Source organism: Kitasatospora sp. MAP5-34, assembly GCF_029894335.1.
GTDB lineage: Bacteria > Actinomycetota > Actinomycetes > Streptomycetales > Streptomycetaceae > Kitasatospora.
The window spans coordinates 57,161-113,001 of sequence record NZ_JARXZC010000016.1; the positions used below are offsets into that span (position 1 = coordinate 57,161).

52 protein-coding genes and 4 tRNA genes (2 of these 56 running past the window's edge) are annotated in these 55,841 nt (G+C 70.8%); 22 read left to right on the forward strand and 34 right to left on the reverse strand.

Annotated features, from left to right (window positions below; genetic code table 11):
- On the forward strand, positions 1-570 hold the 3' portion of the coding sequence (locus P3T29_RS15660) for a protein phosphatase 2C domain-containing protein (protein WP_280717061.1). The gene continues 252 nt to the left of window position 1, outside the view; only the last 570 of its 822 coding nucleotides appear in the window; its start codon lies off the left edge, out of view; its stop codon occupies positions 568-570.
- A gap of 96 nt (positions 571-666) precedes the next feature.
- On the opposite strand, the gene P3T29_RS15665 is transcribed toward P3T29_RS15660, so the two are convergent.
- Both P3T29_RS15665 and P3T29_RS15670 read right to left on the reverse strand, forming a co-directional pair.
- On the reverse strand, positions 667-1,617 hold the full coding sequence (locus P3T29_RS15665) for a pirin family protein (protein WP_280717062.1): 951 nt from the start codon (positions 1,615-1,617) through the stop codon (positions 667-669).
- A gap of 159 nt (positions 1,618-1,776) precedes the next feature.
- Entirely contained in the window at positions 1,777-2,211 is a 435-nt protein-coding gene (locus tag P3T29_RS15670; RefSeq protein ID WP_280717131.1) for an SseB family protein, read from the reverse strand.
- Between the two features lie 307 nt (positions 2,212-2,518).
- Here P3T29_RS15670 and P3T29_RS15675 point away from each other — a divergent pair, with 307 nt between their 5' ends.
- Positions 2,519-4,348 carry an acyl-CoA dehydrogenase gene (locus P3T29_RS15675; protein WP_280717063.1) on the forward strand — a complete coding sequence of 610 codons (1,830 nt, stop codon included), beginning with the start codon at positions 2,519-2,521 and terminating at the stop codon, positions 4,346-4,348.
- Between the two features lie 340 nt (positions 4,349-4,688).
- Positions 4,689-5,984, forward strand: a complete 1,296-nt coding sequence (locus P3T29_RS15680; protein ID WP_280717064.1) for a M18 family aminopeptidase — start codon at positions 4,689-4,691, stop codon at positions 5,982-5,984.
- A gap of 106 nt (positions 5,985-6,090) precedes the next feature.
- On the opposite strand, the gene P3T29_RS15685 is transcribed toward P3T29_RS15680, so the two are convergent.
- From P3T29_RS15685 to P3T29_RS15695, 3 genes are all read right to left on the reverse strand, one after another.
- Positions 6,091-7,911, reverse strand: coding sequence for an NHL domain-containing thioredoxin family protein (locus tag P3T29_RS15685; protein ID WP_280717065.1), 1,821 nt, complete (start codon positions 7,909-7,911; stop codon positions 6,091-6,093).
- A gap of 69 nt (positions 7,912-7,980) precedes the next feature.
- The gene (locus P3T29_RS15690) at positions 7,981-8,193 is read right to left on the reverse strand and encodes a hypothetical protein (protein ID WP_280717066.1); all 213 of its coding nucleotides are present in this window, start codon (positions 8,191-8,193) and stop codon (positions 7,981-7,983) included.
- Complete coding sequence (locus P3T29_RS15695; RefSeq protein ID WP_280717067.1) at positions 8,180-8,386, reverse strand: hypothetical protein; 207 nt, start codon at positions 8,384-8,386, stop codon at positions 8,180-8,182. Before P3T29_RS15695 ends, P3T29_RS15690 begins: the two co-directional genes overlap by 14 nt.
- A gap of 162 nt (positions 8,387-8,548) precedes the next feature.
- On the opposite strand from P3T29_RS15695, the gene P3T29_RS15700 reads away from it, so the two are divergent.
- Positions 8,549-9,304: an XRE family transcriptional regulator gene (locus P3T29_RS15700; protein ID WP_348532834.1), complete on the forward strand. Its 756-nt coding sequence runs from the start codon at positions 8,549-8,551 to the stop codon at positions 9,302-9,304.
- 332 nt (positions 9,305-9,636) lie between these two features.
- Here P3T29_RS15700 and P3T29_RS15705 read toward each other — a convergent pair whose 3' ends face one another.
- Complete coding sequence (locus P3T29_RS15705) at positions 9,637-9,984, reverse strand: hypothetical protein (RefSeq protein WP_280717134.1); 348 nt, start codon at positions 9,982-9,984, stop codon at positions 9,637-9,639.
- Between P3T29_RS15705 and P3T29_RS15710 the strand changes: the two genes are divergently transcribed.
- A complete protein-coding gene (locus P3T29_RS15710) occupies positions 9,893-10,312 on the forward strand; it encodes a DUF4232 domain-containing protein (protein ID WP_280717069.1) in 420 nt (139 codons plus the stop codon). The genes P3T29_RS15705 and P3T29_RS15710 overlap by 92 nt on opposite strands.
- Before the next feature lie 64 nt (positions 10,313-10,376).
- On the opposite strand, the gene P3T29_RS15715 is transcribed toward P3T29_RS15710, so the two are convergent.
- The 6 genes from P3T29_RS15715 to P3T29_RS15740 all read right to left on the reverse strand — a co-directional run bounded on the left by P3T29_RS15715 (position 10,377) and on the right by P3T29_RS15740 (position 13,947).
- Positions 10,377-10,739, reverse strand: a complete 363-nt coding sequence (locus tag P3T29_RS15715; RefSeq protein WP_280717070.1) for a type II toxin-antitoxin system PemK/MazF family toxin — start codon at positions 10,737-10,739, stop codon at positions 10,377-10,379.
- Positions 10,726-10,956, reverse strand: a complete 231-nt coding sequence (locus P3T29_RS15720) for a ribbon-helix-helix domain-containing protein (RefSeq protein ID WP_280717071.1) — start codon at positions 10,954-10,956, stop codon at positions 10,726-10,728. Before P3T29_RS15720 ends, P3T29_RS15715 begins: the two co-directional genes overlap by 14 nt.
- 159 nt (positions 10,957-11,115) lie before the next feature.
- Positions 11,116-11,469, reverse strand: a complete 354-nt coding sequence (locus P3T29_RS15725) for a hypothetical protein (protein ID WP_280717072.1) — start codon at positions 11,467-11,469, stop codon at positions 11,116-11,118.
- A 97-nt stretch (positions 11,470-11,566) separates the two neighbouring features.
- Positions 11,567-11,725, reverse strand: a complete 159-nt coding sequence (locus tag P3T29_RS15730; RefSeq protein WP_280717073.1) for a hypothetical protein — start codon at positions 11,723-11,725, stop codon at positions 11,567-11,569.
- Positions 11,726-11,970: 245 nt separating this feature from the next.
- Entirely contained in the window at positions 11,971-12,564 is a 594-nt protein-coding gene (locus P3T29_RS15735) for a GNAT family protein (protein ID WP_280717074.1), read from the reverse strand.
- 99 nt (positions 12,565-12,663) lie between these two features.
- The gene (locus P3T29_RS15740; protein ID WP_280717075.1) at positions 12,664-13,947 is read right to left on the reverse strand and encodes an adenylosuccinate synthase; all 1,284 of its coding nucleotides are present in this window, start codon (positions 13,945-13,947) and stop codon (positions 12,664-12,666) included.
- A 126-nt stretch (positions 13,948-14,073) separates the two neighbouring features.
- Between P3T29_RS15740 and P3T29_RS15745 the strand changes: the two genes are divergently transcribed.
- From P3T29_RS15745 to purM, 3 genes are all read left to right on the forward strand, one after another.
- The gene (locus P3T29_RS15745; protein ID WP_280717076.1) at positions 14,074-14,907 is read left to right on the forward strand and encodes a diacylglycerol kinase; all 834 of its coding nucleotides are present in this window, start codon (positions 14,074-14,076) and stop codon (positions 14,905-14,907) included.
- Between the two features lie 318 nt (positions 14,908-15,225).
- Positions 15,226-16,806: an amidophosphoribosyltransferase gene (purF, locus tag P3T29_RS15750; RefSeq protein ID WP_280717077.1), complete on the forward strand. Its 1,581-nt coding sequence runs from the start codon at positions 15,226-15,228 to the stop codon at positions 16,804-16,806.
- A 145-nt stretch (positions 16,807-16,951) separates the two neighbouring features.
- Complete coding sequence (purM, locus tag P3T29_RS15755; RefSeq protein WP_280717078.1) at positions 16,952-18,040, forward strand: phosphoribosylformylglycinamidine cyclo-ligase; 1,089 nt, start codon at positions 16,952-16,954, stop codon at positions 18,038-18,040.
- A 185-nt stretch (positions 18,041-18,225) separates the two neighbouring features.
- On the opposite strand, the gene P3T29_RS15760 is transcribed toward purM, so the two are convergent.
- Both P3T29_RS15760 and P3T29_RS15765 read right to left on the reverse strand, forming a co-directional pair.
- Positions 18,226-18,477 carry a DUF3073 family protein gene (locus tag P3T29_RS15760; RefSeq protein WP_280717079.1) on the reverse strand — a complete coding sequence of 84 codons (252 nt, stop codon included), beginning with the start codon at positions 18,475-18,477 and terminating at the stop codon, positions 18,226-18,228.
- Between the two features lie 390 nt (positions 18,478-18,867).
- A complete protein-coding gene (locus P3T29_RS15765; protein ID WP_280717080.1) occupies positions 18,868-20,028 on the reverse strand; it encodes a Glu/Leu/Phe/Val dehydrogenase dimerization domain-containing protein in 1,161 nt (386 codons plus the stop codon).
- A gap of 205 nt (positions 20,029-20,233) precedes the next feature.
- Here P3T29_RS15765 and P3T29_RS15770 point away from each other — a divergent pair, with 205 nt between their 5' ends.
- Together P3T29_RS15770 and bldC are read left to right on the forward strand one after the other, a co-directional pair.
- The gene (locus P3T29_RS15770; protein WP_280717081.1) at positions 20,234-21,118 is read left to right on the forward strand and encodes a hypothetical protein; all 885 of its coding nucleotides are present in this window, start codon (positions 20,234-20,236) and stop codon (positions 21,116-21,118) included.
- Positions 21,119-21,685: 567 nt separating this feature from the next.
- Entirely contained in the window at positions 21,686-21,892 is a 207-nt protein-coding gene (gene bldC / locus P3T29_RS15775; protein WP_104817559.1) for a developmental transcriptional regulator BldC, read from the forward strand.
- 343 nt (positions 21,893-22,235) lie between these two features.
- Here bldC and P3T29_RS15780 read toward each other — a convergent pair.
- A tRNA-Asp gene (locus tag P3T29_RS15780) sits at positions 22,236-22,309 on the reverse strand.
- A gap of 138 nt (positions 22,310-22,447) precedes the next feature.
- Positions 22,448-26,404 carry an ATP-dependent RNA helicase HrpA gene (hrpA, locus tag P3T29_RS15785; protein ID WP_280717082.1) on the reverse strand — a complete coding sequence of 1,319 codons (3,957 nt, stop codon included), beginning with the start codon at positions 26,402-26,404 and terminating at the stop codon, positions 22,448-22,450.
- 317 nt (positions 26,405-26,721) lie between these two features.
- Between hrpA and P3T29_RS15790 the strand changes: the two genes are divergently transcribed.
- Positions 26,722-27,051, forward strand: a complete 330-nt coding sequence (locus P3T29_RS15790; protein ID WP_280717083.1) for a hypothetical protein — start codon at positions 26,722-26,724, stop codon at positions 27,049-27,051.
- A 98-nt stretch (positions 27,052-27,149) separates the two neighbouring features.
- The gene (locus P3T29_RS15795; RefSeq protein ID WP_280717084.1) at positions 27,150-28,256 is read left to right on the forward strand and encodes a hypothetical protein; all 1,107 of its coding nucleotides are present in this window, start codon (positions 27,150-27,152) and stop codon (positions 28,254-28,256) included.
- A gap of 59 nt (positions 28,257-28,315) precedes the next feature.
- Here P3T29_RS15795 and P3T29_RS15800 read toward each other — a convergent pair whose 3' ends face one another.
- Positions 28,316-29,011 (reverse strand): NAD(P)H-binding protein, encoded by a 696-nt coding sequence (locus P3T29_RS15800; RefSeq protein ID WP_280717085.1) that lies wholly within the window; start codon positions 29,009-29,011, stop codon positions 28,316-28,318.
- An 84-nt stretch (positions 29,012-29,095) separates the two neighbouring features.
- Between P3T29_RS15800 and P3T29_RS15805 the strand changes: the two genes are divergently transcribed.
- Together P3T29_RS15805 and P3T29_RS15810 are read left to right on the forward strand one after the other, a co-directional pair.
- A complete protein-coding gene (locus tag P3T29_RS15805) occupies positions 29,096-29,686 on the forward strand; it encodes a TetR family transcriptional regulator (RefSeq protein ID WP_280717086.1) in 591 nt (196 codons plus the stop codon).
- A 70-nt stretch (positions 29,687-29,756) separates the two neighbouring features.
- A complete protein-coding gene (locus P3T29_RS15810; RefSeq protein WP_280717087.1) occupies positions 29,757-30,881 on the forward strand; it encodes a low temperature requirement protein A in 1,125 nt (374 codons plus the stop codon).
- 15 nt (positions 30,882-30,896) lie between these two features.
- Here P3T29_RS15810 and P3T29_RS15815 read toward each other — a convergent pair whose 3' ends face one another.
- Positions 30,897-31,397 carry a MarR family transcriptional regulator gene (locus tag P3T29_RS15815; RefSeq protein WP_280717088.1) on the reverse strand — a complete coding sequence of 167 codons (501 nt, stop codon included), beginning with the start codon at positions 31,395-31,397 and terminating at the stop codon, positions 30,897-30,899.
- A 174-nt stretch (positions 31,398-31,571) separates the two neighbouring features.
- Between P3T29_RS15815 and P3T29_RS15820 the strand changes: the two genes are divergently transcribed.
- Both P3T29_RS15820 and P3T29_RS15825 read left to right on the forward strand, forming a co-directional pair.
- Positions 31,572-32,549 carry a saccharopine dehydrogenase NADP-binding domain-containing protein gene (locus tag P3T29_RS15820; protein ID WP_280717089.1) on the forward strand — a complete coding sequence of 326 codons (978 nt, stop codon included), beginning with the start codon at positions 31,572-31,574 and terminating at the stop codon, positions 32,547-32,549.
- 5 nt (positions 32,550-32,554) lie between these two features.
- Positions 32,555-33,298: an MBL fold metallo-hydrolase gene (locus P3T29_RS15825; protein ID WP_280717090.1), complete on the forward strand. Its 744-nt coding sequence runs from the start codon at positions 32,555-32,557 to the stop codon at positions 33,296-33,298.
- A gap of 39 nt (positions 33,299-33,337) precedes the next feature.
- On the opposite strand, the gene P3T29_RS15830 is transcribed toward P3T29_RS15825, so the two are convergent.
- Genes P3T29_RS15830 through P3T29_RS15850 form a run of 5 tightly spaced genes read right to left on the reverse strand, consistent with a single transcriptional unit; the run spans position 33,338 to position 41,109 of the window.
- A complete protein-coding gene (locus tag P3T29_RS15830; RefSeq protein ID WP_280717091.1) occupies positions 33,338-34,723 on the reverse strand; it encodes a nitrate/nitrite transporter in 1,386 nt (461 codons plus the stop codon).
- A complete protein-coding gene (nirD, locus tag P3T29_RS15835) occupies positions 34,720-35,127 on the reverse strand; it encodes a nitrite reductase small subunit NirD (protein ID WP_280717092.1) in 408 nt (135 codons plus the stop codon). The genes P3T29_RS15830 and nirD overlap by 4 nt, the downstream gene beginning before the upstream one ends.
- A complete protein-coding gene (gene nirB / locus P3T29_RS15840; RefSeq protein ID WP_280717093.1) occupies positions 35,124-37,709 on the reverse strand; it encodes a nitrite reductase large subunit NirB in 2,586 nt (861 codons plus the stop codon). Before nirB ends, nirD begins: the two co-directional genes overlap by 4 nt.
- 11 nt (positions 37,710-37,720) lie before the next feature.
- Entirely contained in the window at positions 37,721-38,932 is a 1,212-nt protein-coding gene (locus P3T29_RS15845; RefSeq protein WP_280717094.1) for an FAD-dependent oxidoreductase, read from the reverse strand.
- Positions 38,929-41,109, reverse strand: a complete 2,181-nt coding sequence (locus P3T29_RS15850; RefSeq protein ID WP_280717095.1) for a molybdopterin oxidoreductase family protein — start codon at positions 41,107-41,109, stop codon at positions 38,929-38,931. Before P3T29_RS15850 ends, P3T29_RS15845 begins: the two co-directional genes overlap by 4 nt.
- A 191-nt stretch (positions 41,110-41,300) precedes the next feature.
- Between P3T29_RS15850 and P3T29_RS15855 the strand changes: the two genes are divergently transcribed.
- Together P3T29_RS15855 and P3T29_RS15860 are read left to right on the forward strand one after the other, a co-directional pair.
- Entirely contained in the window at positions 41,301-42,446 is a 1,146-nt protein-coding gene (locus tag P3T29_RS15855; RefSeq protein WP_280717096.1) for a uroporphyrinogen-III synthase, read from the forward strand.
- The gene (locus tag P3T29_RS15860; RefSeq protein ID WP_280717097.1) at positions 42,443-43,279 is read left to right on the forward strand and encodes a sirohydrochlorin chelatase; all 837 of its coding nucleotides are present in this window, start codon (positions 42,443-42,445) and stop codon (positions 43,277-43,279) included. The genes P3T29_RS15855 and P3T29_RS15860 overlap by 4 nt, the downstream gene beginning before the upstream one ends.
- Before the next feature lie 67 nt (positions 43,280-43,346).
- Here the strand turns inward: P3T29_RS15860 and P3T29_RS15865 are convergent, their stop codons facing one another.
- The 3 genes from P3T29_RS15865 to P3T29_RS15875 form a co-directional block, all read right to left on the reverse strand.
- The gene (locus P3T29_RS15865) at positions 43,347-44,363 is read right to left on the reverse strand and encodes a hypothetical protein (RefSeq protein ID WP_280717098.1); all 1,017 of its coding nucleotides are present in this window, start codon (positions 44,361-44,363) and stop codon (positions 43,347-43,349) included.
- A gap of 236 nt (positions 44,364-44,599) precedes the next feature.
- Entirely contained in the window at positions 44,600-46,168 is a 1,569-nt protein-coding gene (locus tag P3T29_RS15870) for a M1 family metallopeptidase (RefSeq protein ID WP_280717099.1), read from the reverse strand.
- 117 nt (positions 46,169-46,285) lie between these two features.
- Positions 46,286-46,981 (reverse strand): L,D-transpeptidase family protein, encoded by a 696-nt coding sequence (locus P3T29_RS15875; protein WP_280717100.1) that lies wholly within the window; start codon positions 46,979-46,981, stop codon positions 46,286-46,288.
- Positions 46,982-47,132: 151 nt separating this feature from the next.
- On the opposite strand from P3T29_RS15875, the gene P3T29_RS15880 reads away from it, so the two are divergent.
- Positions 47,133-47,333 carry a hypothetical protein gene (locus P3T29_RS15880; protein ID WP_280717101.1) on the forward strand — a complete coding sequence of 67 codons (201 nt, stop codon included), beginning with the start codon at positions 47,133-47,135 and terminating at the stop codon, positions 47,331-47,333.
- Between the two features lie 127 nt (positions 47,334-47,460).
- Here the strand turns inward: P3T29_RS15880 and P3T29_RS15885 are convergent, their stop codons facing one another.
- From P3T29_RS15885 to P3T29_RS15905, 5 genes are all read right to left on the reverse strand, one after another.
- Positions 47,461-48,006: a Uma2 family endonuclease gene (locus P3T29_RS15885; RefSeq protein WP_280717102.1), complete on the reverse strand. Its 546-nt coding sequence runs from the start codon at positions 48,004-48,006 to the stop codon at positions 47,461-47,463.
- A gap of 215 nt (positions 48,007-48,221) precedes the next feature.
- A tRNA-Phe gene (locus tag P3T29_RS15890) sits at positions 48,222-48,295 on the reverse strand.
- 27 nt (positions 48,296-48,322) lie between these two features.
- Positions 48,323-48,396 (reverse strand) — tRNA-Asp (locus P3T29_RS15895).
- 69 nt (positions 48,397-48,465) lie between these two features.
- Positions 48,466-48,538: transfer RNA gene (locus P3T29_RS15900), tRNA-Glu, on the reverse strand.
- A 131-nt stretch (positions 48,539-48,669) separates the two neighbouring features.
- Positions 48,670-49,011, reverse strand: coding sequence for a metallopeptidase family protein (locus P3T29_RS15905; protein WP_280717132.1), 342 nt, complete (start codon positions 49,009-49,011; stop codon positions 48,670-48,672).
- A gap of 246 nt (positions 49,012-49,257) precedes the next feature.
- Here P3T29_RS15905 and P3T29_RS15910 point away from each other — a divergent pair, with 246 nt between their 5' ends.
- Positions 49,258-49,635 carry a DUF190 domain-containing protein gene (locus P3T29_RS15910; RefSeq protein ID WP_280717103.1) on the forward strand — a complete coding sequence of 126 codons (378 nt, stop codon included), beginning with the start codon at positions 49,258-49,260 and terminating at the stop codon, positions 49,633-49,635.
- Between the two features lie 292 nt (positions 49,636-49,927).
- Here P3T29_RS15910 and P3T29_RS15915 read toward each other — a convergent pair whose 3' ends face one another.
- The gene (locus P3T29_RS15915; RefSeq protein WP_280717104.1) at positions 49,928-50,491 is read right to left on the reverse strand and encodes a hypothetical protein; all 564 of its coding nucleotides are present in this window, start codon (positions 50,489-50,491) and stop codon (positions 49,928-49,930) included.
- Between the two features lie 265 nt (positions 50,492-50,756).
- Here P3T29_RS15915 and P3T29_RS15920 point away from each other — a divergent pair, with 265 nt between their 5' ends.
- Together P3T29_RS15920 and P3T29_RS15925 are read left to right on the forward strand one after the other, a co-directional pair.
- Complete coding sequence (locus P3T29_RS15920) at positions 50,757-53,531, forward strand: DEAD/DEAH box helicase (protein WP_280717133.1); 2,775 nt, start codon at positions 50,757-50,759, stop codon at positions 53,529-53,531.
- 113 nt (positions 53,532-53,644) lie between these two features.
- On the forward strand, positions 53,645-54,454 hold the full coding sequence (locus tag P3T29_RS15925; protein WP_280717105.1) for a TIGR02452 family protein: 810 nt from the start codon (positions 53,645-53,647) through the stop codon (positions 54,452-54,454).
- A gap of 30 nt (positions 54,455-54,484) precedes the next feature.
- Here P3T29_RS15925 and P3T29_RS15930 read toward each other — a convergent pair whose 3' ends face one another.
- Both P3T29_RS15930 and P3T29_RS15935 read right to left on the reverse strand, forming a co-directional pair.
- Complete coding sequence (locus tag P3T29_RS15930; protein ID WP_280717106.1) at positions 54,485-54,781, reverse strand: hypothetical protein; 297 nt, start codon at positions 54,779-54,781, stop codon at positions 54,485-54,487.
- Between the two features lie 125 nt (positions 54,782-54,906).
- Positions 54,907-55,841 carry the final stretch of a DEAD/DEAH box helicase gene (locus tag P3T29_RS15935; protein WP_280717107.1) on the reverse strand. The gene runs 2,212 nt beyond the window's last position, so 935 of the gene's 3,147 nt are visible here — the last part of the coding sequence; the start codon falls outside the window, past its right edge; its stop codon occupies positions 54,907-54,909.

A 55,841-nucleotide genomic window follows, 5' to 3' on the forward strand; every position in this document is an offset into this window, starting at 1 on the left:
CACGGCGGGCGCTGCGACCTGGGCCACCCCAACACTCCGGCCGCGATGGTGGTGGCGGCCCGGCTGCACGGCAGCTCGCTGGAGTACCTGGTACTCGGGGACTCGATGCTCGTCCTGCAGTTCAAGGACGACTCCGTCCGCCCGATCGGTGACAACCAGCGCTTCCCCGGCGGTGAGGAGCTGCGCCGCCAGGTCTGGGCGACGGTGCCCGGCTCGGTGGAGCGCGCGGCGCTGCACATGAGGTACGCGCTGGCGGTGCGGGCGGTCCGCAACACCGGGCACGGCCCGTGGATCGCGGCGGCCGTGCCGAAGGCCGCCCCGCACGCGGAGACCGGCTTCGTCCGGCTCGACGACCTGCACGCGGTGGCCGCCCTGACCGACGGAGCCGCGCGCTGGACCGAGCGCTTCGGCCTCGGCAGCTGGTCGGACGCCCTGCGGCTGCTGGGCGAGTCCGGGCCCGCCGCCCTGATCGGCGAGGTCCGGACGGCGGAACGGACGGACCCGGGCTGCGAGCGCTGGCCACGCGGCAAGGCCCACGACGACGCGGCCGCGCTGTACGCGCGGATCTGACCCGGCTGCACCTGTGAGCGTCCGCCGGCAGCGGGCCGTCGTAGCAGCAGAGTTGAGCAGGCCCTGCCCGGAATCCCGGGCAGGGCCTGTGACTTGTCAGTCGACCGGGTGGCCGAAGGCGCCGGACTGGAAGTCCGTCATGGCCTGCTCCAGCTCGCGGTGACTGTTCATCACGAACGGCCCGTACCAGGCGACCGGTTCGCGGATCGGCTGACCGCCCAGGATGATCACGTCCAGGTTGGGGTGCCGGGAGTCCTGCTTGGCGTCGGCGGAGATGGTGAGGGTGTCGCCCTCGCCGAAGACCGCCGCCTGGCCGCTCCTGACGGGCCGCCGTTCGGCGCCGACCGTGCCGTCGCCGTTCAGGACGTACGCGAGGGCGTTGAAGTCCTTGCGCCACGGGATGGTCAGCTGGGCGCCCGGGGTGACGGTGGCGTGCAGCAGGGTGATCGGGGTGTGGGTGCTGCCCGGCCCCCGCTGTCCGTCCAGCTCGCCCGCGATCAGGCGGAGCACTGCGCCGCCGTCCGGGGTGGTGAGCAGCTTCACGTGGCCGCCGTGGATGTCCTGGTAGCGCGGGGCGGTCATCTTGTCGGCCGCCGGGAGGTTGACCCAGAGCTGGATGCCGTGGAACAGGCCGCCCGTCGCGACCAGGGACTCCGGCGGGGTCTCGATGTGCAGGATCCCGGAGCCGGCCGTCATCCACTGGGTGTCGCCGCCGCCCAGGTGCCCGCCGCCGCCGTGCGAGTCCTTGTGGATGAACTCGCCGTCGATCAGGTAGGTGACCGTCTCGAAGCCGCGGTGCGGGTGCCAAGGGGTGCCCTTGGGCTCGCCTGCGGCGTAGTCCACCTCGCCCATCTGGTCCATCATGATGAACGGGTCGAGGTACTTGGTGTTGATCTTGGCGAAGGCGCGGCGGACGGGGAAGCCCTCGCCCTCGAAGCCCTCGGGGGCGGTGACCACGGTGAGTACCGGCCGGGCCGTCGTCGCGACGGGGTCGGGGGTGGCGACGCGCGGGAGGGTCAGCGGGTTGTCGACGGTCACGGCGGGCATGTCGGCCTCCTTCGGGGGGTGTACTGGCCTACGCCTCAAATAGTAGTTCAATTCTCAACAAGCATCAAGTTGAAAGTTGGACTACTTCTCGGGAGGTGTGCCCCTGCTTCTCCAGACGCGTACCCCCGCCCTTGCCGTGCCCCTGAGGTGGCGGCAGCGTCAGCCGTACATCCGCCGCATCGTGAAGTCGACCATCTGCTCGACCGCCTTGGCGTCGAACACCATCCGGTGCTCGCCCTCCATGTCCAGCGCGAAGCCGTAGCCGGTCGGCAGCAGGTCGAGGATCTCGGCGCCCGAGACGCTGAAGTGCTTGGAGTCCTTGCCCGCGTACCGGCGCAGCTCCTTGAGCGAGCTGAACATCGGGATCACGGGGGTGGGGGTGTTGTGCAGCGCCAGGAAGCCCGGGCGGTCGCCGCGCGGGCAGTGCACCTTGGAGGTGATGAAGATGGCCTGGAAGTCCTCGACCGGCATCGAGCCCGTGGTGAAGGCCCGGACGGCGTCCGCGAGGGACGGGGGCGAGGGCTCGGGGTAGAGCGACTGCTGCGGTGCGCCCTGCGGGTCGCCGTACGGGCCGGGGCCGGGCATGCCGTTCATACCGGCCTGCTGCGCGGCGTGCTGCTGCGCTTGCTGCTGGTAGGGGTCACCCTGGTAACCGGTCTGCTCGTAGCCGTACACGTGCACAGATTAGCGGGCCCGGGCCCGCCGGAGGGCGGCCGATCCGGACAACAGTGGGCGGTGCGGGGTTGTGGGACGTGACCACGTTCACGCGATCCTCGCCGTGGCTTTAACGCGGAAGGGCTTGAACAAGTTACTTACGGGTAGCATCATGTTGTCTACTGGCGGGTAAGTGGGGCGCTCGGAAGCGGCGGACCCCGGAAGCGACGAACCGGAGAAAACGGCCATGGGTCACTACAAGTCCAACCTGCGGGACGTGGAGTTCAACCTCTTCGAGGTGCTCGGTCGCGACCAGGTGTACGGCACCGGTCCGTTCGCCGACATGGACGTCGACACCGCGAAGAACATCCTCAGCGAGATCTCGCGCCTCGCCGAGAACGACCTCGCCGCGTCGTTCGTCGACGCCGACCGCAACCCGCCGGTCTTCGACCCGGAGACCAACACCGCGCCGGTTCCGGCCTCGTTCAAGAAGAGCTACCAGGCCTACATGGACGCCGAGTGGTGGCGTCTGGGCATCCCGGAGGAGATCGGCGGCCAGGTCACCCCGGCCTCGCTGATCTGGGCGTACGCCGAGCAGATCCTCGGCTCGAACCCCGCGATCTGGATGTACTCCTCCGGCCCGGCCTTCGCCGGCGTCGTCCACGACGAGGGCACCGAGGCGCAGAAGCGCGTCGCCGAGCTCATGGTCGAGAAGCAGTGGGGCGCCACCATGGTGCTGACCGAGCCCGACGCGGGCTCCGACGTCGGCGCCGGCCGCACCAAGGCGATCAAGCAGGAGGACGGCTCCTGGCACATCGAGGGTGTGAAGCGCTTCATCACCTCGGGTGAGCACGACATGTCCGAGAACATCATCCACCTGGTGCTGGCCCGCCCCGAGGGCGGCAAGCTCGGCACCAAGGGCCTCGGTCTGTACATCGTCCCGAAGTTCGACTTCGACTGGGAGACCGGCGAGCTCGGCGAGCGCAACGGTGCCTACGCCACCAACGTCGAGCACAAGATGGGCCTCAAGGCGTCCAACACGTGTGAGATGACCTTCGGCGCCAAGCACCCGGCCAAGGGCTGGCTGGTCGGCGAGAGCGTCGACGGCATCCGTCAGATGTTCAAGATCATCGAGTTCGCCCGGATGATGGTCGGCACGAAGGCCATCGCCACCCTCTCCACCGGCTACCTGAACGCCCTCGAGTACGCCAAGGAGCGCGTGCAGGGTGCGGACATCTCCAACTTCATGGACAAGGCCGCCCCCCGCGTCACCATCACCAACCACCCGGACGTCCGCCGCTCGCTGATGACGCAGAAGGCGTACGCCGAGGGCATGCGCGCCCTGGTGCTCTACACCGCCTCCGTGCAGGACGACCTGGTCGCCGCCCGCCTGCGCGGCGAGGAGGACAAGGCCGCCGAGAGCCTGAACGACCTGCTGCTGCCGATCGTCAAGGGCTACGGCTCGGAGAAGTCCTACGAGCAGCTCGCCCAGTCCCTGCAGACCTTCGGTGGCTCCGGCTTCCTGCAGGAGTACCCGATCGAGCAGTACATCCGGGACGCCAAGATCGACACCCTCTACGAGGGCACCACCGCGATCCAGGGCCTGGACTTCTTCTTCCGCAAGATCGTCCGCGACGGTGGCCAGGCGCTCACCTCCGTGTCCGAGCAGATCCAGAAGTTCCTGGGTGCGGCCGAGGGTGGCGACGCGCTCGCCGCCGAGCGCGAGCTGCTCGCCAAGGCCGCCGGTGACCTGGAGGCGATCGTCGGCAAGCTGCTCGCCGACCTCTCCTCGGTCGAGCAGGACGTGAAGAACATGTACAAGGTGGGCCTCAACACCACCCGCCTGCTGATGGTCTCCGGCGACGTCGTGGTCGGCTGGCTGCTGCTCCGCCAGGCCGCCGTGGCGCTGGCCAAGCTGGAGGCCGGCGCCTCCGAGAAGGACATCCCGTTCTACCAGGGCAAGGTCGCCGCAGGCCGCTTCTTCGCCCGCAACATCCTCCCGACCGTCACCCCGCAGCGGCTGATCGCCGAGGGTGTCGACAACGAGATCATGGAGCTCGCGGAAGAGGCTTTCTAGCCGATCCGTCGCCCGTCGCCGCCCCTCTTGGGACGCGCTGCGCGCGACACCTCCGTCCGACCGCCTGACCCACCCTCAGCACGGAGGGGGGCCTACGCATCGCGTAGGCCCCCCTCCGTGCTTGGGCCGGTGCCAGGGCCTATCCGTCCGGCATTTCCAGTAGGCATTTACCGGTGGTCCTCCGCCCGCAGGCCGCCGACACTGCTCATCGTCACAGAGCCTTCACCGTTGTGTGACCGTTGTTGAAGTCGCCTCGTCATGTCCGTGTACGGGCATATGCTCGGGTGCGAAGACCGGGTTCCCCGTCCGGCTTTCAGCCCTCCCTCAACCCAGGAGCAGCATGTCGACCGCCGCCCGTCCGGCCTACTTCGACCGAACGCATACCGACGACCTGATCGCGTTCCTCAGCGCCTCGCCATCGCCGTTCCACGCCGTGGCCAGTGCAGCCGAGCGACTGGAGAAGGCGGGCTTCCGACGGGTGGCCGAAACCGAGGCCTGGGACGCCGCGGCCGGCGGCCGGTACGTCATCCGTGGCGGCGCGCTGATCGCCTGGTACGTGCCCGAGGGCGCGGGCCCCGAGACGCCGTTCCGGGTGGTCGGCACCCACACCGACTCGCCCAACCTCCGGGTCAAGCCGATCCCGGACACCGGCTCGGCCGGCTGGCGCCAGGTCGCCGTGGAGATCTACGGCGGAGTGCCGCTGAACACCTGGCTCGACCGCGACCTCGGCCTCTCCGGGCGCCTGGCGCTGCGTGACGGCACCGCCGTGCTGGTGCAGATCGACGAGCCGCTGCTGCGGGTGCCGCAGCTGGCCATCCACCTGGACCGGCAGGTCAACGACGGCCTCAAGCTCGACAAGCAGCGCCACCTGACGCCGATCTGGGGAATCGGCGACGTGACGGAGGGTTCGCTGATCGAGTACGTCGCCGAGAGGGCGGGCGTCGAGTCCTCGGACATCGTCGGCTGGGACTTGATGACCCACGACGTGCAGCCGCCCTGCTACCTGGGCAAGGACCGCGAGCTGCTGGCCGGCCCGCGCCTGGACAACCTGCTCTCGGTGCACGCGGCGGCCGCCGCACTCGCCGCAGCGGTCAGCGGGGACCTGCCGTACATCCCGGTGCTGGCGGCCTTCGACCACGAGGAGACGGGCAGCGAGTCCGACACCGGTGCGCAGGGTCCGCTGCTCGGCAACGTGCTGGACCGCAGCGTCTACGCGCGCGGCGGAACGCCGGAGGACCGGGCCCGGGCCCTGGCAGGGACGGTCTGCCTCTCCTCCGACATGGGCCACGCGGTGCACCCGAACTACAGCGAGCGCCACGAGCCGGGCCACCACCCGATGCCGAACGGCGGCCCGATCCTCAAGGTCAACGTCAACAACCGCTACGCGACGGACGGCCTCGGCCGGGCCGTCTTCTCCGCCGCCTGCGAGAAGGCCGGCGTGCCGTGGCAGGTCTTCGTCTCCAACAACGCGATGCCCTGCGGCACCACCATCGGCCCGATCACCGCGGCCCGCCTCGGCATCACCACCGTGGACTGCGGCATCGCCGCCCTCTCCATGCACTCCGCCCGCGAGCTGTGCGGCGCGGACGACCCGTACCTGCTGGCCAGCGCCATCAAGGCGTTCCTCGAGGGCTGACCGTACGCAACCGGGCAACCACCACAGGGGCGCGGGGAACTGCGCGATCAACCAGGCACCCACGTGTACCCCGATCGCACAGCTCCCCGCGCCTTGGTGGGTACGGCTACTCCATGCCGGCGAGCACCAGCGGCAGCCGTGACACCCCACCCGCCGTCAGCTTCACCGGGACGCCCCAGTCCTGCTGGTGCACATGGCAGGCCGGGTACTCGATCTCCGGATCGTCGTCGCAGGACGCCGCCATGGCCGACACGTGCAGCACACCCTCCGTCACCTCGTCCGAGAGCACCAGCTCGCGGGAGAGCGCGGAGTCCGCGCCCGCGCCGGAGACCAGCAGCTCCGGCGGGGTCGAGCTGACCAGCAGCCGGGTCGACGGTCCGTAGCGCTCGTCCAGCTTCTGCCCGGCGGGGGCCTGGAACACCACGTCCAGCTTGAGTGCGCCCGGCGTGACCTCGGTCGCGGCGCGCTGGGTCCGGTGCGCGACCGCCTCGACCCGGACGGCCTCCTCGGGGAGCCGCAGCCGGGTCAGCCGGTGCCGCGCGGACTCGACCACCACCAGGTCACCCTCGACCAGCACCGCCCCGGAGGGCTCCCGCAGGTCGGTGGCCAGCGTGCTGACCTCGCCGGTGGCGGGCTCGTAGCGGCGCAGCGCGTGGTTGTAGGTGTCGGCGATCGCCACCGAGCCGTCCGGCAGTACGGTCACGCCGAGCGGGTGCTGCAGCAGGGCCTGGTCGGCCGCGCCGTCCCGGTGCCCGAAGTCGAACAGTCCGGCGCCGACAGCGGTGTGCACCGTCTTCGTTTCACGTGAAACCCAGCGGACGGCGGAAGTCTCCGAGTCGGCGACCCAGAGCCGCTCGCCGTCCGCCGAGACCGCCAGCCCGGACGGCTGCGCGAACCAGGCCTCGTCCACCGGGCCGTCCACCAGGCCCTCGTTGGTCGTCCCGGCCGACACCCGGACAGTGCCCGCCACCGGGTCGTACGCCCACAGCTGGTGCACGCCCGCCATGGCGATCCAGACCTCGCCGTCGAAGAACGCGACGTCCCACGGCGAGGAGAGGTCGACCTCGCGGGCCGGGCCGCTGGTCGGTGAGCCCTGCCACCACTGCTTCCCGGTGCCGGCGAGCGTGCTGACCGAGCCGTCCGCCAACCGTACGCCGCGCAGGGCGTGGTTGACGGTGTCGGCCACCACCACGTCGTAGCCCAGCTCCAGCCCCGCCGGGACGAGCGCCAGGCCCTGCGGCTCACTGAACCGGGGCTCCGGACCGTCCACCAGACCGCGCTCACCGTCACCGATCCGGCGGACGACCGTCTCGCCGTCCTCCGCCAGCTCGACCAGCGAGTGGTGGCCGGAGTCCGCGACCAGGTAGTGCCCGTCAGCCAGCCGGACGACCTTCCCGGGGAACCGCAGATCCCCCGCCTCGGGCTCGGGCGCCACGTACGGGCCCTCACCGCGCCGCAGGGTGCCCTTGGCGGCGTGCTCCGCCTCCAGCTCCTCGACCAGCCTGGCGATCGCGTGCGCGTGCCCCTCGCCGGCGTGCTGCGCGACCACGTACCCCTCGGGGTCGATCACCACCAGCGTCGGCCAGGCCCGGACGGCGTACTGCTTCCACGTCACCAACGCCGGGTCGTCCAGCACCGGATGGTGCACCTCGTACCGGGCCACCGCGTCCACCACGGCCTGATGGTCGGCCTCGTGCGCGAACTTGGGCGAGTGCACCCCGACGATCACCACCGTGTCGCGGTGCTTCTCCTCGAGCTCCCGGAGCTCGTCCAGCACATGGAGACAGTTGATGCAGCAGAAGGTCCAGAAGTCTAGTACCAATGTGCGCCCTCTGAAGTCGGCAAGGGTCAGATCCTTGCCGCCGGTGTTGATCCAACCACCAGCCCCGACGAGTTCGGGGGCGCGTACGCGTGCACGAGAAGCCATAACCCCATCAAACCGCACAGCGAGTGTCCGCATTCCAGGCGTGCCCGTCGGGTAGCGCAACCCGCTCCCTCACCCCCTCGACACCTGCCAGTCATGGAGGCCGCCCGGAGCGTCGTCCGGGGGGATCAGGTCTCGGAGCTTCGTGATGCTTTCCCTGCCGCCCTTGACCGGCCGGACGAACACACCGAACGAGTGCACAGCCATGACCTTCACGGCCCTGCCGCTGCGCCTGTCATAGGCCATCTCGCCGACAGCCGGTTCCCACTGGTCAGCCATGGTCATCCGCCCATTCCAGCGCAGCACCGAACGTGAAGAACATCAACGGTCCCGCGCCATCCGGTCTGGCCACGTGCAGACTGCCACGCTTGCGGTCGGCCACGCCCCACACATCCATGAGCAGACCGGGCTGCGAGGGCAGCGGAACGACCCCGTAGCGGGCACAGGTGAGCGGTTCAGCTTGGGCCACTACTGACATGGGCTGCTCCCCGAGTAGGCGGTTCGTCGTGCCCCCTACAGTGGCCCGCCCTTTCGGACGAATCAGGCCAGCGGGGAGGACAGTTGGCCCGTTCCGGCGGTAGGTTCGCAGAACGCCCAAACGTCCCTGGGGGAAGCCTTGAACACTGCCCTACGATCGGCTATGTCCGCCGCTGGCCTCTCGCCACGCCAGTTAGCGGGCCGGGTGGGAGTGTCAGGCAAGACCGTTGAACGCTGGCTGTCCGATGATCACCTGATCCCCCACGCGCGGAACCGAGAGGACGCCGCCCAGGCGCTGGGAGTTGACGCAACTATGCTGTGGCCGAAGGCAGTTCGGGACGTATTCAAGACTGGCCCCGATCGAGAGATCGTCCGCAGCTACCCGTACCGGTCCGCCTGCCCCTCGACCGTGTGGGGTGACCTGATCAAGAGTGCGAAGACTGACCTGCTCTTCGCTGGCTACACCAACTACTTCCTGTGGTTGGAACAGCCGAACCTTGTCGAAACGCTGCGCCGGAAGGCCGAGACAGGCTGTCGCGTGCGGTTCCTCATGGGTGATCCCGATGGTGAGGTGACCCGCCAGCGGGAAGCCATCGAAGACGTGGCACTGTCGGTCTCTACGCGGGTCAGGATCACTCTTGAGCACCTGCGTCGCCTCGGGCCGATAGAAGGGCTTGAGGCTCGCTTCTCGGCCCCCGTGGACGCCATGAACCATGTCAGCCTGTCCGTGTTCCGCTTCGACCGTGACGCCCTAGTCACGCCACATCTGGCTCGGCTGGTAGGCCACGACTCCCCATTGATGCACCTGCGCGGGGACGGAGCGGGTGGCATGTGGTCCCGGTTCGCTGACCACGCCGAAGAACTGTGGGAGCGGGGCATGCCGGTGCCGCTGGGCCAGAAAGCCCCTGATCGCTCATAGCCAACTGGATCAGGACGACCTGGGGGATATCGGGGAACTCGTCGAGGCTTCCGGGCACCTGCGCATCAAGGTGGCGCGGCCGTAGCCGACCGTGTGTCGGTTCATTGCTCGGAGGGTCCATAAGTCGGCAATGACCAACTTGCCCCCGAGGCCCGCCTACTCTGCCGTCGGGTCGCTTGAGCTGGCATTTTGGGACAGGAACGAGACACCGTCACAGCTCTGTCCCCGCAGGCGTCACGGGCTGGACGATCATGATCGCTTGTGTGACGCTTCTGGTGGTCGCGGCGGGGAGTCGCGATCTACCACTCTTGGGGGGATCTTCAGATGCGTGTTCAGCGTGCCCTGGCGGCAAGTGCGATGCTGGTTGTGACGGGGCTTGCGCTGACCGCCTGCCAGGGCAGCGTCAGCGGGTCGGCCGGCCCGGGCGCCAGCCAGGCGGCGTCGGCGCCGAGCAGTGCCACGGCCCCGGGCAGCACCGGTGGCGGCTCGTCCTCCGGCACCACGGGCTCGTCTTCGGGCACCACGGGTTCGTCCTCGGGCAGCGCGGGCTCCAAGGCCCCTGCCGGTGGCGCTTCCGGGTCGGGCAAGGTGACGCCCGCGGCCTGCACCACGGCCAACCTGATCCCCGACGTCTCCGTAGGCGAGGCCACGCCGCCGGAGTCGGACATGGCGTCGGTCACTGTGACGTTCGGTAACAAGGGCGACACCTGCACCCTGAACGGCTTCGCCGGGGTTCACCTGGCCACCAGCGCGGGACCGACCGACGTGCCGCGCGACGGCCGCAAGAAGCCGAGCACCGTCACCCTCGCCAAGGCGCAGATCGCCACGTTCACCATCTGGTACCGCACCAACCCCAAGGGCCACCCCGGTGACAAGGTGACCACCATGACGATCACCCCGCCCGGTGAGACCCACTCGGTCAAGATGAACTGGCCGGGCGTCGAATTTGCCACGGGCGCGGACGCGGGCGGCACGGACACCCTGTACCTGGAGCCGGTCTCGATGTAACGGTTGATCCACCGGCAGTCGCTGATGAGGTGGAAGGCAGCCCCGCGACGGGGCAGTCGCCGCGCTACAGGGCGAGGTGCAGGCGAAGCGCGGTGTCCAGTCGCGTGAGCTGTTCTCCGGACACGGTTCCGATCCGGTGCAGCAGCCGCTCGACCGCCACCGCGCGGACCTGTTCGGCCTGGGCCTTGGAATCGCGGTCGAGACCGCAGGAGGCTGCGTCGAGCAGTACTTGGAAGGGGAACACCCGGTCCGTGTTCGAGGTGATCGGTACGACTGTCAGCACGCCGCGGCCGTGCCGGGTGGCCGACTGGTTGGCGGAGTTGTTCGAGACGATGACGGCGGGCCGGGCCTTGTTCGCTTCACTGTCGTTCGCTTCACTGCCGCGAACCGGGTCGAAGTCGATCAGATAGATGTCACCGCGTCGCATCGGAGAGACCGTCCCCTGTCGCACGATCCCAGATGGCCGCGTCCTCGTTCTGCTCCCAGTCCTGCCAGGCCTTCGCGTAGTCGTCCTCCAACTGCGAGGCGCGCAGAAGCTCGATGGCGGCATGTATCACGGCGGACCGTGAGTCGGTGGAAGTCTCGGCCGCGTACTGGTCGAGGAAGGCGACATCACCTTCAGGGAGGCTGACGCTGATCTTCATGCCAGAAAGCCTACTCGGGTGCTACCGATAGTGCTACCTGTGGTGGGAAGGGTAGTGGCATGCGCTTGTGGACGGGTTCAGCCGGACGCCCTCCGCCGGAGCCCAGGCCCGCTGTTCACCGGCTTGCCCCTCGGTGGCACAGCGGGGGCGGGCGGTGGGTCAGTCCGGGGGCCTCCGGTGGCCGGGCGGCAGTAGGAAGTCGAAACGCCCGTCGGCGAGTGCCTCTTTGAGGGCCACCAGCTCGCCGATGGTGCCGATCAGCACGTTGTTCTGGTTGTTCACGTTGGCTACGGCGACGCGTCCCTCATGCAGCTCGGCCAGCACGAAGCCGAACACGTCGCCCGCGTCGTCCGGGGCGTCCGTCGCCTCCCAGGACAGGCCGGGGTGCTCGTGCGGGAAGTACTCGACGAGCGAGTCACGAACCAGACCGGTCCCCGGATCCGGGTCGTCCCCCGAGCGGTACCTGCTGGAGCCCTGATCGGCCCTGTCGGGGGTGCTGGATTCACGGTTCACGATGTCCCAACTCGTTGACGGGGATGAGTGGTTCGACTTCGCCGGAGGCCCTCCGATGCGAAGGTCAGCAGGCATGGCTCGACCATGCTCTGAGGGGTCACCGTGCAGCCCCGGCGTCGACGGTTGCCAGGACCGAGGCTTTGGCCCAAACCGCTTTGCCGTACGGGCCGATGGGTTCGACGCCCCACTCGTCCGCGAGCTTCTCGACCAGGCACAGGCCCCGGCCGCCGGTGCGGGTCATGTCGGTCTCCAGCACCTTGACACGGTCCGTCGAGGCATCCGCGACCGCGATGTACAGCAGCCCCTCGCGAAGATCGAGAACAACGGTCGGGGCACCGCCGTGCAGCAGCGCGTTCGTCAGTAGCTCGGACAGCAGCAGGCACGGCGTCTCGGAGTCGAGGCCGACGGCGGCGAGCAGGTCGCGCAGCAGCGCCAGGTGAACCGAACGTAGCTGATGTCACTGACAGCGAGTGAGCGCTTCGGTAGGCCGGATCGAATGGATCACCCCGCCGCGAGGCGCTCCGTCAGCCGCTGCTTCGCCGCCGGCCATTCGTCGCGCAGCATCGAGAAGTGGACGCTGTCCCGCCAGGTGCCGTCCGGGCGGAGCCGGTTGCGGCGCAGGGTGCCTTCGTGGGTGGCGCCGAGGCGGCGGATGGCGTTCTGGGAGCGCTCGTTCAGGTGGTCGGTCTGCCACATCACCCTGCCCATGCCGAGATCGTCGAAGGCGTGGGTGAGCAGCAGCAGCTTGGATTCGGTGTTGACGGCGCTGCGCCAGACCGCGCGGCCGTACCAGGTGCCGCCGATCTCCAGCAGTTCGTCGGTCGCGCTGAAGTCGAAGTAGCAGGTCACGCCGACGGCGCGGCCGGTGGCCGGCCGAATGACCGCGAAGGGGACGCAGTCCGGGTCCTGTACCCGGCTGTCGACGACCTCGCCGATCTCCTGCTCGGTCATCGGGGTGTGCACCGGGACCCAGCGCCAGACCTCCTCGTCCCGCCCGGCCGCCGCGAACAGGTCGGGCACGTGGGCGTGGCCGAGCGGCTCCAGCCGGACATGACGGCCGATCAGGGTGGTGGGGGAGGGCAGCTTTGCGGTCATGGCAGCAAAGTAGCCCCAGATTGCACTACCGGCAAATAATTTCTGCCTTAGTGCAATCCGGGGCTACCGGCGATCTCAGCTGAAGGATCGGCTGCAGGATCAGATGAAGGAGTTGATCTGGATCGTCTCGGTCCGGCCCGGGCCGACGCCGATGGCGGAGATCGGGGCGCCCGACATCTCCTCCAGGGCCTTCACGTACGCCTGCGCGTTCTTCGGCAGGTCGGCGAAGGTCTGGGCCTTGCTGATGTCCTCGGTCCAGCCGGGGAACAGCTCGTAGATCGGCTTCGCGTGGTGGAAGTCCGACTGGCTGTACGGGAGTTCCTCGACGCGCTTGCCGTCGATCTCGTACGCGACGCAGACCGGGATCTGCTCCCAGCCGGTGAGCACGTCCAGCTTGGTGAGGAAGAAGTCGGTCAGGCCGTTCACCCGGGTCGCGTAGCGGGCGATCACCGCGTCGAACCAGCCGCAGCGGCGGTCACGGCCGGTGGTGACACCGCGCTCGCCGCCGATCCGGCGCAGCGCGTCGCCGTCGGCGTCCAGCAGCTCGGTCGGGAACGGGCCCGAGCCGACGCGGGTGGTGTACGCCTTCAGGATGCCGACGACCCGGTCGATCTTGGTCGGGCCGATGCCCGCGCCGGTGCAGGCGCCGCCGGCCGTCGGGTTGGACGAGGTCACGAAGGGGTACGTGCCGTGGTCGACGTCCAGCAGGGTGCCCTGGCCGCCCTCCAGCAGGACGACCTTGTTCGCCTTCAGCGCCTCGTCCAGGACGAGGGTGGTGTCGGCGAGGAAGGGCCGGATCTTCTCCGCGTAGCCGAGGTACTCCTGCACGACCAGGTCGGCCGGCAGGGCGCGGCGGTTGTAGAGCTTGACCAGCAGCTGGTTCTTGTCGTGCAGCGCCGCCTCGACCTTCTGCTGAAGGATCGATTCGTCGAAGAGGTCCTGCACCCGGATGCCGATGCGGTTGATCTTGTCGGCGTAGGCCGGGCCGATGCCGCGACCGGTGGTGCCGATCTTGCGCTTGCCGAGGAAGCGCTCGACCACCTTGTCCAGGGTGCGGTGGTACGGCGTGATCAGGTGGGCGTTGCCCGAGATCAGCAGCTTCGAGGTGTCGATGCCGCGCTCGTTCAGGCCCTTGAGCTCGGAGAGCAGCACGCCCGGGTCGATCACGACGCCGTTGCCGATGACCGGCACGACGTTCGGGCTGAGGATGCCGGAAGGCAGCAGGTGAAGGGCGTACTTCTGGTCGCCGATGATCACCGTGTGACCGGCGTTGTTACCGCCCTGGTAGCGGACGACGTAGTCGACGGAGCCGCCGAGCAGGTCGGTCGCCTTCCCCTTGCCCTCGTCCCCCCACTGAGCGCCAACGAGCACGAGTGCCGGCACAGGCGTACACCCCTTCCGGTTGGGGCATCCTGCGTAGGCCGCAGTCTGCCCCGAGATAGACGAAGCCCCTGGCGCAATAGCGCAAGGGGCTCTTGCACCGAGAGATTACCTGAGGAAGGACCGGTCGTGTCGTCCCTGTCCACGCCCGAATCCCGCGCCGTTTCTCCAGGTGGGCCCGACCCGCTCCTCGTACTCCTCGACCCGGCCGCCCGGCGGGCCGACGGCGAGTCGGTGCGGATCGCCAGGGACGTGCTCTGCGGCGGCGCGGACGCCAAGGTCGCGCTGCCCGAGAGCAGCTCCGAACTCGACCGGGTGCTCGCCCATCGTGGCCGTCGCCGACCGGTCGTGATCGGATCCGACCTGGCGGTGCAGCGGGTGCTGCAGGCCTTGCACCGTCAGCGCGAACTGGGTGCGGACCCGGTCGGGGTGGTCCCGGTGGGCCGGCCGGGAGCGGTCGGCGCGCTCCGGGCACTCGGCGTACCCGGCGAACCGGTGGCGGCGGCCCGCGCGGTGATCAACGGCAGCTCGCGCAAGCTCGACCTGCTGGTCGACGACTGCGGCGGGGTGGTGCTCGCCGGGGTGCGCGTCCAGGGGGTGGCCGACGACCAGTCGGGTGGCTGGCGTTCGCTATGGGCGAAACTTGCTGCGTCCGAGCAGGGGAAGGTGGACCACCCCGGCGACCCGAAGCTCCGGATCGAGGCGGACGGGCGGCTGCTGGCCGACGTCCACCAGTCGGTCCGGCTGCTCCAGGTCAACGTCCCGGCCGACGAGGGCGTGATGGAGCTGGTGCTCCGGCTGTCGGATGCCGCGCACCGGCTGCGCGCCGCCAGCCTCACCGTGGCGGGCCGGAACTTCGACTACGAGGCGGACGGCCGCTCGGTCGGCCCGGTGCGGTCCCGGACCTGGACGGTGCACGCGGGCGCGTGGGCGCTGGTACTGCCCCAGGTCGTGGGGGGCTGAGCCAGGGGGTACGGCACAGACCGTGGCCTTCCGGTTTTGCGCACGCAGTTCATCGAGCAGGGTCCCGCGCCCCTGGGGGTAACCGCCCGGGCAAGGGGTGAGCAGAGTCACGTCCGGGTGGGGTGACGTCATGTGATGAGCGGCCCGGAGGCTCATGAGGGCGCGTCCGACAAGGGCATCCGGGGGTTCAACGAATTGTCATGCCGGGAATTCGGGGAAGGTAAGGGGTTTTGTCTACGCGCGTCGCTATTGGATCGGCCAATATCCGGCACCGCCTGCGTTCGGGAAGCCGTACGGAACTGCCCTAGACTCGAAGACGTGCCACGTGGAGACGGAAGACTCAATCACGATCTGCTTCCCGGCGAGAAAGGCCCCCAGGACGCTTGCGGCGTCTTCGGTGTCTGGGCTCCCGGCGAGGAGGTCGCAAAGCTCACGTACTTCGGCCTCTATGCCCTGCAGCACCGCGGACAGGAATCCGCGGGCATCGCAGTGAGCAACGGCTCCCAGATTCTCGTCTACAAGGACATGGGACTTGTCTCCCAGGTCTTCGACGAAGCGTCCCTGGGATCCCTGCACGGGCATATCGCCGTCGGACACGCCCGCTACTCGACCACCGGGTCCTCGGTCTGGGAGAACGCCCAGCCGACCTTCCGCGCGACCGTTCACGGTTCGCTGGCCCTCGGGCACAACGGAAACCTGGTGAACACCGCCGAACTGGCGGAGATGGTCGCCGACCTGCCCGGAGAGGCGCACGTGTCGCGCTCCGGCCGCAGCGCGGTGACCAACGACACCGACCTGGTGACCGCCCTCCTTGCGGGACACCCGGACCTCTCCATCGAGGAGACGGCCCGGCAGATCCTGCCCAAGGTGAAGGGCGCCTTCTCGCTCGTCTTCATGGACGAGCACACCCTCTACGCCGCCCGTGACCCGCAGGGCATCCGCCCGCTGGTGCTCGGCCGGCTGGAGCGCGGCTGGGTGGTCGCCTCCGAGACCGCCGCGCTCGACATCTGCGGCGCCAGCTTCATCCGCGAGGTGGAGCCCGGCGAGCTGATCGCCATCGACGAGAACGGCATGCGGACCTCCCGCTTCGCCGAGGCGAAGCCCAAGGGCTGCGTCTTCGAGTACGTCTACCTGGCCCGCCCCGACACCTCCATCGCCGGCCGCAACGTGCACCTCTCCCGGGTGGAGATGGGCCGCAAGCTGGCGAAGGAGGCCCCCGCCGAGGCCGACCTGGTGATAGCGACTCCCGAGTCCGGCACCCCCGCCGCGATCGGGTACGCCGAGGCGAGCGGCATCCCGTACGGCTCCGGCCTGGTGAAGAACGCCTACGTGGGCCGCACCTTCATCCAGCCCAGCCAGACCATCCGCCAGCTCGGCATCCGGCTCAAGCTCAACCCGCTCAAGGAAGTCATCCAGGGCAAGCGCCTGGTGGTCGTGGACGACTCGATCGTCCGTGGCAACACCCAGCGCGCGCTGGTGAAGATGCTCCGCGAGGCCGGCGCCGCCGAGGTGCACATCCGGATCTCCTCCCCGCCGGTGAAGTGGCCGTGCTTCTTCGGCATCGACTTCGCCACCCGCGCGGAGCTGATCGCCAACGGGATGACCATCGAGGAGATCGGGCGGACGCTCGGCGCGGACTCGCTCGCGTACATCTCGCTCGAAGGCATGATCGAGGCCACCGCGCAGCCCAAGGACAACCTGTGCCGGGCCTGCTTCGACGGGGTGTACCCGATGGAGCTGCCCGACCCGGCGCTGCTGGGCAAGCTGCTCCTGGAGGCCGAGATCGCGGGCAGCCAGCAGAAGACGCCCGTACGCGGCAAGCCCTCCGGCTCCGACCTGGACGGCGTCCAGTCGCTGCTCGGCGGTGCCGGCGCAGCAGACGCGCTTCGTCGCCCGTAGGCAGATGAGTAACCACAGCAGGGGCGTGGGGAACTGCGCGATCAACAGTGCACGTACGTCGTGTCCTGGTCGCGCAGTTCCCCACGCCCCTGTTGGTTAGCCCCACCCTGTTTCCACCCCCACTGACCCGGAAGGGCCACCGCACGTGACCAGCAACGAGAGCCGCGGCGCCACCTACGCCGCCGCAGGTGTCGACATCGAGGCCGGCGACCGCGCCGTCGAGCTCATGAAGCAGTGGGTCAAGAAGACCAACCGGCCCGAGGTGGTCGGCGGCCTGGGCGGCTTCGCCGGGCTGTTCGACGCCTCCGCGTTCAAGCGCTACGAGCGTCCGCTACTGGCCTCCGCGACCGACGGGGTCGGGACGAAGGTCGCCATCGCGCAGGCGATGGACAAGCACGACACCATCGGCCACGACCTGGTCGGCATGGTCGTCGACGACCTGGTGGTCTGCGGCGCCGAGCCGCTCTTCATGACCGACTACATCTGTGTCGGCAAGGTCGTCCCCGAGCGGGTCGCCCAGATCGTCAAGGGCATCGCCGAGGGCTGCACGCTGGCCGGCTGCGCCCTGGTCGGCGGCGAGACCGCCGAGCACCCCGGTCTGCTGGGCCCGGACGACTACGACGTCGCGGGCGCCGGTACCGGCGTGGTCGAGGCCGATGCGCTGCTGGGCGCCGAGCGGGTCCGGGCGGGCGACGTCGTCATCGCGATGGCCGCCTCGGGTCTGCACTCCAACGGCTACTCGCTGGTCCGCCACGTGCTGCTGAAGGAGGCCGGCTGGTCGCTGGACCGCCAGGTCGAGGAGTTCGGCCGGACGCTCGGCGAGGAGCTGCTGGAGCCCACCAGGATCTACTCGCTGGACTGCCTGGCGCTCGCCCGCTCCACCGAGATCCACGCCTTCTCGCACGTCACCGGCGGCGGCCTGGCGGCCAACCTGGCCCGGGTCATCCCGGTCGGCCTGCACGCCCGCCTGGACCGTGGCACCTGGAGCCCGCTGCCGGTCTTCCAGACCGTCGCCCAGGTCGGCCGGATGGCCACCCTGGAGATCGAGAAGACGCTGAACATGGGCGTCGGCATGGTCGCCGTCGTCCCGCCGGAGTCGGTGGACGCCGTGCTGGCGATCCTGGAGGACCGCGACGTCGAGGCCTGGCTGCTCGGCGACATCGTGGACCGCACGGACGAGCACGAGGGTGGAGCGGCGCTCTACAACGCGTACGACGGTTTCGAGCTCAGCTGAGGCTCGCCCGGTAGGCACAGAGAGGGCGCGGGGAACAGCGCGTGGCGGAAGGCTGCAGGCCGTTGTCTTCCGATGTCGCGCAGTTCCCCGCGCCCCTGTGGTTTACCCGGCTACCCGGACTTGCCCGGGTACGCCGAAAACCGGCTCGGCGCCCCTGGGGGCGCCAAGCCGGTCTGGTCAGGCTCTTACGCGCGTCGAGGGGAGGGGCTGCTGCCCACTTCCTCGTCCGCGTCGTCGTCCTCGACGGAGTAGCGACTCGCGTACTCCGCGTAGGGATCGTCCTCTTCCTCTTCTTCGATCGGTTCTGGCTTGATCGAAGCGGTGGAGGGCGATACGCCCAGCTCGCTGGACAGACGGTTAGCATCGAAGCCGCCGCCGTTGTACTTCAGCTCGCGGGCGACCTTCGTCTGCTTGGCCTTGGCCCGGCCGCGCCCCATGGGTCGACCCCCTCAACGATGGGGCTCACGGCCCCGAGTCTGACACGTGTTCATGATCAGGAGCGGCCTGCCCGAAGTGGGAGAACCGTCCCTTGGAGCATTAACGGTACCTGTTTCCGCCGCCGAACGGTACGTCGCCGGTGTGACGTGGCGCGCACTGCCACCTCCCGAAACCAGGTCCTTCCAGGTCACGAGAGGATTTTCGGGCTTTCGCAGGCTGTCCGTAGCCTGCCCTGGTCCGTCGTTCCAGGACCGATTATCCCCCGTCAGGGGCCTCGGTATCGCCCGTTCGGGCTACCAGGTGAGAATCCGGTTCCACATCGTGATGCCGGGGGGGCTCCCGCGAGGGGGCGGGCACCGGGGTGCCCGCCCCCTCGCGGGAGCTCGGGATCAGCTCCGGCGGGCGCTCGGCAGCAGGATCGTGCGCAGAGCGCTGATCTCCCGCATCCGCTTCTCGGCGAGGCGGTCGGCGGCCACGGCCGGGGGGACGCCGTCCGAGGCGGCCCGGGTGAAGATCTCCAGGGTGGTGTCGAAGATCTTCGTGGCCTTGTTCTTGGCGCGCTCGAAGTTGAAACCCTCGATCTCGTCCGCGACCTGGATCACGCCGCCGGAGTTCACCAGGTAGTCGGGCGCGTACAGGATCCCGCGATCGGCGAGGTCCTTCTCGACGCCCGGGTGGGCCAGCTGGTTGTTGGCCGCGCCGCAGACGATCGTGGTGCCGGCCTCGCCCAGCGCGGCCACCGTGTCGTCGTCGAGCGCGCCACCCAGGGCACAGGGGGCGTAGACGTCCAGCTTGGCCTGCAGGAGGGCCGCGGTGTCCGCGACCACCTCGACGTCCGGGTGGGCGGCCCGGACGCGGTTCACGGCCGCCTCGAAGACGTCCGTGACCACCACGACGGCGCCGTCGGCGACCAGGTGGCCCACCAGGTAGTGGCCGACCTTGCCGACACCTGCGACACCGACCCGCTTGCCGCGCAGCGTGGGCTGGCCCCAGCGCGCCTGGGCGGAGGCCCGCATGCCCTGGAACACGCCGAAGGCGGTCAGGATCGAGGAGTCGCCGGCGCCGCCGTTCTCGGGCGAGCGGCCGGTCACGAACTCCGTCTCGCGCGCGATGACGTCCATGTCCTGGACGTAGGTGCCCACGTCGCAGGCGGTGATGTAGCGGCCGCGCAGCGACTGCACGAAGCGGCCGTAGGCGCGGAGCATCGCCTCGTTCTTGTCCTTGTTGGGGTCACCGATGATGACCGCCTTGCCGCCGCCCAGGTCGAGCCCGGCGAGGGCGTTCTTGTAGCTCATGCCGCGCGAGAGGCGCAGCGCGTCCTCCAGGGCCTCCTCCTCCGTGGCGTACTGGAAGAAGCGGGTGCCGCCGAGGGCCGGGCCCAGTGCGGTGGAGTGGATGGCGATGATCGCCTTCAGGCCCGAGGCCCGGTCGTGGCAGAGCACGACCTGCTCGTGCCCGTCGCCCGGGACGCCGTCCTGCTCGGTACGGAAGATCCTGCTCAGCACGCCGGGTGCGGGGTGCGTCGCGGATACGGTCTGTACGTCGGTCACTGTGGTGACTCCAGTATCTGAGGCCCACTGCTGTGGTGTGGGCGCCTGAGGGAAGCCTAGCTCCGGGGCGGTCGCCGGAGCTGCCCCTCGCGGACAACGAACCGGACAAGGAAGCGGACAAGGAAATACGTGGGGGAGGGACGGAGCGGGACCGCTGGTACGGCCCTCTCCCGTCGCACACATACCGCGTGCGACGATGCGATACGTGACCGCCGTGCGCACTTCGGTGCTCCCGCCCTACACCGCCCACCTGCGCGTCTACGAGCCGCTGGCCGCCTATCCGGAGCCCGAGCGGGCCCGCTGGCAGGCGTACGCCGCCGCCCGCGGCCCGGACGCGACCGCTCCGGAACAGCCCGTCGCGCCGGCCGCGCTGGAGGAGCAGCGCGAGGCGCTCGCCGAGCTGCTGGCCAGGACCCCGCGCGCGCTGCCGGAGCACGAGAGCGAGCGCGCGTTCGTCCGGGTGGTCGACGGGGTGACGTACGTCTGCCCGTGGGCGACCAGGCTGCGCAGCTGGCAGGCTCTGGACGAGTTGGCGGTCACGCTGCCGGTGGCGCTGCTGGACACCGTGCTGCCGCCCGCCGCGCGGGCGGCGGCGGTGGCCGACCGGGAGCGCTGGCAGGCGTCGAACCTGGATGCCCGGCCGTGGATCCTGACCAGCCGTTGGGAGGTGCCGGTGCGCTGGTTCCTGCCGTTCGGGGCGGAGGACCGCTGTTTCGTCCCGGCCGGGCCCGAGGGCAGCCGGGTGGCCGCCGCGCTCTTCTACCTGACGCCGATGGCGCAGGCCCGGCGCCGGGTGGCGCGCGGCTACCGGACGCTGCGGGACCGGGCGCCGCGCGGGCCGCTGGTGGCGGAGGTGGAGCAGGTGGGCCGCTGGCTGGAGGAGTTCCACCCGAGGTCGCTGGTGGAGCTCGACTACGGGGGCCTGGTGCACCTGCTCGGCGCCGAGCGGCTGGCGGCCGAGGACTCGGTGGCGGAGCTGGAGGAGGGGATCGGGGCGCTGCGGGCCGGGGACGGCGAGGGTGCGGCCCGGGTCTACCGGGAGGTGACGGCCCGCTGGCGGCTGGTGTCCGCCCTACGGCACGCCAGCTGATCCGGGGTCAGGGCTGGTGGGGGCGGGTGCCGGTGATCGGTCGGTGGGCGACAGGTGGGCTGCCGGCGGTCGGCGGGCGGGAGTGTCAGTGCGAGAGGTAAGGATGATCGGGTACTTCGGTCCACGGAAGGGGACCAACGTCCCGGTTCGGGTCAATACCCCTCGAACGTGACACTACTCACCGTTGACGCGTACTTACCCCTATGTGTAAAAATGGGACAACCAGCCCAAGTTCACTCAGGTGTGTCCACTTCTGGGTGGATCTGACGGCGGTGCGTACTTTGCGGGGAAACAGAGGGTCTGATCCCGTCATAACCGATTGTCATCCTGCGGTGACTGTCCGCTATGGGGTGGTCCATGGCCATCCGTCGCTCTTGAACCCGTCAGGGGTCAATTTTGACGGTTTGGCCGATAGGGCTGGACGGATGGTGTAGTTGTAGACACCAGGACAAGCCGTTCGTCCTATAACCGACTCGGCCCGTGTATGCCATTTCGGGCATCGCGGGCCAAGGTGCAGAATTTGAAGGATAGAACCGCCCTGGTTCGGTTCTCCCGAGGAGGCCGCTCATGACCGCTCGTACCCCTGACGCTGAGCCTCTGCTGACACCGGCAGAGGTCGCCACTATGTTCCGCGTTGACCCCAAGACGGTCACCCGCTGGGCAAAGGCCGGCAAGCTCACGTCCATCCGCACTCTCGGCGGGCACCGCCGGTATCGCGAGGCGGAGGTGCGCGCTCTGCTGGCCGGTATTCCGGCGCAGCGTACCGAGGGCTGAGAGAACCGCAGAAGCATTCCAGAAGGGGCCGTGGGCCTGACTCCGCCGGGTCAGGGATGCGGCCCCTTCGGCGTGTCCGGGGGGTGTGCGGCGGCCGGAATCAATGGCTCCAATTGGTGCTGCCGGGAGCGGGGGGGATTACAGTGAATAACTGTACAATTTTATATATTAAATTGCTGGCTCCGGTGAGGGTGCCCGGAGTGTCCAACCTCAAGAAAACATAAGTGACGACCCCCACAGGCCCGCCGCCTTGTGGTACGTACCAAGGGTGAGGTAGAGCTGACGCTGCCTCAGTAAACGAAAGAGGCCCGGAGCCTCTCGGCTCCGGGCCTCTCACCTACTGCGATCCTGACGGGACTTGAACCCGCGACCTCCACCTTGACAGGGTGGCGAGCTAACCAACTGCTCCACAGGACCAGAGTTTTCACTGTCTTGTTCGCCGACTCTCGTTTGCGAACAAGACAGATCGTAACGCATCTCGGGCCCCAGGTCGAACCAGCCTCGAACCATCCTCGGAGCAGCTCCGGGACCGCCCCGGAACAGCCTCCGCGCACCTCAGGGGGTGGCGGCCGCAGCCTCCATCGCCTTGAGGATCCGCTTCTCCGAGACCGGGGTCGGAGTACCCAACCCCTGGGCGAAGAAGCTGACTCGCAGCTCCTCGATCATCCAGCGGATCTGCCGCACCGCCGCCGAGGGCTCCCGCCCGGCGGGCAGCGAGGCCAGCAGCTCGCCGTACGCCTGCTGCACCTGCTGGACCTTCTGCAGGTGCAGCAGGTCGCGCTGCGGGTGGTTGGGCAGCGCCTCCAGGCGGCGGTCCACCGCGAGCAGGTAGCGCTTGAGGTCGGGCAGCCGCTGCCAGCCGGTGTCGGTGACGAAGCCCGGGTGGATCAGCGAGGCCAGGTGCAGCCGGATGTCGTTGACGGCGGTGAGCAGTACCGGACTGCTGACCGTCTTCAGCCGGTTGGACGCCCTGTGAAAGGCGATCAGGGCGGTGGCCGTCTTCAGGGTGGTGTCCGCCGACAGTTCGTACAGGTCGGCCCGGACCTTGTCGCGCAGCTTGGTGAACGCCGCCTCGTCCCAGGCCGGCCCGCCGCCGAGCGTCATCAGCCGGTCGGTGGCCGCCGCCACGATGTCCTCGAAGAGGGCGGGCACCGAGCCGTGCGGGTTGTAGGAGAGCGCCAGCTTGGCCTGGTTGCCCAACCTGCCCTGGATCGACTTGGCGGGGGAGTTGGTGGAGAGGGTGAGCAGGCGCCGGGTGCCCGCCCACATCGCCTGTTCCTGCGCCTGCGGGGTGTCGAACAGCCGGATCGCCACCGACTCGGTCTCGTCCACCAGCGCCGGGTACGCGCGCAGCGAGTGCCCGCGCGAGCGCTGCTCGAAGGTGCGCTGGAGCACCGGGAGGCCGGCCGGCCAGCCGGTCAGGCCCTGCTGTTCGATGCCCTGGCCGGAGGCGGCCGAGGAGAGGGTCTCCTTGAGCTTGGGCTTCAGCTGGAGCCGCAGGTCCTCCAGGTCCTTGGACTCGGCGAGCTTGCGCTTGCCGTCCACCACCCGGAAGGTCACCCGCAGGTGGTCGGGCACCCGCTCGTCGTCCCAGGCCTCCGGCGGGATGGTGATGCCGGACATCCGGCGCAGCACGGTCTCCAGGGTCGGCAGCAGCGGCTCCTGACGGTCCTTCACCTGCCGCAGCGCGGCGGCGGCGAAGTCGGGCGCCGGGACGAAGTTGCGGCGGATCGCCTTCGGCAGCGCCCGGATGTACGCGGTGACCAACTCGGCCCGCAGGCCCGGGATCTGCCAGTCGAAACCCTCGCCCGTCACCTGGTTGAGGACGGGGAGCGGGATGTGGACCGTCACGCCGTCCGCATCGCTGCCCGGTTCGAACTGGTAGGTGAGTTTGAAGCGGAGCTTGCCCTGCTGCCAGTAGTCCGGGTAGTCCGCCTCGGTGATGCCGCCCGCCGCGTCGTTGATCAGCATCGACTTCTCGAAGTTGAGCAGGTCGGGCTGGTCGTGCCGGGTCTTCTTCCACCAGGAGTCGAAGTGCCGGGTGGAGACGATGTCCTCGGGCAGGCGGCCGTCGTAGAAGTCGAAGAGCGTCTGGTCGTCGACCATGATGTCGCGGCGGCGGGCCCGGTTCTCCAGCTCCTCCACCTCGGAGAGCAGCTTGCGGTTCTCCGCGTAGAACGGGTGGTGGGTCTCCCAGTCGCCCTCGACCAGCGCGTTGCGGATGAACAGCTCGCGGCAGAGCTCGGCGTCGATCCGGCCGTAGTTGACCTTGCGCTGGGCGACGATCGGCATCCCGTAGAGGGTCACCCGCTCGAAGGCCAGCACGGCGCCGGCCTTCTTCTCCCAGTGCGGCTCGCTGTACGTCTTCTTGATCAGGTGCCCGGCGAGCGGCTCGACCCACTCCGGCTCGATCTTGGCGTTCACCCGGGCCCAGAGCCGCGAGGTCTCCACCAGCTCCGCCGACATCACCCAGCGCGGCGGCTTCTTGAACAGCCCCGACCCCGGGAACACCGCGAACCGGGCGCCGCGCGCACCGCCGTACTCGCGCTTCTCCACGTCGTACAGGCCGAGGTGCGAGAGCAGACCGGAGAGCAGCGACTGGTGGATGCGGTCCGCGTCCGGCTCGGCGTCCGGGTGCGGCTCCTCGATGGTCACGCCGAGCTGCTTCGCGACGGTCCGCAGCTGGGAGTAGATGTCCTGCCACTCCCGTATCCGCAGGTAGTTCAGGAACTCGGACTTGCACATCCGGCGGAAGGCGGAGCTGGACAGCTCCTTCTGCTGCTCGCGGACGTACCGCCACATCGCGAGGTAGGCGAGGAAGTCGGAGGTCTCGGAGTTGAAGCGGCGGTGGCGCTCGTCGGCCGCCTGGCGCTTCTCGGACGGGCGTTCGCGCGGGTCCTGGATGGAGAGCGCGGCGGCGATCACCATCACGTCGCGGACGCAGCCGTTCTTGTCCGCCTCCAGCACCATCCGGGCCAGCCGCGGGTCGACGGGCAGCTGGGCGAGCTGGCGGCCGAGCGGGGTGAGGCGCTTGCGGTGGTCTTTCTCGGCCGGGTCGAGCGCGCCCAGCTCGTGGAGCAGGTTGACGCCGTCCTTGATGTTGCGCGAGTCCGGCGGGTCGAGGAACGGGAAGGCGGCGATGTCGCCGAGGCCGGCCGCCGTCATCTGCAGGATGACCGAGGCCAGGTTGGTGCGCAGGATCTCCGCGTCGGTGAACTCCGGGCGGGAGAGGAAGTCCTCCTCCGAGTACAGCCGGATGGCGATGCCGTCCGAGGTACGGCCGCAGCGGCCCTTGCGCTGGTTGGCGCTGGCCTGGCTGATCGCCTCGATCGGCAGGCGCTGGACCTTGGTGCGGTGGCTGTAGCGGGAGATCCGGGCGGTGCCCGGGTCGATCACGTACTTGATGCCGGGGACGGTGAGCGAGGTCTCCGCGACGTTGGTCGCCAGGACGATCCGGCGGCTGTTCGAGCGCTGGAAGACCCGGTGCTGCTCGGCGGAGCTCAGGCGGGCGTAGAGGGGGAGGACCTCGGTGAACTTGAGCTTCAGCTTGTCGAGCGCGTCGGCGGTGTCGCGGATCTCGCGCTCGCCGGAGAGGAAGACCAGGATGTCGCCCGGGCCCTCGGCCTGCAGCTCCTGGGCGGCCTCGCAGATCGCCTGGATCTGGTCGCGGTCGCGGTCGAGGTCCTCTTCCTCCTGGGCGTCGTCGACGACCGGCCGGTACCGGACCTCGACCGGATACGTCCGGCCGGAGACCTCGATGATCGGCGCGTCGTTGAAGTGCTTGGCGAAGCGCTCCGGGTCGATCGTCGCCGAGGTGATGATCACCTTGAGGTCCGGGCGGCGCGGGAGCAGCTGCTTGACGTACCCGAGGATGAAGTCGATGTTGAGGCTGCGCTCGTGCGCCTCGTCGATGATCAGAGTGTCGTACTGGCGCAGCTCGCGGTCGGTCTGGATCTCGGCGAGCAGGATGCCGTCCGTCATCAGCTTGACCAGGGTGTCCGGGCCGACCTGGTCGGTGAACCGGACCTTCCAGCCGACCGCCTCGCCGAGCGGGGTCTTCAGCTCCTCGGCCACCCGGTCCGCCACCGTGCGGGCGGCGATCCGGCGCGGCTGGGTGTGGCCGATCAGGCCCTTCACGCCGCGACCCAGCTCCAGACAGATCTTCGGGATCTGGGTGGTCTTCCCGGAGCCCGTCTCACCGGCGACGATGACCACCTGGTGGTCCCGGACCGCAGCGAGGATGTCGTCCCGCTTCTGGCTGACCGGCAGCTCCGCCGGGTACGTGATCTCCGGGACGGCGGCCCGGCGCTGCCCGACCCGCAGCTCGGCGCGTTCGATGTCGGAGGCCAGCTCGCGGGCGATCTTCTGCTGCGCCTCGGGCTTACGGACCCGCCGCGCGCCGTCCAGTCGCCGGCCGATCCGCTGCTGGTCGCGGAGCATCAGCTCGGGCAGGCGGGCGGCCAACCCCCCGATGGTGGGTGCATCGGCGGGCTGGGCTACGGGAGAACTCACTGCGGACATCCCTCTAGGTTCGCAAGGAGGCACGGGCTGGCGCACCTCGGTTTTCGAGCCCCTCCAGTGTCACAGACCGAGGTGACCCGGCGGACGAGCCGGGGTCTACGCTCCTCGGCAGGACTCTGGCAGGACTCTGGCAGGCTGGAGCGGCCGGCAGACGGTGGGCGGGTACCGGTCGTCGTTGGATGATCGCCCAGGTCAAGTGGCCCTACGAACTGGAACCGCCGACTGTCGCACTGCTGGCCGGTGACACCCGGGTCGGCTAGCCTCTTGACGGATTATCAGCGCACGTGCGGGTGTACGGGGGAGCAGGGATGAACTTCTTCAGCAAGGCCTGGGACGACGTCACGAGCGTCGCCAAGGACGTCGTGATGGCGCCCTCCGAGATCGCGCACTGGACGCTCAACGAGATGTTCGGCTCGGGCGATCTGAGCAAGATCGCGCAGGAGCTGGCCGACCTCGGCAAGGCGGTCGACGGGCTCGGCAAGGACATCGACTCGTGCCTCTCCACCCTCACCTGGCACGGCCCGGCGTCCGATGCCTTCGTCAGCCATGCCCACGGGCGCGTCCGGGAGATCTCGTCCGTCGCCGACCAGCTCGGGGAGCTCAGCAAGTCCGTCGCGCGGCTCAACAGCGTCTTCTGACGGCAGGCGCCCGCTTGTGGCGCCGGCTTCGAGCTTCAGTGGCTCCAGTGGAAATCGGTTCACCGATCAGTAGCGATCAGTAGAAGGAATCGGATCGTATGGCTAGTGGGCAGTTCGGCGTCCAGATGCAGGATCTCGGGAAGATCCAGAACGACTGGCTGGGGCTCAGCCAGAAGCTGGACGAGTTGAACCAGAGACTCGGCAGCATCCGCGAGGCGATCACCCGGGCCACCGAGATCGACCTCGCTTCGAGCGCGATCGCCGGGATCCCGGGGATCGGCACGGCGTACGACGTCGTCAAGGACGTCAAGGAGATCAAGGCGCGGGCGGATGCGCTCGCCCAGTTCAAGGAGCAGCTCACCAAGGAACTCGCCGACGACGCTCAGAAGATCCTGGGGGTGATGAAGGAGTACCAGGACATCGAGCAGAAGATCGAGGACGAGCTGAAGAAGAAGCAGCAGCCGGTGGCCACGCCCCCGGCCCCGGTGGCGCCGACGCCCGGGCCCGCGCCGAAGCCGGTGCTCGCCGGTGGTGCGGGTGACGGCGGTGGTGGCGGCGACTCTGGTGGTGGCGGCGGTGGTAGCCACGGCGGTGGCGGGCACAGCGGTGGCGGGCACAGCGGTGGTGGCGGTGGTGACACCGGCGGTGGTGGCGGTGGCGGTGGCGGTGGCAACACCGGGACGTACCAGCCCGGGCACGGCAACGGGAACTGGGGCACCACCGGCAACTGGGGCAGTCACACCCGCCAGGGCGGTGGCGTCGAGACGGCGCCGAAGCTGGAGGGTCTCCCGCAGGATCGCCAAGACGCCCTGAACCGTGCGCTGGAGCGGATCAACCACCGGATCGGCTACAGCCAGACGGCCTTCACCAACGGCTACCGGGACGACTGCTCGGGCTTCGTCTCCGCCGCCTGGGGCCTCCCCACGCCGGGCCGGACCACCTGGACCCTGATGCAGGGCGACGTCTCGCACCGCATCAGCAAGGACGATCTGCAGCCCGGTGACGCGCTCATCGCGGGCGACCACACCGTCCTGTTCGGGGGCTGGGCCGACGCCGCGCACACCAAGTACATCGCGCTGGAGGACAACGGCTCGCAGGGCACGATCTCGCACGTGATCCCGTACCCGTACTACGCCCGCGACGCGAACTCGGAGGCGGCCGGCGGTCACCCGTACCTGCCGTACCGCCGCAACGGGATGAGCTGATCCCGCTGTTCCGGCCCTGACCCCGGCTCCGGCCGGGGTCGGGTGGGCGGAACAGGGTGCTACCGGTTCTTCCGGACGGCCTCGCGCCAGATCAGCCGGGGGATGCTCGGCTTGACCTCCGTGGTGACCACGCCCACCGCCTTGCGGACGAAGCGGTCGTCGGTCAGCTGCCGCAGCATGCTCGCGGCGAGGTCGGCTCGCGCGGTGAAGACACCGTCGGCGCTGTGCTCGGTGAGCCGGTAGTCGGTCACCGCCGGGTTGTCGAACAGTCCGGAGGGCCGGACGACCGTCCAGTCCAGGTCGCTGGCTCCGAGCACCGCCTCCATCCGGCGCATGTCCTCGTGTGCGGTCCGGGCGATCACCCGGTTCACGTACGGGTCCAGCACGTGGTTGAAGAAGAACGCGCCGCTGGGCCGCCAGGCGGGGTCGAGGACGCTGGAGCTGACGGCCACCAGCCGCTTCACGCCGTGCCGCCGCATGGCCGCGACGACGTTCCGTGCCCCCGCCGAGTAGACGGTGACCGGTCGGCGGCTGGGTGGGACGCCGAGGGCCGAGACGACGGCGTCGCTGCCGGCGATCGCGGCGTCGACCGCGTCCGCGTCGGCGACGTCGGCGGCGATCGTGGTGAGCCCGCTCCGGGCCGGCAGGGTCTCCGGGCGGCGGGCGACGGCGGTGACCAGGTGGCCGGCCGCCAGGGCCTGGTCGATCAGCTGACGGCCGGTCGGTCCGGTGGCTCCGAGGACGACGGTACGCATGGGTTCACTCCTCACCTCGCCCCGGTCGGTCCGGGGCTCTGAACGCCTTGACAGTGCCAACCTCCGTCTCCATATTCAATGTTGATGAATAAATTACGAGGTCGTCCACGGGGCAATCCCCCCACCAGGGCCCGGATCGCCGAGGCCGCCCGGGGCCTGTTCCTGCGACACGGATACCGGGGCACCACGCTGCGGGCGATCGCCGCCGAGGCCTGCGTCGACTCGGCACTCATCAGCTACCACTTCGGGTCCAAGCAGGGCCTGTTCGGCGAGGTCACGCAGTTGCAGTGCGCCGAATCGCTCGCCCTGTCCACGGTTCTGGCGGGCGACCCGGCGGGTCTGCCCGACCGTCTCCTGCGGGCCGTCACCGACCTCTGGGACGACACCGAGTTCAACCGGCTGGCCGTCCAGAACGAGGACGTGATGCGGGTGTTCAGGGAGTACCTCGAGAGCGAGGTGCTCGGTCGGATCGCTGAATATCTCGGTGGGCCGGACGCGACCGAACGGGCCATCGCCGCCGTCACCGTGATCGGCGGCCTGATCTTCACCAGGTACCTGAACCCGCTGCCCGCCACCGCCCGCCTCTCGGCCGCCGACGTGCACCGCATCCTCGGTCCGACCCTGCGGGTGGCGCTGCAGAGCCGCCCCCGGTACGCCCTGGCCGGGCGGCGCTGACGTCGCGGGCGGCGGAGCGTCGTGGGGTGTGTGCGCCCGGCCTGGCCGGGCGGTCTGGAACACTCTCGGCGTGACCCGATCGAAGAAGGTGCCCGAGCCGGCCAGGAACGTGCCCGGACCGGCCGAGAGCGTACGACCGTTGGAGCTCTTCTTCGATCTGGTCTTCGTGTTCACGATCACCCAGATCGCCTCGGTGCTCGCCGCCCGGCCGACGGCGCAGGACCTGGCCCGGGTCATGGTGCTGCTGGCCCTCACCTGGTGGATGTACGCCGGTTACGCCTGGCTCACCAACTCCCTGGATCTGGAGCGCACCCGGCCCCGGTTGCTCCTGCTGACCGGGATGGCGGGGTTCTTCGTGATGTCGCTGGCCGTGCCGAGGTCGTTCGAACCGGGCCCGTGGGGCCTGGTGTTCGGGATCGCCTACCTGGTCGTGGTGCTGGTCCACACGGTCGGCTTCCTGGGGACCTCGGGCCGCGCGGGCATCACCCGGGTCGGTCCGCTCAACCTGACCAGCGCGCTGATCCTGGTGGCGGCCGGTGCCGCCCCGGACCGGCTGCGGCTCTGGATCATGGCAGCGGCCTGCCTGCTTCAGCTGCTGGCGCCGTTCATCACGGGGGTCGGGGGTTTCACCGTCGGGGTCGGGCACTTCGTCGAGCGGCACGGTCTCGCCGTGATCATCCTGCTCGGCGAGTCGATCGTGGAGGTCGGCACGGCCGCCACCGGACAGTCGGACGTGCTGGTGGTGGTCGTCGGTTCGCTGCTCGCGCTCGCCCTCACGGCGGCGATGTGGTGGCTGTACTTCGACCGCGAGGAGCGGGAGAGCGAGCGGCTGCTGCACCGCATGCCGCCGGAGCGCCGGGCCCGGGTGGCGGTGTACGCGTTCGGCTACGCGTACTACGTCATGATCCTCGGCATCGCCGTCACAGCGGTCGGGATGCAGGAGGCGATCGACTCCTTCGACGGCCCGATGCACGGGCTGCCGGCCGGGCTGCTGCCGCTGGGCGCGGCGCTCTTCCTGTTCGGCCTCGCGTACTTCCGTCGCAGCCTGGCCGGTACCTGGCCGGTGGCCCGGCTGCTGGGCGCCGTCGCGGTGGCCGTCGGCGCGCCCGTCGCGCGGTGGGGCGGCGGGTGGCAGGCGCTCGCCGTCACCACGGCGGTGCTGGTGGGCCTGGTGCTGGCGGAGCAGCGGCCGTAGCCGACCGGTACTCCGTCAGGGTTGGTCGGGGAAGCGGGTGCGGATGGCGTGGCCGCCATGGGTGCCGTCCAGGAGTGGGCGCAGCAGGCGGACCAGGGTGTCGGCGTCCTCGCCGGAGAGCACTGCTGACATGCCGTCGATCAGCCGGTCGCTCGCCTCGCCGAGCCGGGCGGCCAGGCCTCGGCCCGCGTCGGTGAGATCGATCAGCACGGCGCGTTTGTCCTGCTGGTGCGGCGCGCGGTTGACCAGTTCGCGCTGGACCAGCGAGTCGACCAGGCGGCTTGGGCTGCCCTGTTCGCACACCAGCAGCCGTCCGAGGGCGGCCAGCGTCAGCGGCCCGTGGCCGGCCAGCACGTCGAGCACCTCGGCCTGGGCGGGTGTCAGCCCGAGGTGGCGCAGCGCCTCGCCGAGCCGGCGGCTGCCTTCGCGCTGGGCCGCGAGGATCAGGTAGCGCAGCTCGTGGTGGGCGGTCCGGTCGGTCCGGGCGGGGTGATCGGGGCGATCGGGTGAGGTCACGGGCTGTCCTTCGGGCGGGTGAGCTGCGGGCCCGGCCAGTCTATCAATGACGCAACATTGATGCTGTGACATCGATACCGTGACATTGATGATGAAACATCGATGTGTAATCATCAATGTCACGTCACCGTTTCTGTGCGGTGCCCGATCGACTCCTGCGGTAAGGAACAGCTCATGCCCAGTGACTTCGTGGTTCTCGGCGCATCCGGTACGACCGGTGGCCTGATCGCCGAACAGCTCGTCCGGCTCGGCGCGAGCGTGGTGCTCGCCGGCCGGGAGGCCGGCCGGCTGGTGCAGCTCGCCGAACGGCTCGCGCCCGGCGATCCGTCGGTGTCCACCCTGGTGGTCGACCTCGCCGACCCCGACCCCGCCGCCGTGCGGGCGCTGGCCGGTGCGGGCCGGGTGCTGGTCAACACCGTCGGCCCGTTCACCCGGCTCGCACCCCCGGTGGTCGCCGCCTGCCTGGCCGCCGGGACGGCGTACGTCGACCTCGCCAACGAACGCGCCGCCGTGCGGGCCGTGCTGGACCGCGACGCCGAGGCGCGCGAGCGCGGCGTAACGCTGGTCACCGGCGCCGGGTTCGGGCCGGCCCTCACCGAGTCGCTGCTGCTCGCCCTGCTCGCGGAGGGCGTCCGCCCGGCCGGGGTGGTGGTCGCCTTCGCGGCTCGGAGCGCGTACGAAACCGAGGGCGTGAAGGGCAGCGTGGCCGAGGCCGTCGCGGAGGGCGGCACAACGTACCGGAACGGCGAGCTAGTCCGCGCTCCGTTCGGCGAGGGGGCCACCTCGCTGCACTTCGGCGGCGCCGCGCGCCAGGTCGTTCCGGCGCCGCTCGGTGATCTGGAGGCGGCGCTCGGGGTCACCGGCGCGCCCGACGTCACCGCGTACCTCGCCCGGAGCGGCGGCGATCCCGAGGACGCCCGCTCCTACGCGTACGCCGAGATCACCGACCCGGAGGGCGTGCGCCACCTGGCCGAGCTGAGCACCGGCGAGGGGTTCGCCGTCACCGCCGCGATCGCGGCCGAGACCGCCATCAGGGTGCTCGCCGGTGTGCGGCCCGGAGCCTGGACGCCCGGTCGGCTGCTCGGCACCGACCTCGTCACCGGCCTGCCCGGTACCTCCGTCCGCGTGCTCGCGCCGCACCAGGGCCGGTGAGCACCGTGCCCGCTCCCACCTCGCACCGGCTCGGTGACCGACTCGTCAACTTCTACCTGGTGGACACCGGATCGGGTCTGGTGCTGGTCGACGCCGGGCTGCCCGCGCACTGGAACAACCTGCTCGACGCCGTGACCCGGCTCGGCCACCGGCTCACCGACATCGCGGCCGTACTGATCACCCACGGCCACCCCGACCACACCGGCCTGGCCGAACGCGTCCGCGCCGCCTCCGGCGCGCAGGTCTGGGTGCACGAGTCGGACGCCCCGATCCTCACCGCGCCCCGGCGGCTCGGCAAGGTCTGGCAGCCGGAGCGGTCGGTGCTGCCGTACGCGATCCGCCGCCCCGGCAGCCTGCGCGCGCCGCTGCACCTCGCCCGGAGCGGGGCGCTCCGGGTGCCGCCCGTACGGGAGTTCCACACCTTCCGGGGTGGCGAGCAGCTCGACCTCCCGGGCAGTCCGCTGGCGCTGCACACCCCCGGGCATACGAACGGCAGCACCTCCTTCCTCTTCCCCGGGTCGTCCGTCGCGTTCACTGGCGACGCCCTGGTCACCCACGACTCGGTCGGCGGCCGTACCGGGCCCTGCCTGATCTGCCGGGCGTTCACCCAGGACAGCCGGGCGGCCCTCGACTCGCTCGACCGGCTCGCCGAGCACGACATCCGGACCGTCCTGCCCGGCCACGGCGACCCGTGGACCGACGGGCTGGCGGCCGCGGCCCGGCAGGCGGCCGCGGCCGGCATCTGCTAGCGGCACGGTGGTAGCGGCGGTCAAATGGCTGACGGGCCGTCAGACTTCGGGCAGCCGGTGCGCCGAAGGACGGACGTAGACGGCCCAGGTCAGGGCGGAGCAGACGGCGTACGCCGCGAGGAAGGCCAGGTAGGCGGCGTCGCCGTTGTGGCTGGTGAGGAAGGACTGCCGGAAGGCGATGTTCACCAGGACCCCGCCGAAGGCGCCGACCGCGCCGGCCAGGCCGATCAGCGCCGAGGCGCGGCGGCGGGAGTCGAGTTCGGCGGTCGCGGGATCGAGGCCGGCCGCGATCGCGGTCCGGGCCTTGGCCTGGAAGATGGCCGGGATCATCTTGTAGGTCGCGCCGTTGCCGAGGCCGCTCAGCACGAACAGGGCCACGAAGCCGGCCAGGAACAGCGGCAGCGACTTCGACCGCGAGGCGGCCAGTACGAGTCCGGCGCCCCCGGCCATCGCCACGAAGGTCCCGAGCGTCACCCGGGCCCCGCCCCAACGGTCGGCCATCCTGCCGCCCACCGGCCGTACCAGCGAGCCCAGCAGCGGGCCGAGGAAGGTCAGGTACGCGGCCTTCACCGGGGTGTCGAACTGGTGCGGGAACTGCACCTGCAACACCTGTCCGAAGGCGAAGCCGAACCCGATGAACGACCCGAAGGTCCCCACGTAGAGCACCGACATCACCCAGCTGTGCGGCTCGCGGGCCACCTCCCGCAGGGCCCGCCGGTCGCTGCGCAGCGCCGTCAGGTTGTCCATCCGCAGGGCGGCGCCCAGCGCGGCCAGCACGATCAGGGGCAGGTAGACCAGCGGTACCAGTCTCGGGTGCGCGGCACCCGCCGTGGCCAGCACCAGCAGCCCGAGCAGTTGCACCACCGGGACGCCCAGATTGCCCCCGCCGGCGTTCACGCCGAGTGCCCAGCCCTTGAGGCGCTGGGGGTAGAAGGCGTTGATGTTCGCCATCGAGGAGGCGAAGTTGCCGCCGCCGACCCCGGCCACGCACGCCACGGCCAGCAGCGTCCCGTACGAGACGCCGGGGCTGAGCACCAGCCCGGCCAGCACGGTCGGCACCAGTAGCAGCAGCGCGCTGAACACCGTCCAGTTGCGCCCGCCGAACCGCGCCACCGCGAAGGTGTAGGGCAGCCGCAGCAGTGCGCCGAGCGCCGTCGGCAGCGCGGTGAGGGTGAACTTGCCTGCGGCGTCTATGTGGTAGCGCGGGCCGAGGAAGAGGACCAGCACCGACCAGAGGCTCCAGACCGAGAAGCCGATGTGCTCCGACAGCACCGAGAACACCAGGTTGCGCCGGGCGATCCGGGCGCCCGCCTCCTCCCAGAAGGCGCGGTCCTCCGGCCGCCAGTCGTCGATGCCCCGGGAGGTGCTCCGGGAACGGCTGGTGGCGGGGCCCTTGGTCTCGTCCGGTCTCGCGACTGTGCTCATCGGTGGCTCCCGGCCTGGTCGGTGTCGCGCGGGCGGTGCGAGCCTCGGACCGGCCAGACCCGGAGGACGGCCCGGCCGCCGTCGGGGGCGGTCTCCTCGTCGAGGCAGCGGCCGTCGCGCAGGTCGAAGACCTGCTTGTACATCGGCGAGGCGACGGTCGGGGTGTCGCCCCGGCTGCCGACGATGCCGCGCGAGAGCACGTACGTGCCGCTGAACGGGTCGCGGTTGTCGACGGCGTACAGCGTTCCGGCGCGGTCGCGGAAGACCGCCACCTGGTCGCCGTCGAGCAGTACGGCCACGCCGCGCCCGGGGATCAGGTCGTCGTACGCGCAGACGTGCTGCCAGCGCGAGCCGTCGTGGATCTCCACCTTCAGGTCGTTCACGTCCTGCACGTCGACGGTCATGCGGTGCGTACCTCCAGTCGGGGTCCGGCGATCAGGGCCGGGGTGAGGTCGGTGAGGGTGAGCCCGTGCTCGCCGGGGCGGGCCGGACGGATCTGGCCCCGCTCGGGGACGAAGGTCACGGCGGGGTCGGGGGTGCCGGGCGCGTTGACGAAGGACGCGAAGCGCCGCAGTCGGTCGGGGTCGGCCAGGGTGGCGGCCCACTCGTCCTGGTAACCGCCCACGTGCTGGGCCATCAGGGCGTCCAGGTCGGCGCAGATGCCGAGTGAGTCGTCCAGCAGGACCGCCCGCAGGTGGTCCAGGCCGCCGTCCAGGCGCTCCAGCCAGGCGGCGGTGCGCTCCAGGCGGTCGGCGGTGCGGATGTAGAACATCAGGAAGCGGTCGATGGTCCGGATCAGCGTCTCGCGGTCCAGGTCGGTGGCCAGCAGGTCGGCGTGGCGCGGTGTCATCCCGCCGTTGCCGCCGACGTGCAGGTTCCATCCCGTGGAGGTGGCGATGATGCCGAAGTCCTTGCTCTGCGCCTCGGCGCACTCGCGGGCACAGCCGGAGACGGCGGACTTGAGCTTGTGCGGGGAACGCAGTCCCCGGTAGCGCAGCTCCAGTTCGATGGCGAGCCCGACCGAGTCCTGCACCCCGTAGCGGCACCAGGTCTCGCCGACACAGGACTTCACGGTGCGCAGCGACTTGCCGTAGGCGTGCCCGGACTCGAAACCCGCCGCCACCAACCGCTGCCAGATCGGCGGCAGTTGGTCCACGCTCGCGCCGAACAGGTCGATCCGCTGGCCGCCGGTGATCTTCGTGTAGAGGCCGAAGTCCCGGGCGATCTCGCCGATGGTGATCAGGCCCTCGGGGGTGATCTCGCCGCCGGGGATGCGCGGCACCACCGAGTACGAGCCGTTGCGTTGCAGGTTGGCGAGGAAGTGGTCGTTGGTGTCCTGCAGCGCGGCCTGTTCGCCGTCGAGGATGTGGCCGCCGCCGAGGCCGGCGATGATCGAGGCGACGGTCGGCTTGCAGATGTCGCAGCCCTCGCCGCTGCCGTGCTGCTCCAGCAGGTCGGAGAACCTGGTCAGGCCCTTGACCCGGACGATCTCGTAGAGCTCGGAGCGGGTGTGCGCGAAGTGCTCGCAGAGGCCGGTGTCGACGTTGACACCGGCCGCCGCCAGCTCCTCGGTCACGATGGTGCCGAGCAGTTTGACGCAACTCCCGCAGCCCGTACCGGCCTTGGTGCACTTCTTGACCTCGGCGACGCTGCCGCAGCCCTGTTCGGCGAGGGCGGCGCGGATCGCGGCCTTGCTGACGTTGTGACAGGAGCAGACCACGGCGTCGTCCGGCAGCCCCACCGGCGCGCCCGGGGCGAACCCGGCGGGCAGGACCAGCTGTTCGGGCGCGGTCTGCAGCGGCTTGCCGCCGATGGTGAGCGGGCGCAGCAGGCCGTACGCCTCGGTGTCGCCGACCAGTACGCCGCCGAGCAGCGCGCCGTCCGTCCCGATGACGAGCTTCTTGTACACGCCGGCCCGGCTGTCGCTGTACAGCACCTCCAGCGCGCCCTCGGTCGCGCCGTGCGCGTCGCCGAAGCTGGCCACGTCCACGCCCAGCAGCTTGAGCTTGGTGGAGGTGTCGGCGCCGGTGAACCGGCCCGGCTCGCCGGCCAGCGCGCGGGCCGCCGTCTCGGCCATCGCGTAGCCGGGGGCGACCAGGCCGTAGACCCGCCCGTCCACGGCGAGCGCGCACTCGCCGATCGCCCAGACCGCCGGGTCGTCGGTGCGGCAGCCCTCGTCCACCACGATCCCGCCGCGCTCGCCGACGGCCAGGCCGCAGGCCCGGGCCAGCTGGTCGCGCGGGCGGACCCCGGCGGAGAAGATCACCAGGTCGGCGCGGAGCTCGCGGCCGTCCGAGAGCGTCATGGCCCGTACCCGGCCGTCGGCGGCGGTCTCGACGCGCTGGGTGCCGGCGCCGGTGTGCACCGCCACGCCCAGCTCCTCGATCTTGCGGCGCAGCAGCGCGCCGCCGCCCTCGTCGACCTGGAGGGCCATCAGCCGCGGCGCGAACTCGACCACGTGGGTCTCCAGGCCCATCGCCCGGAGCGCGCCCGCCGCCTCCAGGCCGAGCAGCCCGCCGCCGACGACCGCGCCGACCTCGGCTCCGTCGGCGTCGGCGCGGATCGCCTCCAGGTCCTCGATGGTGCGGTAGACGTGGCAGCCGTCGGCGTCGTGGCCGGGCACCGGCGGTACGAAGGGGTACGAGCCGGTGGCGAGCACCAGCGCGTCGTAGCCCAGGGTGTGCCCGGCGCGGGTGGTGACCGTCCGCGCGGCGCGGTCGATCTCCGTGACCGGGTCGCCGAGGCGCAGCTCGATGCCGTGCTCGGCCAGGAAGCCGGGCGGGCAGAGCGACAGCTCCTCGGCGGAGGTGCCGGAGAACCAGGAGGTGAGCTGGACCCGGTCGTACGCGGGCCGGGGTTCCTCGGCGAGCACGGTGATCCGCAGGCCGGTCGCGCCGGGCTGCTCGACCAGGGCCTCCAGGAAGCGCTGGCCGACCATGCCGTGTCCGACCAGGATCACGTCCCTCGGGCGGCGGTATGTCGTCATCCTCGGACTCCTCAGGTGGTGGAGGTGAGCAGGTGCAGGGGGTGGTCGGTGAGCGGGTCGTCCCGCTCGAAGGCGCCGGCCAGCGCGCCCACGGTGGCCAGGTCGCCGAGCAGGATGCCGCCGACCAGCCGGTCGCCGCGCAGCACGACCTTCTTGTAGCTGCCCCGGGTGGCGTCGGTGAGCCGCAGCACGTCGAGCCCCGGCTCGGCGGTCTCGTCCACCTCGCCGAAGGCCGCGTACTCCAGCCCGCCCGCACTGAGCCGGGCCAGCGGGCGCGAACCGGTGTAGCGGGCGTCCGGGTCGGCGCCGGAGAGCCGGGCGGCCAGTACGTCGGCCTGGTCCCAGGCGGGCGCCGACAGGCCGTGCACGGTGCCCCGGTGCTCGGCGCAGTCACCGATCGCGTGGGTCCGGGGCGCGGACGCGGCCAGCCGGTCGTCGACCAGCACGCCGGTACGGACCGCCAGCCCGGCCGCGTGCGCCAGCGAGGTGCGCGGCCGCACGCCGCAGGCGAGCACGACCAGGTCGCAGTCGAGCACGTACCCGTTGGCCAGCTCGACGCCCTCGACCCGGCCGGAGCCGCGAACGGCCCGGGCGCGGTTGCCGAGGTAGACCTCCGCGCCCAGCCCGCGCAGGCCGCCGCGCACTGCCGCCGCAGCCTCCGGATCGAGCTGACGGTCTATCAGATATGGTCCCTGGTGCACGATCTCGACCAGCAGCCCGAGTGCGGCCAGCGCGCGGGCGACGCTCACGCCGAGCACGCCGCCGCCGACCACCACGGCGCGGCCGGCCTTGGCCGCGTCCGTCGCCAGCCGGGCGCAGTCATCCAGGGTGCGCAGCAGGTGCACGCCGTCCTTGAGGCTCGTCCCGTCGCCCTGGCACCGGTTGCGGACGGGCGGCAGCACCGGGTTGGCGCCGGTGGCCAGCACCAGTTCGTCCCAGGTCTCGGCGCCGCCGTCCGCGAGCCGCAGCGTCCGGGTGGCGAGGTCGAGGCCCACCACCTCGCTGCCGAGCCGCACTTGGGCCCCGCCGACCGGCAGTGTGACGGCCTCCGCGTCGTAGCGGCCGGTCAGTACGTCGGCCAGCAGCACCCGGTTGTACGGGGGACGCGTCTCGGCGCCGTAGATGGTTACCGAGCCGGTGCCGCCGAGCGCGGCGTACCGCTCCGCGAAGCGCGCCCCGGCCATCCCGCCGCCGACCACCGCGATACGTTCGCCGCTGCTCATCGGACCTTCTTCGGGTGTGCCGGCCGGGCGGCGTGTGCTTGTCCGGCCGGCTGCGTCTGCCGGGCCGGCTGTGCTTGTCCGGCCGGCTGCGTCTGCCCGGCCGCCTGCGCCCGCTCGACGCGGACCGCGCAGAGTTTGAACTCGGGCATCTTCGAGGTCGGGTCGAGGGCCGGGTTGGTCAGGCTGTTGGCGCGTCCGGCGCCGGACCAGTGGAACGGCATGAAGACGGTGTCCGGCCGGATGGCCCCGGTGATCCGCGCGGGCGCCACGGCCCGGCCCCGGCGGCTGGTGACGGCCAGCAACTCGCCTTCCGTGACGGCCAGTCGACGGGCCAGCTGGGGGTGGAGTTCGACGAACGGGCCGGGTGCGGCCTCGTTGAGAGCCTGGATGCGGCGGGTCTGGGCGCCGCTCTGGTACTGGGCCAGGACGCGGCCGGTGGTGAGATAGAGCGGGTAGTCGGCGTCCGGTTCCTCCGCCGCCGGGCGGTGCGTGACGGCGGCGAAGCGCGCGCGGCCGTCCGGCGTGGCGAAGCGGTCGAGGAACAGCCTTGGGGTGCCGGGGTGTTGCTCGTCGGGGCAGGGCCAGAAGACGCCGTCCTCCGCGCGGATCCGTCGGTAGCTGATGCCCGCGTAGTCGGCCTGGCCGCCCGCCGAGGCCCGGCGCAGCTCCTCGAAGACCTGCTCCGGATCATCGGAGAACTCGCCCTTGCCGCCCAGGCGTTCGGCCAGTTCGCGCAGCACCCGCAGGTCGGTGCGGACGCCCTCCGGTGCGGTGAGGGCCTGTTGGCGCAGGATCACCCGGCCCTCCAGGTTGGTCGTCGTGCCGGTCTCCTCGGCCCACTGGGCGGCCGGCAGCACCACGTCCGCCAGCTGGGCGGTCTCGGACAGCACGAGGTCGCTGACGACCAGCAGGTCCAGCGCTCGCAGCCGTTCGGTGACGTGCGTCGCGTTCGGCGCGGAGACGACCGGGTTGGAGCCCATCAGCAGCAGCGCGCGCACGCCGTCGGGCTGCCCCAGGCTGTCCAGCAGCTCGTACGCCGACCGCCCCGAGCGCGGCAGGCTGTCCGGCTCGACGCCCCAGACCCCGGCGACGTGCGCCCGGGCGGCCGGGTCCTCGATCGAGCGGTAGCCGGGCAGTTGGTCGGCCTTCTGGCCGTGCTCGCGTCCGCCCTGACCGTTGCCCTGGCCGGTCAGACAGCCGTACCCGGAGTTCGGACGGCCCGCCTTTCCGGTGGCCAGGCAGAGGTTGATCCAGGCGCCGACGGTGTCGGTGCCCTTGCTCTGCTGCTCGGGCCCGCGTGCGGTGAGCACCATGCCCGTCGCCGCCCGGCCGAACAGCGTTGCGGCCTCGCGCAGTCGGGCGACGGGGAGGCCCGTCAGCCGTTCCACCCGCTCCGGCCAGTGTGCCATCGCCGCCGCGCGGGCCGGCTCGAAGCCGGACGTCCGGGCGTCGATGAAGTCCTGGTCGAGCAGACCGTCGGCGATCACCAGGTGCAGTAGCCCGAGCGCCAGCGCCAGATCACTGCCGGGCCGCAACTGCAGGTGCAGATCGGCCTGTTCGGCGGTGCGGGTGCGGCGCGGGTCGACCACGATCAGCTTGCCGCCGCGCTCGCGCAGCTCGCGGAAGTAGCGCAGCGCCGGCGGCATGGTCTCCGCCGGGTTGGCGCCGACCAGGATCAGGCAGTCGGTCTCCGGGATGTCGGCCAGCGGGAAGGGCAGTCCCCGGTCCAGGCCGAAGGCCAGCCGGTGCGCGGCGGCGGCCGAGGACATGCAGAAGCGTCCGTTGTAGTCGATGTTGGCCGTACCCAGCGCCACCCGGGCGAACTTGCCCAGCAGATAGGCCTTCTCGTTGGTGAGCCCGCCGCCGCCGAAGACCCCGACGGCGTCCGCGCCGTGCGTACGCCGGGTCGCGGCGAGTCCCTCGGCCACCCTGCCCAGCGCCTCGTCCCAGCCCGCCGCGCGCAGCGGGCCGGCGGGCCGTTCGCGCAGCAGCGGCGTGGTCAGCCGGGCGCCCGGGGCGAGCAACGCCGCCGCCGACTGCCCCTTGCCGCAGAGCGCCCCGAGATTGACCGGGAAGTCGGGCCGTTCCACCACCTCGACCGCCGAGCCCTCGCCGTGCAGGCGCATGCCGCACTGCAACGAGCAGTACGGGCAGTGGGTGTCGGTCGTGGTTGTCATGGTGACGACCCTGACCGGTGGGGGTTTCACCGCAGGGTCACCCGTGTTGCGCCTGAGGTACGCGCCGCTCACACCCCGGGTGGGCCGAGGTGTGCGGGCGGACATCCGCGTAACACGAGGGTGCGATTCGCTTACGTTGGTGTGATCGTCGGGCAACGCGACGGAAACGCGGCGGCCGGACCCTGCGGGTTATGGGAACGAACCCGCAGGCCATGGGTACCACCACCGCACTCCAGGGCCCGCTGACCGGCTTCACGATCGGGGTGACGGCCGCCCGCCGCCGGGACGAGCTGGTCGCGCTGCTCAGTCGGCGCGGCGCCCGCGTCGTCGAGGCGCCCGCGCTGCGCATCATGCCGCTGGAGGACGACATCGCCCTGCGCCGGGCGACCGAGGAGTGCCTGACCGCCCCACTGGACTACGTCGTCGCGACCACGGGCGTCGGCTGGCGCGGCTGGATGAGCGCCGCCGACGGCTGGGGCCGGGGCGCGGCGCTGGCCGAGGCGTGCCGGGGCGCGGTGGTGCTCACCCGTGGGCCCAAGGCGACCGGCGCGGTCCGGGCCAGCGGCCTCGACGAGGGCTTCTCGCCCCGCTCCGAGGCCACCGACGAACTGCTGACCTGGCTGCTGGCCCGCCCGCTGACGGGCTGCCGCATCGCGGTGCAGGAGCACGGCGTACGGCTGGACGCCTTCGCGGCGGCCCTGCGTGAGCGCGGAGCCGAGGTGATCTCCGTCCCGGTCTACCACTGGGCGCCGCCCGAGGACCCGGCGGCGGTGCGGCGGCTGGTGGAGCAGACCGTCCGCCGCGAGGTGCACGCGCTGACCTTCACCAGCGCCCCGGCGATCACTGCCTTTCTGGAGACGGCGGCGGCGGACGACCTGCTGCAGGCGGCCCTGGAAGCCCTGCGCGCGGACGTGCTGCCGGTCTGCGTCGGCCCGGTCTGCGCCCGGCCCTTCACCGAGCTCGGCCTGCCGGTGGTCTGGCCGGAGCGCGGCCGGCTCGGCGCGCTGGTCCGGACCCTGACCGAGGTGCTCCCCGCCCGCTCCAGACAGGAACTCACCCTGGCTGGAAGGACCTTGGTACTGCAGGGCAACGCCCTGCTGGTGGACGCCGAGAGCTGCTGGCTCTCACCCAAGAGCGCCGCGCTGCTGCGGGCACTGGCCGAGCGGCCCGGCTGGGTGCTCAGCCGGGCCGAGCTGCTGCGCCGGGCCTGGGCCGACTCGGACGCCGACGAGCACGCGGTCGAGGCGGCGGTCGGCCGGCTCCGGGCGGCGTTGGGGCCGCACGGGGACCTGATCCGTACCGTGCCCAAGCGCGGCTACCGGCTGGCGGTCGGATGAGCGCCGCACCGGGCCCGCCGCCCACCCTGCTGGCCGTCGCGCACGGCACCCGCGACCCGGACGGCGTCGCCGCGACCGAGGCCCTGCTCGCACGGGTCCGGACGCTGCGGCCCGGACTCCGGGTGGAGAGCTGCTTCCTGGACCTGGTCCGGCCCTCGCTGCCCGAGGCGCTGGCCGGGCTGAGCGGCGAGGTGGTGCTGGTGCCGCTGCTGCTGGGCGCCGGGTACCACGTACGGGTGGACCTACCCGCAGCCCTCGCCGACGCGCCCCACCTGCGGGCCCGGGTCGCCCGGGCGCTTGGGCCCGATCCGCTGCTCGCCGTCGCCCTCGAGGAACGGCTCACCCGGACGGGCTGGCGGCCGGGCGATGGCCCGGTGGTGCTCGCCGCGGCCGGCTCGACGGACCCGTCCGCCAATGCCGACACGGCGGCGATGGCCCGGCTGCTGGCCCGGCGGCTGACCCGGCGGCCGACGGTCGACCGGCCGGTCGTCCCGGCCTACCTGTGCGCGGCCGGGCCCTCGCCGCAGCAGGCCGTCGAGGCCCTGCGGGCCGCCGGACACCGGCGGGTCGCCCTGGCCGGGTACCTGCTGGGCCCCGGCCACTTCGCCCGCCGCGTGGCCGCAGCCGGCGCGCACTGGGTCGGCGGGCCGCTCGGGGACCACGAGGCCGTCGCCCGCCTGGTCGTCCACCGCTACGAGGCGGGCGCCGCCGCGTTCGGGAAAGCGGCGGGGCCTGTGGCTGTTCGTGTGCCCACTGGCGGAGCAGGTCATCGTCCGGCTCCGCCGCCGTCCGGCCTGATCGGGAGAGAGCCGAGGAACGCCCCCGGCGAGTGATCTCGCCGGGGGCGTTCCTGGGTTCGGCAGGTGGTGGGCGGCGTGGACCGCGCCCGGACGGGCCGGACTACCGCAGGACGGTCACGACCTTGTCCGCGGCGCCGAAGACGTAGGTGTTCCCGCTGGTGAGGGCGGTCTGGGCGTTCAGGTCGACGTTGGTCCACTTGGCGGTGCCCTGGTACTTCAGCCCGCGCAGGCGCAGCTGGTAGGTGTAGGTGGCGCCGTTGGCGAGGCCCGGGGCGATGCGGGGGAGGGTCCACTGGCCGCCCTGGCTCTTGAGCGTCACCCAGTGGCCGTTCTCCAGGACGTCCACGGCCAGCGGCTGGGTCTGGCCGCTCTTGCTGTCCGCGAGGATCGTGATCCAGGTCTGCAGACCGGAGCTGAACGCGGCGCCGCTTCCGTTGTGCATGGTCAGCGCGACGTCCAGCGGCTTGGTCGCGGACACGGTGCCGCCGCCGTTGGTGTACTTGGAGACGAACTTCTCGGTGAACTGGCCGGACTTGAACGTCGGGCTGGTCCGGAAGACCTGGCGGGCGAAGTTGGACACGTCGTTGTCGAGGGAGTTGAAGCCCAGCGCGAGGGTGGCGTCGTTGGCGGGGTAGGACTTGGCGAGCCCGACGGTCACCTTCCAGCTGAAGCTGCCCGCAGCGGGGACGGAGAAGCCCTTGCCCACCCGGCCACCGGCCGGGAAGAAGCTGGCCAGCACGCCCTGGTCCTGCTCACCGGCGGAGAAGCCGGTGCTCGGGGCGTGGATCGGCTGCACCGCGAACTTGATGTCGGACGCCGCGATCGGGCTCGGACCCGCGAAGCTGCCCCAGACCGCCGGGACGTAGGTCACGGCGTGCTTGGCGCTGTTGGACACCGTGACGGTGAAGGTCTCGGTGGCGCCGCCCCGGACCAGCGGACGGTCCGAGTGCGAGGGGGTGCCCAGCGTGATGGTGAGCGGCTTGGCGGGGGTGGCGGTGGCGGCCTGGCCCGGGGTGGCGGCGTTCGCGGTGGCGGGCAGCAGGGCGGCTCCGGCGAGAGCGGCGATGATCGTGGCCGAGGCGAGGCGGGCGCGGCGGCTGAAGGTGCGAGCGAGCATTGGTGGGTCCCCCTGGGACTGCAGGCCGTGACGGTGAACGCGGGCCGGGCGAGGCGATGGGCTGACCGCAAGTCCGTGCGGTCGGTGTTCCGGCCTGCTTGGCGTCCTGCGATGTGAGAAGTCTGTCGGTCCGATATCCAGAACGTGTGTGTGGATTGTCACGGCGGTGAAACAGCGTCAGCTCCTGGGCCGGAGAAGGACCCTGCCAGGTCCGGACGGGATCCCGGAACCGCAGCTCAGAGCGTTGCGGTACCGCGTGAGCGGGGAACGGCGGATCCGGCGGAGGCGGGTGTGACGTGCCAGTCCGGGTGGTTGGGCATGGGTGGAGTCGTACTGCCGTACAGCCAGGCGGTGAGGAATCCACCCAGGTCCTGGCCGGCGACCCGGGAGGCGGTGGCGATGAAGTCCGCCGTGCGGGCGGTGCCGTTGCGGTGGTCGCGCAGGAAGGCCCGCTCGATCCGCTCGAACGTGCGGTCCCCCACCTGCTCCCTGAGTGCGTAGAGGACGAGTGCGCCGCCGAGGTACCGCTGGTCGTCGAAGAGGTTCGCGGCGTTCGGCACGGCGACCGGGCCGGACTCGCGCCGCCACTGGTCGCCCTGGGCGTAGGTGTCCTTCATCCGGGCCTCCAGCGAGGTGAGGCCGAGCGAGTCGGGCCAGCCCCGCTCGTACCGGTACATCAGACCGTAGAAGTCGGCGTGGCCCTCGTTCAGCCACAGGTCCGCCCAGGTGCGCGGGGTGACGCTGTCGCCGAACCAGGAGTGGATCAGTTCGTGCATCATGTGCGAGCCGATCGCCGGTTCTCGTTGCAGCAGGAAGCCCGGCTTGTAGAGGGTCAGGGTCTGGGTCTCCAGGCCGGTGAAACGGAACGCGTCCGGGGCGTCGGTATCGGTGGGCATCAGCCCGTAGGTCTCGAACGGGAAGGCGCCGAGGTGCTGTTCGGCCCAGGACAGCTGGCCGGGCGTCAGGGACAGCGCCGGTTCCAGGGCGTTCGCGCGGGCCGTCGGAACGACGTCGCGCAGCGGCAGGCCGCCAGGTCCCCGGCGTTCCCTGACCGAGTAGCGGCCGACCGAGACCTGGACCAGCTCGGTGGCCATCGGGTCGCGGGAGGTGTACGTCCGGGTCGTCTCGCCGTCGTGCTCGGTCGTCCCGGTCAGCGAGCCGTTGGCGACCCCGAGAGTGCCGGTCGGGGTGGTGACGTGGATGGTGAAGCGGGCCTTGTCGCTCGGATGGTCGTTGCAGGGGAAGACCGTGTGGGCACTGTCCGGTTGGCCCGCGAGCGCGAACCCGTCAGGCGTGACGACCCAGCCCGTGTGCGGCCGGGCCGCCCGGGGATCGACCGTGTACTCCACCTGGACGGTCATGCTGCCTCCGGTCGGTACGGGCCGGGTCGGCGTGATGGCCAACTTCTCTCCGTGCAGCGAGAATTGGGCTGCCCGCCCGTCGACCCGGACGCTCCGCACGTCCAGGCCCGCGCAGTCGAGCTCGAACCGGCGCAGGCGGCGGAGGCTGCGTGCGGTCAGCGTGGTGGTGGCACTGACCGTCCGGCTCTGCGGGTGGTGGGTGAACGCCAGGTCGTACCGGGTCACGTCGTAGCCCGAGTTCCCGAGTGCGGGGAAGACCGGATCCCCCAGCCCGGGCGGTCCGTCCGACGACGGGTCGGCAGGCGGGACGGCAGGCGGGGCGGCGGCCGGGACGGCGTACGGGCCGGTGGCGGCCGCTGCGGGGGCGCCGGACAGGCAGCACACGAGGGCCAGGGCGACGGCGGCCGCGAGGCCGGTCCGGCGGTCGGTCAACGGGATCACCACTCTCTGAGGTGATGAAACTCTGACATCCAGTCATCACCTGGTGGGGGACCCTGCTGCGACAACCCGCCGGCCGGCTCATCCGCCGTGAAGCGGGAGGGGCTGCCGGAGGTGGCGGCCCTACTGCTTCAGGTCGGCGGCGTCCCCCATGACGACGACCGGGTGCATCGCCGGGTCCAGGCTTCGCAACAGTTGGATCATGGCGGCCCGGGGGAGGCTCACGCAGCCGTGGGTGGGACCGCCGTGGTCCACGTGCAGCCAGATGCCGCCGCCCTTGGCCGGGCCCAGCGGCTGGGTCTCGTCCAGTGGAGAGCGGCCGGGCACGCGGTTGTAGTTGATGGCGACCACATAGTCGAACGAACCGGCCAGCGGCTCGCCCTCGAAGCCGCTGCCGGCCACGGTGAAGTACTTCGACCGGTAGTAGGGCAGCTTGCCGCCCGGGCTGGGGAGATAGCCGCCCGCGTCGGTCAGGGAGAAGACGCCGATGGGCGTGTGCAGATCGCGGTCGTGATGGTTGTGCGTCCAGCCGTCGAGGGCGTTGTGGGTCGCCCAGGAGCCGTCCGCCACCCAGCCGTTGCCGACGCGGTGGTAGAGCACGGCGTGCCCCGTGGCGGAGCTGACGCCGTTGCCGGTCACGACGAGCGCCTGGCTCGTACTCTGCGGGACTGCGGCGAGCGTCTTGGGCCCCAGGCCCGGCAAGCTGCTCGCGGACTTGGCCGTCGCGGGCCGGACGCCTGCCACCTGCGAACCCGCCGAAGCCCGGTCGCCGGCGAAGGCCGGCTGGGCGAAGCCGGACAGGGCGGTGCAGGCGATCACGGCAAGTGCCGTGGCGGAGAAGACGGCCGACCGTCGGTCGCGTATCAAAGGGTGCCCTTTCGTTGCTGCGGAGTGGTGCCGCCTACTGGACGTGCCGAACGGCCGATCGGGTTCCCTGTGGCAGCGTCAGATCCGAGACGCTGCAGCGCCGGTGGTGTCCGCCGGGTCGCTGAGCACGAAATCCATCGCGGCAGGCCGGGGCTGTGCGGGTACTGTTCGGGCCGCCCGCTACCTGGCCACCGGCGAGCAGCAGACCGTCCGCCCCGACCGCCACATCGCCTGGCGCGCATCTGGCCCGCCGGCCGATGCGGAACTGCTCGGCGCACTCCGGCAGGTGCTCTCCGCCCCGTAGCGCCGCTCTGTCCCGCTGCGTGCCGCGCCGCGCCGCAGCCGTGGAAGTGCGCTCTCGGATGCCGGTGTCCATGCCGGTCGGCGTCAGCGCCGGCGTCAACCGGTGGCTTTATGCGCGCCGGCGTCGGTCAGTACGGGAGCAGTTCGGTCGTGATCAGGTCGAAGTCGAACGGCTCCGGGATGTGCAGCGTCTCACCGAACTCGATGTCCTCGCGGCGGTGGTACTTCGTGCCATCGGGGCGACTGAAGAGCGTGACGGTCTTCTGCCTGGCGTCGATCAGCAGGTACAGCGGGATCCCCATCTGCGGGTAGTCGCGCACCTTCCCGACCCAGTCGTTCTCCGGGTTGGAGGGGGAGACCAGTTCGACGGCGACAGCGGCGACTTCGGAGGGGACCTGATTGTCAGTCGTCGTCAACGCCTCGCCCGGAAGGTAGGTGAGGTCCGGGTTGCGACTCTTGCCCACGTTCGGTGAAACGAGGTCGGTGTTCTCGCTCGGCAGCAACTCCGACGGGGCGTGCGCGTCGAACTGGCGGCGGACCAGGAGAAGGTTCCGCTGGTGGATGCCCGAGGGGCTGACCATCATCACGATGGTGTCGCCCGACAGCTCCACCTTGAATCCGTCGGGCAGGCTTCTGCGGGCCTCTTCGAGGAGTGCGAAGTGCTCCGTGTTCATGCGCGGTGCCTCCTGGAGAGTGCCGGACAGCATCTCAGCGTAGTCCGGGACGGGGCTTCGGCATCGCCCGTACGGGTCGAGCGGTTGGGCGCTCAGCTCCCCGGATCGTCCTGGAGCCGCAGTCGGATCACCGACCGTCCGCTGTGCCGTCAGCGTCGAGCGGCATGAAAAAGCCCCCGCAGCGCGAGGCGCTCGGGGGCTCTTTTCAGCAGTTGTGGCCAGGGCCGGGGTCGAACCGGCGACCTTCCGCTTTTCAGGCGGACGCTCGTACCAACTGAGCTACCTGGCCGTACTGCACCGCCTCTTGCGAGGCGAGCGATCCTGACGGGACTTGAACCCGCGACCTCCACCTTGACAGGGTGGCGAGCTAACCAACTGCTCCACAGGACCTCGTGCGGATCTTATCCGCCTCAGCATCTTGCGATGCTGACTTTACTACAGGTAAAGACTTTACTGCCGTGCCCCCAACGGGATTCGAACCCGTGCTACCGCCTTGAAAGGGCGACGTCCTGGGCCACTAGACGATGAGGGCTTGCGGCCCGCCCGGCTGGCTTTCAGCGGTCGGGGACGTGAGAAGCATATGGGATGCGGAGCGGGAACGCCAAAACGGTTTCGGCCGGGTGGGCGGGGGCCGCCGGCAGCGGGTCTGCGGCCGGGTCGCGGTCAGGACCAGCCGAGATCGTGCAGCTCGTGGTCGTCGAAGCCGAAGTGATGGGCCACCTCGTGGATGACCGTGGTCCGGACCTCCGCGACGGTCTCGTCGTAGGTCGTGCAGTGCCGGAGGGTCGGGCCCATGTAGATGATGATCCGATCGGGCAGCACCCCGGCGTACCACTCACCGCGCTCGGTGAGCGGGGTCCCCTCGTACAGGCCGAGCAGCTCGGGGTCGGCCGGAGCCGGTTCGTCCTCGACGAAGACCGCGACGTTGTCCATCATGGCCGCGAGCTGCGGGGGGATCTGGTCGAGGGCGTCGGCGACCAGCGTCTCGAACTCGTCCCGGGTCATGTCCACCGACTCATTGTCGGGTGCGGGGTGACGGTATGCCAGGTGATCGGCTCCGGTGATTCACTTGAGTGTGGGCTTCGAACGGCCGGCAGGGTCGGAAGTGCCGAACAGTCGGAACGGTCGGAACGGTCGGAACGGTCGGAACGGTCGGAACGGGTCGGCGGCTGAGTTGTCGAGCTGCGGACCCGCCTACCTGCGGACCTGTCGACCTGCCGACCGGTCGAGGGCGGTGTGAGCGGAGGCGGCATGGCCAGGCTGACCGGTGGTGCGCTGCGGTTGACGGTCTACGTCGGTGAGAACGAGACCTGGCGGCACCGGCCGCTCTACGCGGAGATCGTCCACCGTGCCCACGCCGCCGGCCTGGCCGGTGCGAGTGTCTTCCGGGGGATCGAGGGGTTCGGCGTGTCTGCGGTGGTCCACACCGCGCGGCTGCTCTCGCTGAGCGAGGACCTGCCGGTGGCCGTGGTGATCGTGGACACCGCCGAGCGCATCCGGGCGTTCCTGCCGGAGCTGGACGGGTTGGTCGGGGCGGTTGGAGCGGGGCTGGCCGTCCTCGACGACTGCGAGGTCGTCCTCCGGCAGCCGCCGGCCGGGGGCGCCCCCGGCGGCGCCCGGGAGCGGTGAGCCGCGCGTGTGACCGGGCGGGTACGAGTGGGTGCGGGCCGCTGTGGGTGTGGGTACGGGCCGCTGTGGGTGTGTGGGCCGATTGGCGGGCCGTCGGCCGTGTCCGGGGGTGCCGCCCGCGCGTTGGGCACCGAAAGCGGCTCCGTGAGACCAGCGTGCGCCGCTCGGTCGGCCGGTGGCGGCCGACCCTGGCGGGGCGGGCAGGAGAGGTAACTCGGGTGATGGCGGTTCGTACGACTCGTTCGGTCCCGGCGGTGCGGATTCAGACGGTGCGGATTCAGACGGTGGGGATTCAGGCGGAGATTCGGACGCAGGTCCCGGCGCGGCCGCGGCCGCAGACACGGCTTCGGGCGGGGCTTCGGGTGCGGGTGGCCGGCGGGGTGGTGCTGGCCTTGGCGGGGATGGGGTTGACGGGCTGCATGTCGGTCGGGGCGGCCTCCTCCGACCAGCAGCCCGCCATCCAGCCGGTCGGGCGGGGCGGAGTGGTGGGCAAGTCCGGTGCCGCCGGGCCGGGTCCGGCGCGGGCCGGTGGCCAGCGGGCGGAGCGTTCGGCCGCCGTCGGGGGCGGACCCGCCGGTGCCTCGGGGGCCGCCACCGCGCCCGGCGGTGCCACTCCGGCTGCCCCAGGCGCCGCCGCGAGCCCCGGCGCGACCCCGCCCGTGACCGGCGGGTTGCCGGGGGCGCAGTCGGCTGCGCCGAGCGGCAGCCCGGTTGCGCACCCGTCCGCCTCGCACGCCACTCCCGGGTCCCCGACCGGCGGCCCGTCCGCCTCGGCGCAGCCGTCCCCGAGCGCCGCTCCCAGCGCGTCCGCAGCCCCGTCCGTGTCGGCTCCCCCGCCTCCCTCACCGAGTAACATCGGATCGGCGGCCCCCTCTGGAGGGGTGGCCGGTCATTAGTGGCCTGGCCAGCAGATTTGCCTTTGATCCCTAGGTTCGCCTATGGTGGTAGATCGTTCGTATGATTCATTTGTCTGGCGCCCTTTTCCCATCTGGCGCCCTTGGCGCGTTCCGGCGATCCGTGGCTGACCGCATAGAGGCGGTTGTGTAACAGAACCCCGGACTTAGGCGCGTGCCACTTCCGGAAGGTTTTGCATGTCTCTCGTTGACGACGACCGCTTCGCCATGCCCGCGAGCGGATCGGACGCCGATGTCCGTACCCCCGACACCACCGACGCCGCCACTGAGGCCGTCGAGAGTGCCGATCTGATCGACTCCACCGACTCCTTCGACGCCTCCGACGAGGCCGACGACGCGGTTGACGCCGCTGACGCGGTCGACGAGGACGAGGCCGTCGAGCCCACCGAGCCCACCCTCACCTTCGGTGACCTGGGCCTGCACGACGATGTCGTCCGGTGCCTCGCGAAGAAGGGCGTCACCACCCCCTTCCCGATCCAGGCCGCGACCATCCCGGACGCCCTGGCCGGCAAGGACGTTCTCGGCCGTGGCCGTACCGGCTCCGGCAAGACCCTGAGCTTCGGCCTCCCGCTGCTCACCCGCCTGGCTGCGGGCGACCGCACCAAGCCCAAGCACCCCCGCGGCCTGATCCTGGTCCCGACCCGCGAGCTGGCCATGCAGGTCGCCGACGCGCTGGAGCCGTTCGGCTCGGTGCTCGGCCTCAAGCTCAAGGTCGTCTGCGGCGGTACCTCGATGTCCAACCAGATCTACGCGCTGGAGCGCGGTGTCGACGTCCTCGTCGCCACCCCCGGCCGCCTGCGTGACCTGATCAACCGTGGCACCGCCAAGCTCGCGGACGTCCAGATCACCGTCCTCGACGAGGCCGACCAGATGGCCGACATGGGCTTCCTGCCCGAGGTCACCGAGATCCTCGACCAGGTGCCGGCCGGCGGCCAGCGCCTGCTCTTCTCCGCCACCCTGGAGAACGAGATCGACGGCCTGGTCAAGCGCTACCTGAGCAACCCGGTCACCCACGAGGTCGACGCGGCCCAGGGCGCCGTCACCACGATGAGCCACCACATCCTCGTGGTGAAGCCCAAGGACAAGGCACCGATCACCAACGCGATCGCTGCCCGCAAGGGCCGGACGATCATCTTCGTCCGCACCCAGATGGGCGCCGACCGTGTCGCCGAGCAGCTCATCGAGGCCGGCGTGAAGGCCGACGCGCTGCACGGCGGTATGACCCAGGGCGCCCGTACCCGGGTGCTGGGCGACTTCAAGGACGGCTACGTCAACGTGGTCGTCGCGACCGACGTCGCCGCGCGTGGCATCCACGTGGACGGCATCGACCTGGTCCTGAACGTCGACCCGGCCGGTGACCACAAGGACTACCTGCACCGCTCGGGCCGTACCGCCCGCGCCGGCCGCTCCGGCACCGTCGTCACCCTGGTGCTGCCGCACCAGCGTCGTGGCGTCTTCCGCCTGATGGAGGACGCGGGCGTCGACGCCGGCCGTCACATCCTCGACCACGCCTTCGACCCCGAGGTGGCCCGGATCACCGGCGCCCGCTCGCTGATCGAGGTCCAGGCCGAGAGCGCCGCCGGTATCGCCGGTGCCGCCGAGCGTGAGATCGCCGACATGACCAAGCAGCTGGAGCGCGCGCAGCGTCGCGCCACCGAGCTGCGCGAGGAGGCCGACCGCCTCGCGGCCCGTGCCGCCCGCGAGCGGGCCGAGCTGGGCATCGAGGACGAGGCTCCGGCCGAGTCCTCGGGCGACGCGGCGGAGGCCGGTTCGGCCGACTCCGTGACCGAGACCGCCGCCCCGGCAGCCGTCGAGCCCGAGCGCGTCCCGGCCTACCGCGAGGCGCGCAGCGAGCGCCCCTCGTACGGTGACCGCGACAACCGTGGTGGCTCCTCCGGCGGTGGTTACGGCAACCGCGATGACCGTGGTGGGCGTCCGCAGGGTGGCGCCGGTGGTGGCTACGGCAACCGTGACGACCGTCCGGCCCGTTCGGGTGGTTTCAACCGCGACGAGCGTCCGGCTCGCTCCTTCGGTGGCGACCGTGACAACCGTGGCGGTGGCTTCAACCGCGATGACCGTGGTGGGCGTCCGCAGGGTGGCGCCGGTGGTGGTTACGGCAACCGTGACGACCGTCCGGCCCGTTCGGGTGGTTTCAACCGCGACGAGCGTCCGGCTCGCTCCTTCGGTGGCGACCGTGACAACCGTGGCGGTGGCTTCAACCGCGATGACCGTGGTGGGCGTCCGCAGGGTGGCGCCGGTGGTGGTTACGGCAACCGTGACGACCGTCCGGCCCGTTCGGGTGGTTTCAACCGCGACGAGCGTCCGGCTCGCTCCTTCGGTGGCGACCGTGACAACCGTGGCGGTGGCTTCAACCGCGATGACCGTGGTGGGCGTCCGCAGGGTGGCGCCGGTGGTGGTTACGGCAACCGCGATGACCGTCCGGCCCGTTCGGGTGGTTTCAACCGCGACGAGCGTCCGGCTCGCTCCTTCGGTGGCGACCGTGACAACCGTGGCGGTGGCTTCAACCGCGATGACCGTGGTGGGCGTCCGCAGGGTGGCGCCGGTGGTGGTTACGGCAACCGCGATGACCGTCCGGCCCGTTCGGGTGGTTTCAACCGCGACGAGCGTCCGGCTCGCTCCTTCGGTGGCGACCGTGACAACCGTGGCGGTGGCTTCAACCGCGATGACCGTGGTGGGCGTCCGCAGGGTGGCGGTTTCAACCGTGACGACCGTCCGGCCCGCTCCTTCGGCGACCGTCCGTCCTTCGGTGGCGACCGCGACAACCGTGGCGGCGGCAGCAGCACCAGCCGTCCGTTCGCCCGCCGTGACGACCACCGCGCCGGTGGCCGTCCGCAGGGTGGCACCGGTGGCGGCTTCAACCGCGATGACCGTGGCGGCCGTTCGTTCGGTGGCGACCGCGACAACCGCGGTGGCGGCAGCAGCTTCAACGGCGGCGACCGCAAGCCGCGTTGGAAGAGCTGACGCTCGCTAGCCAGTCCTGATCCGGGCCCGCTCCACTTCGGTGGGGCGGGCCCGTCGGCGTTGATCGGAAACCTGGTGGCCGCCCGGCGCTGGCGTGACGTACCGTCACCGGCATGAGCAGCAGATTGCATCAAGTGGCCGTCGACAACGAGGAGATCGCCGAGCGGGGGACCTACCGTACGGCCGGCGGCGTGCAGGTCGAGATCGGTGAGCTGCTGGCGGCGGCCCGGGCCGGGACAGTCTCGTACGCACCGGACGAGGAGTTGCCCGCCGGGCGGGCGTTCACCGGTCCGGTGGAGGTGACGGCCGAGGGCAGCATGCAGGCCGCGCAGCGGCTGTACGAGGCAGGGGGCGGGCAGGTCGGGGTGCTGAACTTCGCGTCCGCCCGGAACCCGGGCGGCGGTTACATCCGAGGAGCCCGGGCGCAGGAGGAGGACCTCTGCCGCAGCGCGCTGCTGTACCGCTGCCTGCTGGAAGCACCCGACTACTACGAGGCGCACCGGGCCTCCACCGACCTCCGGTACAGCCACCGGGTGATCTTCTCCCCGGGCGTACCGGTGATCCGCGACGCCGGCGGTGCGCTGCTCGAACAGCCCTACCCCGTCTCGTTCCTGACCTCGCCGGCGCCCAACGCGGGCCAGCTGGCCCTGCGTTCGAGCGGTCGCGGAGTGGACGTCCGGGAGGTGCTGGCGGAGCGGGCGGCCAGGGTTCTGGCGGTCGCTTCGGCGCACGGCGTACGGGAGTTGGTGCTCGGGGCGTGGGGGTGCGGGGTCTTCCGCAACAACCCGGCCGAGGTCGCGGAGGCGTTCGAACGGGCGCTGAAGGCGTACGGCGCGACCTTCGAGCGGGTGGTCTTCGCGGTCTGGGACCGCAGCCCGGTCTCAGCCAACCGAGCCGCCTTCGAGGCCCGCTTCAGCAACTGAGCCCGCTCGCCGGGCGCTTGTCGCCGACTGTTACCGCTTGGTCGCGACCATGGACGCCGCCGCAACAACACCCGCAACGGCGAACACCGCCGGCCAGGCCCCGATCCTCTTCGCCAGCGGGTGCGAACCCCCGAACGCCGCCACATACAACCCGGTCAACCCGACAGCGGCAGCCGTCCCGGCCTGCCGCTGCCACTGAACCGCCGCCACGCCCCCAGCAACCGCGAGCACCCCACCCCCGAACTCCCGCCGCCCACTCCACCGCGCCACCCCGTACCCGCCGACCAGCCCGGCAGCCGCAACTACTGCGGTGGGGATCTTCGCCATGATGCTCTCCTCGGTCGGGCCATCCCTGCTCGCCGTCGAGCCCAACGTCGCAGCCGCCCGGGGGCCGAAGTAGCGGCCGACCCCGCCGGGACGGTGCAGTGGTACTCCGGGGGACTTGGGTACGGCTACCCAGTGGTAACCGCGGTGAAGTGCTGCACGTCGGACGGCAGCGGGATGCGAAGCCGCCAGGTCACGGCCATCGGGCGGTCGCCCTCGTGCGAGACATAGCGGGCCGGCCCGAGCAGGATGTATGGGCACGGGCGACCGATCTCGTTCTCTTTCTCCTGTCGAACGAAGAGCAGCACGTTGCTGCCCTCCTGATGGTGATTCTGGTACCGCTGCCCGGTTGCCGACGCGCCAGAGGTCCGCCCTTGCGACTCCCAGTGGAACAGTTCCTCGCTCAGTGCGAAGTCCCGGTATCGGGTGTGCTCGGAAAAATCCTTCTCGTCCTTCTTGATGGTGACCAGCAGAGCATCGGTTCGAGTCTCCTGGCACCACGCGACGCCCGCCTGGAAGTACTCAGGAAGGTTGCGCCCCAATTGAGTCCAGCGCAGTGCGGCGAGCAACTCGGATGTGTTGTAGTGGGCATGAACAGCCAGCGGCTGCCCAGTCAGCGGGCCGAGGTCCAGCCCGAGTGGCTTCGGCGCGTGTGCGGCGTTGTCAAGGCCAAGAGCGAGCACCTGGCGGATCTCATCGCGGACGGCCCCGTAGTCGTGGAGAAGCTTCAAGCCATCGCCAATGGAAGTGAAGCCTTCACCCTTCGGCCAGAGGGAGTAGACGAGCATGGCCGCGTATGTCTGCATCCGCTCGTTGAGCTCTCCGTATGCCTTGGCATCATCCGCAAGCAGCCGGGTATACGCCCGAACTCGCTCGGGATCGTCCACATGTAGCAGCGTGGCGACTCGCTTCAGCAGCGCGGCTTCGCCCTCGACTTCGGGTGAGGCCGTCAGGCCGGCCCTCCGAAGGATGCCCGTCCAGGAGTTCTTGCCACGGTAGATCTCGTTGATGTGGCGAGCGCTCTCAGCGAGATAGGTCTTAAGGGCCGGCTCGCCGTAGGAAC

Bases quoted from the DNA above. Each gene is read 5' to 3' on its own strand.
- P3T29_RS15665 (WP_280717062.1), bottom strand. From the start codon at position 1,617: ATGCCCGCCGTGACCGTCGACAACCCGCTGACCCTCCCGCGCGTCGCC.
- P3T29_RS15720 (WP_280717071.1), bottom strand. From the start codon at position 10,956: ATGAAGATCAGCGTCAGCCTCCCTGAAGGTGATGTCGCCTTCCTCGAC.
- P3T29_RS15675 (WP_280717063.1), top strand. From the start codon at position 2,519: ATGGGTCACTACAAGTCCAACCTGCGGGACGTGGAGTTCAACCTCTTC.
- P3T29_RS15925 (WP_280717105.1), top strand. From the start codon at position 53,645: ATGAGCAGCAGATTGCATCAAGTGGCCGTCGACAACGAGGAGATCGCC.
- P3T29_RS15805 (WP_280717086.1), top strand. From the start codon at position 29,096: ATGAATAAATTACGAGGTCGTCCACGGGGCAATCCCCCCACCAGGGCC.
- P3T29_RS15690 (WP_280717066.1), bottom strand. From the start codon at position 8,193: ATGACCATGGCTGACCAGTGGGAACCGGCTGTCGGCGAGATGGCCTAT.
- P3T29_RS15760 (WP_280717079.1), bottom strand. From the start codon at position 18,477: ATGGGGCGCGGCCGGGCCAAGGCCAAGCAGACGAAGGTCGCCCGCGAG.
- P3T29_RS15905 (WP_280717132.1), bottom strand. From the start codon at position 49,011: ATGACCCGGGACGAGTTCGAGACGCTGGTCGCCGACGCCCTCGACCAG.
- P3T29_RS15735 (WP_280717074.1), bottom strand. From the start codon at position 12,564: ATGACCGCAAAGCTGCCCTCCCCCACCACCCTGATCGGCCGTCATGTC.
- P3T29_RS15930 (WP_280717106.1), bottom strand. From the start codon at position 54,781: ATGGCGAAGATCCCCACCGCAGTAGTTGCGGCTGCCGGGCTGGTCGGC.
- P3T29_RS15910 (WP_280717103.1), top strand. From the start codon at position 49,258: ATGGCCAGGCTGACCGGTGGTGCGCTGCGGTTGACGGTCTACGTCGGT.
- P3T29_RS15855 (WP_280717096.1), top strand. From the start codon at position 41,301: ATGGGAACGAACCCGCAGGCCATGGGTACCACCACCGCACTCCAGGGC.
- P3T29_RS15860 (WP_280717097.1), top strand. From the start codon at position 42,443: ATGAGCGCCGCACCGGGCCCGCCGCCCACCCTGCTGGCCGTCGCGCAC.
- P3T29_RS15700 (WP_348532834.1), top strand. From the start codon at position 8,549: ATGTCCGCCGCTGGCCTCTCGCCACGCCAGTTAGCGGGCCGGGTGGGA.
- nirB (WP_280717093.1), bottom strand. From the start codon at position 37,709: ATGACGACATACCGCCGCCCGAGGGACGTGATCCTGGTCGGACACGGC.
- P3T29_RS15790 (WP_280717083.1), top strand. From the start codon at position 26,722: ATGAACTTCTTCAGCAAGGCCTGGGACGACGTCACGAGCGTCGCCAAG.
- P3T29_RS15820 (WP_280717089.1), top strand. From the start codon at position 31,572: ATGCCCAGTGACTTCGTGGTTCTCGGCGCATCCGGTACGACCGGTGGC.
- P3T29_RS15885 (WP_280717102.1), bottom strand. From the start codon at position 48,006: ATGAACACGGAGCACTTCGCACTCCTCGAAGAGGCCCGCAGAAGCCTG.
- P3T29_RS15715 (WP_280717070.1), bottom strand. From the start codon at position 10,739: ATGCGACGCGGTGACATCTATCTGATCGACTTCGACCCGGTTCGCGGC.
- P3T29_RS15670 (WP_280717131.1), bottom strand. From the start codon at position 2,211: ATGAACGGCATGCCCGGCCCCGGCCCGTACGGCGACCCGCAGGGCGCA.
- P3T29_RS15865 (WP_280717098.1), bottom strand. From the start codon at position 44,363: ATGCTCGCTCGCACCTTCAGCCGCCGCGCCCGCCTCGCCTCGGCCACG.
- P3T29_RS15830 (WP_280717091.1), bottom strand. From the start codon at position 34,723: ATGAGCACAGTCGCGAGACCGGACGAGACCAAGGGCCCCGCCACCAGC.
- P3T29_RS15800 (WP_280717085.1), bottom strand. From the start codon at position 29,011: ATGCGTACCGTCGTCCTCGGAGCCACCGGACCGACCGGCCGTCAGCTG.
- bldC (WP_104817559.1), top strand. From the start codon at position 21,686: ATGACCGCTCGTACCCCTGACGCTGAGCCTCTGCTGACACCGGCAGAG.
- nirD (WP_280717092.1), bottom strand. From the start codon at position 35,127: ATGACCGTCGACGTGCAGGACGTGAACGACCTGAAGGTGGAGATCCAC.
- P3T29_RS15680 (WP_280717064.1), top strand. From the start codon at position 4,689: ATGTCGACCGCCGCCCGTCCGGCCTACTTCGACCGAACGCATACCGAC.
- P3T29_RS15795 (WP_280717084.1), top strand. From the start codon at position 27,150: ATGGCTAGTGGGCAGTTCGGCGTCCAGATGCAGGATCTCGGGAAGATC.
- P3T29_RS15850 (WP_280717095.1), bottom strand. From the start codon at position 41,109: ATGACAACCACGACCGACACCCACTGCCCGTACTGCTCGTTGCAGTGC.
- P3T29_RS15685 (WP_280717065.1), bottom strand. From the start codon at position 7,911: ATGGCTTCTCGTGCACGCGTACGCGCCCCCGAACTCGTCGGGGCTGGT.
- P3T29_RS15845 (WP_280717094.1), bottom strand. From the start codon at position 38,932: ATGAGCAGCGGCGAACGTATCGCGGTGGTCGGCGGCGGGATGGCCGGG.
- P3T29_RS15695 (WP_280717067.1), bottom strand. From the start codon at position 8,386: ATGTCAGTAGTGGCCCAAGCTGAACCGCTCACCTGTGCCCGCTACGGG.
- P3T29_RS15920 (WP_280717133.1), top strand. From the start codon at position 50,757: ATGCCCGCGAGCGGATCGGACGCCGATGTCCGTACCCCCGACACCACC.
- P3T29_RS15915 (WP_280717104.1), bottom strand. From the start codon at position 50,491: ATGTTACTCGGTGAGGGAGGCGGGGGAGCCGACACGGACGGGGCTGCG.